The 57,671-nt window shown below is 54.1% G+C and carries 49 protein-coding genes (2 of these 49 only partly in view); 21 read left to right on the top strand and 28 right to left on the bottom strand.

Annotation, left to right across the window (positions count from 1 at the left end; all coding sequences use genetic code 11):
* From murC to mraZ, 10 genes are all read right to left on the bottom strand, one after another.
* Positions 1-1,086, bottom strand: the 5' portion of a protein-coding gene (murC, locus tag R3I13_RS16765) for a UDP-N-acetylmuramate--L-alanine ligase (RefSeq protein WP_346319105.1). The gene continues 267 nt to the left of window position 1, outside the view; the window shows 1,086 of its 1,353 coding nt (coding positions 1-1,086); the start codon lies at positions 1,084-1,086; its stop codon lies beyond the left edge, outside the window.
* A 13-nt stretch (positions 1,087-1,099) separates the two neighbouring features.
* Positions 1,100-2,194 (bottom strand): undecaprenyldiphospho-muramoylpentapeptide beta-N-acetylglucosaminyltransferase, encoded by a 1,095-nt coding sequence (gene murG / locus R3I13_RS16760; protein ID WP_346319104.1) that lies wholly within the window; start codon positions 2,192-2,194, stop codon positions 1,100-1,102.
* 19 nt (positions 2,195-2,213) lie between these two features.
* Complete coding sequence (locus R3I13_RS16755; protein WP_346319103.1) at positions 2,214-3,380, bottom strand: FtsW/RodA/SpoVE family cell cycle protein; 1,167 nt, start codon at positions 3,378-3,380, stop codon at positions 2,214-2,216.
* Between the two features lie 17 nt (positions 3,381-3,397).
* Positions 3,398-4,732, bottom strand: coding sequence for a UDP-N-acetylmuramoyl-L-alanine--D-glutamate ligase (gene murD, locus R3I13_RS16750; protein WP_346319102.1), 1,335 nt, complete (start codon positions 4,730-4,732; stop codon positions 3,398-3,400).
* Positions 4,732-5,982 carry a phospho-N-acetylmuramoyl-pentapeptide-transferase gene (gene mraY / locus R3I13_RS16745; protein WP_346319101.1) on the bottom strand — a complete coding sequence of 417 codons (1,251 nt, stop codon included), beginning with the start codon at positions 5,980-5,982 and terminating at the stop codon, positions 4,732-4,734. The genes murD and mraY overlap by 1 nt, the downstream gene beginning before the upstream one ends.
* A gap of 20 nt (positions 5,983-6,002) precedes the next feature.
* Positions 6,003-7,469: a UDP-N-acetylmuramoyl-L-alanyl-D-glutamate--2,6-diaminopimelate ligase gene (locus R3I13_RS16740; protein ID WP_346319100.1), complete on the bottom strand. Its 1,467-nt coding sequence runs from the start codon at positions 7,467-7,469 to the stop codon at positions 6,003-6,005.
* 13 nt (positions 7,470-7,482) lie between these two features.
* Positions 7,483-9,588, bottom strand: a complete 2,106-nt coding sequence (locus R3I13_RS16735; RefSeq protein ID WP_346319099.1) for a penicillin-binding protein — start codon at positions 9,586-9,588, stop codon at positions 7,483-7,485.
* Positions 9,589-9,617: 29 nt separating this feature from the next.
* Entirely contained in the window at positions 9,618-9,986 is a 369-nt protein-coding gene (locus R3I13_RS16730) for an FtsL-like putative cell division protein (RefSeq protein ID WP_346319098.1), read from the bottom strand.
* A 79-nt stretch (positions 9,987-10,065) separates the two neighbouring features.
* Positions 10,066-10,974: a 16S rRNA (cytosine(1402)-N(4))-methyltransferase RsmH gene (rsmH, locus tag R3I13_RS16725; protein ID WP_346319097.1), complete on the bottom strand. Its 909-nt coding sequence runs from the start codon at positions 10,972-10,974 to the stop codon at positions 10,066-10,068.
* Between the two features lie 10 nt (positions 10,975-10,984).
* Entirely contained in the window at positions 10,985-11,455 is a 471-nt protein-coding gene (gene mraZ, locus R3I13_RS16720) for a division/cell wall cluster transcriptional repressor MraZ (protein ID WP_346319096.1), read from the bottom strand.
* Between the two features lie 309 nt (positions 11,456-11,764).
* Here mraZ and bamD point away from each other — a divergent pair, with 309 nt between their 5' ends.
* From bamD to R3I13_RS16680, 8 genes are all read left to right on the top strand, one after another.
* Positions 11,765-12,598, top strand: a complete 834-nt coding sequence (gene bamD / locus R3I13_RS16715) for an outer membrane protein assembly factor BamD (RefSeq protein ID WP_346319095.1) — start codon at positions 11,765-11,767, stop codon at positions 12,596-12,598.
* Positions 12,567-12,908 carry a DNA-directed RNA polymerase subunit omega gene (locus R3I13_RS16710; RefSeq protein WP_120518593.1) on the top strand — a complete coding sequence of 114 codons (342 nt, stop codon included), beginning with the start codon at positions 12,567-12,569 and terminating at the stop codon, positions 12,906-12,908. The genes bamD and R3I13_RS16710 overlap by 32 nt, the downstream gene beginning before the upstream one ends.
* 75 nt (positions 12,909-12,983) lie before the next feature.
* Positions 12,984-14,189, top strand: a complete 1,206-nt coding sequence (gene coaBC, locus R3I13_RS16705; RefSeq protein ID WP_346319094.1) for a bifunctional phosphopantothenoylcysteine decarboxylase/phosphopantothenate--cysteine ligase CoaBC — start codon at positions 12,984-12,986, stop codon at positions 14,187-14,189.
* Entirely contained in the window at positions 14,182-15,105 is a 924-nt protein-coding gene (locus R3I13_RS16700) for a DUF4835 family protein (protein ID WP_346319093.1), read from the top strand. Before coaBC ends, R3I13_RS16700 begins: the two co-directional genes overlap by 8 nt.
* A 9-nt stretch (positions 15,106-15,114) precedes the next feature.
* Positions 15,115-15,573 (top strand): DUF4296 domain-containing protein, encoded by a 459-nt coding sequence (locus R3I13_RS16695; protein ID WP_346319092.1) that lies wholly within the window; start codon positions 15,115-15,117, stop codon positions 15,571-15,573.
* 20 nt (positions 15,574-15,593) lie between these two features.
* Positions 15,594-16,286, top strand: coding sequence for a CoA transferase subunit A (locus R3I13_RS16690; RefSeq protein WP_346319091.1), 693 nt, complete (start codon positions 15,594-15,596; stop codon positions 16,284-16,286).
* A 3-nt stretch (positions 16,287-16,289) separates the two neighbouring features.
* Positions 16,290-16,946: a 3-oxoacid CoA-transferase subunit B gene (locus R3I13_RS16685; RefSeq protein WP_346319090.1), complete on the top strand. Its 657-nt coding sequence runs from the start codon at positions 16,290-16,292 to the stop codon at positions 16,944-16,946.
* A 14-nt stretch (positions 16,947-16,960) separates the two neighbouring features.
* Complete coding sequence (locus R3I13_RS16680; protein ID WP_346319089.1) at positions 16,961-17,791, top strand: aminotransferase class IV; 831 nt, start codon at positions 16,961-16,963, stop codon at positions 17,789-17,791.
* Between the two features lie 37 nt (positions 17,792-17,828).
* Here the strand turns inward: R3I13_RS16680 and R3I13_RS16675 are convergent, their stop codons facing one another.
* Positions 17,829-18,623: a 1,4-dihydroxy-6-naphthoate synthase gene (locus R3I13_RS16675; protein WP_346319088.1), complete on the bottom strand. Its 795-nt coding sequence runs from the start codon at positions 18,621-18,623 to the stop codon at positions 17,829-17,831.
* 56 nt (positions 18,624-18,679) lie between these two features.
* Positions 18,680-19,330 (bottom strand): futalosine hydrolase, encoded by a 651-nt coding sequence (gene mqnB / locus R3I13_RS16670; protein ID WP_346319087.1) that lies wholly within the window; start codon positions 19,328-19,330, stop codon positions 18,680-18,682.
* Positions 19,331-19,390: 60 nt separating this feature from the next.
* Here mqnB and R3I13_RS16665 point away from each other — a divergent pair, with 60 nt between their 5' ends.
* The 4 genes from R3I13_RS16665 (at position 19,391) to R3I13_RS16650 (ending at position 21,879) form a co-directional block, all read left to right on the top strand.
* Positions 19,391-19,804, top strand: coding sequence for a 6-carboxytetrahydropterin synthase (locus R3I13_RS16665; RefSeq protein ID WP_346319086.1), 414 nt, complete (start codon positions 19,391-19,393; stop codon positions 19,802-19,804).
* A gap of 15 nt (positions 19,805-19,819) precedes the next feature.
* Positions 19,820-20,425, top strand: coding sequence for a GTP cyclohydrolase I FolE (folE, locus tag R3I13_RS16660; RefSeq protein ID WP_346319085.1), 606 nt, complete (start codon positions 19,820-19,822; stop codon positions 20,423-20,425).
* Between the two features lie 109 nt (positions 20,426-20,534).
* Entirely contained in the window at positions 20,535-21,440 is a 906-nt protein-coding gene (fabD, locus tag R3I13_RS16655; protein WP_346319084.1) for an ACP S-malonyltransferase, read from the top strand.
* Between the two features lie 55 nt (positions 21,441-21,495).
* Complete coding sequence (locus tag R3I13_RS16650) at positions 21,496-21,879, top strand: hypothetical protein (protein WP_346319083.1); 384 nt, start codon at positions 21,496-21,498, stop codon at positions 21,877-21,879.
* A gap of 47 nt (positions 21,880-21,926) precedes the next feature.
* Here R3I13_RS16650 and R3I13_RS16645 read toward each other — a convergent pair whose 3' ends face one another.
* Both R3I13_RS16645 and R3I13_RS16640 read right to left on the bottom strand, forming a co-directional pair.
* Positions 21,927-22,373, bottom strand: coding sequence for a GNAT family N-acetyltransferase (locus R3I13_RS16645; RefSeq protein ID WP_346319082.1), 447 nt, complete (start codon positions 22,371-22,373; stop codon positions 21,927-21,929).
* Positions 22,374-22,382: 9 nt separating this feature from the next.
* Entirely contained in the window at positions 22,383-23,603 is a 1,221-nt protein-coding gene (locus tag R3I13_RS16640) for an aminotransferase class I/II-fold pyridoxal phosphate-dependent enzyme (RefSeq protein ID WP_346319081.1), read from the bottom strand.
* Between the two features lie 73 nt (positions 23,604-23,676).
* Between R3I13_RS16640 and R3I13_RS16635 the strand changes: the two genes are divergently transcribed.
* Positions 23,677-24,171 (top strand): DinB family protein, encoded by a 495-nt coding sequence (locus R3I13_RS16635; RefSeq protein WP_346319080.1) that lies wholly within the window; start codon positions 23,677-23,679, stop codon positions 24,169-24,171.
* 23 nt (positions 24,172-24,194) lie between these two features.
* Positions 24,195-24,890, top strand: a complete 696-nt coding sequence (locus R3I13_RS16630; protein ID WP_346319079.1) for an NUDIX domain-containing protein — start codon at positions 24,195-24,197, stop codon at positions 24,888-24,890.
* Between the two features lie 62 nt (positions 24,891-24,952).
* Here the strand turns inward: R3I13_RS16630 and R3I13_RS16625 are convergent, their stop codons facing one another.
* Positions 24,953-25,963 carry a beta-ketoacyl-ACP synthase III gene (locus tag R3I13_RS16625; protein WP_346319078.1) on the bottom strand — a complete coding sequence of 337 codons (1,011 nt, stop codon included), beginning with the start codon at positions 25,961-25,963 and terminating at the stop codon, positions 24,953-24,955.
* A gap of 93 nt (positions 25,964-26,056) precedes the next feature.
* Between R3I13_RS16625 and ruvA the strand changes: the two genes are divergently transcribed.
* The gene (gene ruvA / locus R3I13_RS16620; protein WP_346319077.1) at positions 26,057-26,644 is read left to right on the top strand and encodes a Holliday junction branch migration protein RuvA; all 588 of its coding nucleotides are present in this window, start codon (positions 26,057-26,059) and stop codon (positions 26,642-26,644) included.
* A gap of 159 nt (positions 26,645-26,803) precedes the next feature.
* The gene (gene sprA, locus R3I13_RS16615; RefSeq protein WP_346319076.1) at positions 26,804-33,931 is read left to right on the top strand and encodes a cell surface protein SprA; all 7,128 of its coding nucleotides are present in this window, start codon (positions 26,804-26,806) and stop codon (positions 33,929-33,931) included.
* Here sprA and R3I13_RS16610 read toward each other — a convergent pair.
* Complete coding sequence (locus R3I13_RS16610; protein ID WP_346319075.1) at positions 33,915-34,082, bottom strand: hypothetical protein; 168 nt, start codon at positions 34,080-34,082, stop codon at positions 33,915-33,917. The genes sprA and R3I13_RS16610 overlap by 17 nt on opposite strands.
* A gap of 2 nt (positions 34,083-34,084) precedes the next feature.
* Here R3I13_RS16610 and R3I13_RS16605 point away from each other — a divergent pair, with 2 nt between their 5' ends.
* The 3 genes from R3I13_RS16605 to R3I13_RS16595 all read left to right on the top strand — a co-directional run bounded on the left by R3I13_RS16605 (position 34,085) and on the right by R3I13_RS16595 (position 38,118).
* A complete protein-coding gene (locus R3I13_RS16605; RefSeq protein ID WP_346319074.1) occupies positions 34,085-34,447 on the top strand; it encodes a hypothetical protein in 363 nt (120 codons plus the stop codon).
* Positions 34,448-34,633: 186 nt separating this feature from the next.
* Positions 34,634-36,919, top strand: coding sequence for a TonB-dependent receptor (locus R3I13_RS16600; protein ID WP_346319073.1), 2,286 nt, complete (start codon positions 34,634-34,636; stop codon positions 36,917-36,919).
* Positions 36,919-38,118 carry a sialidase family protein gene (locus tag R3I13_RS16595; protein WP_346319072.1) on the top strand — a complete coding sequence of 400 codons (1,200 nt, stop codon included), beginning with the start codon at positions 36,919-36,921 and terminating at the stop codon, positions 38,116-38,118. The genes R3I13_RS16600 and R3I13_RS16595 overlap by 1 nt, the downstream gene beginning before the upstream one ends.
* A 446-nt stretch (positions 38,119-38,564) precedes the next feature.
* Here R3I13_RS16595 and R3I13_RS16590 read toward each other — a convergent pair whose 3' ends face one another.
* The 7 genes from R3I13_RS16590 to dprA all read right to left on the bottom strand — a co-directional run bounded on the left by R3I13_RS16590 (position 38,565) and on the right by dprA (position 49,331).
* Positions 38,565-39,326 carry an SDR family NAD(P)-dependent oxidoreductase gene (locus tag R3I13_RS16590; protein WP_346319071.1) on the bottom strand — a complete coding sequence of 254 codons (762 nt, stop codon included), beginning with the start codon at positions 39,324-39,326 and terminating at the stop codon, positions 38,565-38,567.
* A gap of 9 nt (positions 39,327-39,335) precedes the next feature.
* Positions 39,336-41,267, bottom strand: coding sequence for a PKD domain-containing protein (locus R3I13_RS16585; protein ID WP_346319070.1), 1,932 nt, complete (start codon positions 41,265-41,267; stop codon positions 39,336-39,338).
* 240 nt (positions 41,268-41,507) lie between these two features.
* Positions 41,508-44,096, bottom strand: a complete 2,589-nt coding sequence (locus R3I13_RS16580) for a PKD domain-containing protein (protein WP_346319069.1) — start codon at positions 44,094-44,096, stop codon at positions 41,508-41,510.
* Between the two features lie 22 nt (positions 44,097-44,118).
* Positions 44,119-44,922, bottom strand: a complete 804-nt coding sequence (locus R3I13_RS16575) for an alpha/beta hydrolase (protein ID WP_346319068.1) — start codon at positions 44,920-44,922, stop codon at positions 44,119-44,121.
* Positions 44,906-46,525 carry an apolipoprotein N-acyltransferase gene (gene lnt, locus R3I13_RS16570; protein WP_346319067.1) on the bottom strand — a complete coding sequence of 540 codons (1,620 nt, stop codon included), beginning with the start codon at positions 46,523-46,525 and terminating at the stop codon, positions 44,906-44,908. Before lnt ends, R3I13_RS16575 begins: the two co-directional genes overlap by 17 nt.
* Positions 46,526-46,664: 139 nt before the next feature.
* Positions 46,665-48,143, bottom strand: coding sequence for an IMP dehydrogenase (guaB, locus tag R3I13_RS16565; protein WP_346319066.1), 1,479 nt, complete (start codon positions 48,141-48,143; stop codon positions 46,665-46,667).
* A gap of 78 nt (positions 48,144-48,221) precedes the next feature.
* Positions 48,222-49,331, bottom strand: a complete 1,110-nt coding sequence (gene dprA / locus R3I13_RS16560; RefSeq protein ID WP_346319065.1) for a DNA-processing protein DprA — start codon at positions 49,329-49,331, stop codon at positions 48,222-48,224.
* Between the two features lie 88 nt (positions 49,332-49,419).
* On the opposite strand from dprA, the gene R3I13_RS16555 reads away from it, so the two are divergent.
* Positions 49,420-50,190 carry a 5'-nucleotidase, lipoprotein e(P4) family gene (locus R3I13_RS16555; protein ID WP_346319064.1) on the top strand — a complete coding sequence of 257 codons (771 nt, stop codon included), beginning with the start codon at positions 49,420-49,422 and terminating at the stop codon, positions 50,188-50,190.
* Positions 50,191-50,225: 35 nt separating this feature from the next.
* On the opposite strand, the gene R3I13_RS16550 is transcribed toward R3I13_RS16555, so the two are convergent.
* The 5 genes from R3I13_RS16550 to pckA form a co-directional block, all read right to left on the bottom strand.
* A complete protein-coding gene (locus tag R3I13_RS16550) occupies positions 50,226-50,687 on the bottom strand; it encodes a hypothetical protein (protein WP_346319063.1) in 462 nt (153 codons plus the stop codon).
* Between the two features lie 12 nt (positions 50,688-50,699).
* On the bottom strand, positions 50,700-52,571 hold the full coding sequence (locus tag R3I13_RS16545) for an OmpA family protein (RefSeq protein ID WP_346319062.1): 1,872 nt from the start codon (positions 52,569-52,571) through the stop codon (positions 50,700-50,702).
* A gap of 340 nt (positions 52,572-52,911) precedes the next feature.
* The gene (locus R3I13_RS16540; protein ID WP_346319061.1) at positions 52,912-53,532 is read right to left on the bottom strand and encodes a 7-carboxy-7-deazaguanine synthase QueE; all 621 of its coding nucleotides are present in this window, start codon (positions 53,530-53,532) and stop codon (positions 52,912-52,914) included.
* 20 nt (positions 53,533-53,552) lie between these two features.
* Positions 53,553-54,440, bottom strand: coding sequence for a tetrahydrofolate dehydrogenase/cyclohydrolase catalytic domain-containing protein (locus tag R3I13_RS16535; protein ID WP_346319060.1), 888 nt, complete (start codon positions 54,438-54,440; stop codon positions 53,553-53,555).
* A gap of 116 nt (positions 54,441-54,556) precedes the next feature.
* On the bottom strand, positions 54,557-56,158 hold the full coding sequence (gene pckA, locus R3I13_RS16530) for a phosphoenolpyruvate carboxykinase (ATP) (RefSeq protein ID WP_346319059.1): 1,602 nt from the start codon (positions 56,156-56,158) through the stop codon (positions 54,557-54,559).
* A gap of 316 nt (positions 56,159-56,474) precedes the next feature.
* Between pckA and R3I13_RS16525 the strand changes: the two genes are divergently transcribed.
* On the top strand, positions 56,475-57,671 hold the 5' portion of the coding sequence (locus R3I13_RS16525) for an aminopeptidase P N-terminal domain-containing protein (protein WP_346319058.1). Its footprint extends 96 nt past the window's final position; 1,197 of the gene's 1,293 nt are visible here — the first part of the coding sequence; the start codon lies at positions 56,475-56,477; its stop codon lies beyond the right edge, outside the window.

Here is a 57,671-nt window from a genome sequence, read left to right as displayed (position 1 = left end):
GCGGGTGAAGAGGTGGGGCTGGAAAATGACCGTGCACTTCTTTCCCCTGAAAAGGGTTTTGGCGCCGGTGATCAATGCCCGCAGCTCTTCCGGGTGATGTGCATAATCGTCGATGTATACGATGCGGTCGTTTTTTACCAGGTAATCGAAGCGGCGGCGGATGCCTTTGAAATCGCCCACGGCTGCGCGGATCTTTTCGTTGCTGATGCCGAGCAGGTGTGCCACACCAATGGCCGCTACCGCGTTCTCCACGTTGTGCATGCCGCCCAGGTGCAGCTTTACGTTGTCTATGATCCAGTCCTGCCGCACTACGTCGAATTCATAGCCGCCGTTTTCCATCCGGATGTTGGTGGCATAGATATCCGCCGCATCGTTCTGCAGGCTGTAAGTGATCTGGTGGTCACCTTTCAGCTCAGCGCCGCGCGGCAGGCCATGCCTGGCGAGCAGGGTGCCGTTCGGCTTGATGTTGCCGCTGTATTCAATGAACGCTTCTTCCACGGCCTGTTCTGTGCCGTAGATGTCCAGGTGGTCCGGATCCATGGCGGTAAGCACGGCGATATCCGGGCTCAGCTTCAGGAAGGAGCGGTCGTATTCGTCGGCTTCTATTACCGCAACGGCCTTTTCGCTGCTCCAGAAATTTTTGCCGTAGTTGGAGCTGATGCCGCCCAGGAAAGCGTTGCAGCCGTAACCGGAATGGCGCAGCAGTTGCGCGATCATAGTGCTCACGGTGGTTTTACCGTGGGTGCCGGCCACGGTGATGGCAAACAGCTCGCGGGTGATCTCCTGGAGCACATCGCTGCGTTTTACCACTTCATAACCGTTTTCACGGTAGAACACGAGTTCTTTCTGTGAAGCCGGTATGGCAGGTGTATACACCACCAGGTCTGCCGCACGGTCTATCTGCTCCAGGTCTTCCGAATAATGAATGCGGATGCCTTCGGCTTCGAGCTGCTGCGTGAGCAGGGTGGAGGTACGGTCGTAGCCGCTCACCGCCGCGCCCTTCTCGTTGAAGAAACGCGCAATGGCGCTCATACCGATGCCGCCGATGCCTATGAAATAGATCCTATGTATCTTCTTTAGCTCCATCCGGGGATAAATATTATCTGATCAGTCCGAGCACGGCCCGGGCGATCGTCATATCTGCGTTTGCATTGCCCATGGGGGCAATGTTCGTTTCTAATTTTTCCATCAGCGCTTTGTTTTGCACCAGGCTGAGCGCTTCATTGGCCAGCCGGGAAAACGCTTCATCGTCTTTGATCATCAGCGCGGCCTGTTTGTGCACCAGGCTGAGCGCGTTCTGCGTCTGGTGGTCTTCGGCGGCGAATGGGTACGGCACGAAGATGGACGGCTTCTTCACCACGCAAAGCTCGGCAATGGCCAGGGCGCCCGCGCGGGAGATCACTGCATCGGCGGCTTTGTAAGCAAAGTCCATCACGTTGATGAAGTCGTACACTTTCACATGCGTGCTGAACGGTGCGGCGGCGGATTTGGCCTGTTCGTAGAACAGTTTGCCGGTTTGCCAGATCAACTGCACATCCTTGTTCACAAACTCCGCCAGGTGGGGGAGCAGCGCTTCGTTGATGGACTTGGCACCCAGGCTGCCGCCTACGGCCAGTATGGTGGGTTTACCCATCATCAGCCCGAAGTGGCGGAGCGCTTCGTCTTTCGTAACGGCGCTTTGCGTGATAGCGCCGCGAACGGGGTTGCCGGTGTAGAGGAGTTTTTCAGCGGGGAAGAACTTCTCCATTCCTTCATACCCTGTGCATATTTTTTCTGCCTTTCGGCCGAGTATCTTGTTGCTTTTGCCGGCCCAGGAATTTTGTTCCTGTATCAGCGTGGGAATACCCCGGCGCTGCGCCTGGCGAAGGACGGGGAAGCTGGCATATCCGCCAACGCCCACGGCCACATCAGGCTGGAAGCGGTTCAGCACGCCCTTGGCCTGGTTCAGGCTTTTCAGCAGCTTGAACGGCAGCAGCAGGTTCCTGAGCATGTTGCTGCGGTTGAAACCCGCGATCTCCAGGCCTTCTATCGGGTAACCCGCCTGCGGCACCTTTTCCATTTCCATTTTGCCCCTGGCGCCTACGAACAGGATATCGATATCCGGCTCCAGCTTGCGGAGGGCATTGGCAATGGCAATGGCCGGGAAGATGTGACCTCCTGTTCCGCCGCCTGCTATGATTACTTTATGTGCCAAGTTCAAAAATATTATTCCTTTATGCGGCAACTGCAGGATTGGTAACCTCCTGCTTCGTGCCTATTTCTTCAACATTCCTTGATACGCTCAAAATGATGCCGATGGCGAGACTCGTAAATATCACCGAAGAACCGCCCATGCTCACTAACGGAAGCGTTAAACCCGTTACCGGCAGCAGGTGAACGTTCACCGCCATGTGCATCAGCGCCTGTATCACCAGCGTCACACTCAGGCCCAGGGCCAGGAATGCGCCGAAGGCATAGGGGCAGTTCTTGAAGATCCTTATGCTTCGCAGGAGCAGGATCAGGTACGCGCCCAACACCAAAAAGGCGCCAAAGATACCATACTCTTCAAGAATAATTGCATAAATAAAGTCCGAATAAGGGTGCGGCAAAAAATTTCTTGCCGTACTGTTACCAGGGCCTTTTCCCAGCGTTCCGCCGCCTGCGATGGCGATCATGGATTGCTGCACCTGGTAGGGTACATCGCTTTCTTCGTTGCTGAAAAAACTTTCAACACGCTTCTCCCAGGTTTTGGTACGCCCTTCCATCCCCGTCACCTTCGCGATGAGGAACATCAGCAATACCAGTACGATCGCGCCGCCTACCATGCCGAGCAGGAATTTCAGCGGCACGCGGCCGATGAAACACAGCAGCATGCAGCTGGCGCCGAGCAATAGCGCGGTACTCATGTTCGCCGGCATGATCAGCGCGCAGATGATGCCCACGGGCACGATGATCGGGAGGAACCCTTTCCTGAAATCCGTGATCACCGCCTGCTTCCGGCTCAGCTGCCGGGAAACGTACATGAACAGCGCCAGCTTCGCGATGTCGGAAGTCTGGAACGTGAGGTTGATCACCGGCAGCCTGATCCAGCGGCTGGCGTCGTTCAGGTTGGAACCGAACGCCAGGGTATAGACCAGCAGCGGGATAGACACCAGGAACCCGATCTGCGCCACGCGTGAGTAAATGGTGTAATTCACCCGGTGCGCGAAGTAAATGATCAGGATGCCCAGCACGAGCACACTCAGCTGCTTGAACAGGTAATATTCCGTATGCCCGCTGTAAACGCGGTATGCCAAAGAGCCGGTTGAACTGTATACTGCCAACAAGCTTACCGCAGACAGGAAGAACACGATCGTCCAGATCACCTTGTCACCTTTCGTCCTTTGAAGTAAGTTGTTCACGTTGTTCGTTTAAATGATTAAAGTTCTCTCACTGCCTCCTTGAACTGGCGGCCTCTCTCTTCGTAATTCTTGAAGAGGTCGAAGCTGGCGCAGGCGGGGGAGAGCAATACCACATCGCCTTTGCTGGACAGTTGGAAAGCCGCCGCTACAGCGTCTTTCATGTTGTCGGTGTTTACCATCACTTCCATGTCTTTAGACAGGGCTTCGTGAATAGGGCGGTTATCTACACCCAGGCAAACGATCGCTTTTACTTTTTCCCTTACCAGGTCGCGAATGGCGCTGTAATCATTGCCTTTGTCCACACCGCCCATGATCAGTATCACGGGGCGTTCCATGCTTTCCAGCGCAAACCATACGGAATTGACGTTGGTAGCTTTGCTGTCGTTGATAAAGTCCACACCACGCACGGTTGTCACATATTCCATCCGGTGCTCCAGGCTCGAAAAAGTGCTGAGGCTTTCGCGGATCTTTTCTTTCCGTATATCCATTGTGCGGCCTGCTATGCCTGCTGCCATTGAATTGTATAAGTTATGCTTACCTTTTAAAGCCAGGTCGTACATAGACATAATTACCGGTTCATCCTTCACCTGAATGTTCAGCTGGTCGTTTGCTATAAATCCTCCTTCGTTCAATGGTTCCATAATGCTAAAAGGTATTGGTTCTGAAAAAATGGGTTTTGTCTCTAAATATTTCCTGATCTCAGGATCGTCTTTACAATAAATAAAATAATCTTCCTTCGTTTGATTCATGGCTATGCGGAATTTCGACGCCACATAGTTCTCCATTTTATAATCATAGCGGTCCAGGTGATCGGGCGTGATATTCAGCAGGATCGCCACATCCGGCTTAAATTCCACGATATCGTCCAGCTGGAAACTGCTGATCTCGATGATGTAATAGTCCGCGGGCTCCGTAGCCACCTGCCTGGCGTAGCTCACTCCAATGTTCCCCACCAGCGCGGCGTTCAGCCCGGCGGTGCGGAAAATATGGTGGGTGAGCGCCGTGGTGGTGCTTTTCCCGTTGCTTCCCGTGATGGCAATGATCTTTTGCTCTTTACTGAAACGCCAGGCCAGCTCTATCTCCGATATCACCGGCGTCCCGCGTTCCCGCACTTTTTTCATCAGCTCGCTTTTTTCCGGTATGCCCGGGCTCTTCACGATCTCATCCGCGCCAAGTATAATGTCCCAGGAATGGTGGCCTTCCTCGAAAGGAATATGGTTCACCGCCAGTTCCTGTTTATAGATATCCTTTATCTGCCCGCCGTCCGACACAAATACGTCGAACCCTTGTTTTTTCCCCAGCAGGGCCGCACCTATTCCGCTTTCTCCGGCACCAAGTATAACGAGTCGCATTATCTCATTTTTAAAGTGGCGATTGCAAATACCACGCACATCACGGTCACGATCCAGAAACGCACGGCTATCTTGCTTTCATGGTAACCGAGCTTCTGGTAATGGTGGTGCAGCGGGCTCATGAGGAACACGCGGCGGCCTTCGCCATACTTCCTTTTCGTGTATTTGAAATAGGTCACCTGTATCATCACGCTGAGGCTTTCCACGAAAAACACGCCGCATATAATGGGCAGCAACAATTCTTTTCGCACGATGATCGCCAGGGAAGCAATGATGCCGCCCAGGGCAAGACTCCCGGTGTCGCCCATGAAAACCTGCGCCGGGTAAGCGTTGTACCAGAGGAAGCCCACGCATGCGCCCACGAACGCGGCGATGAAAATGGACAGCTCGCCGAGGTTCGGGATGTACATAATGTTCAGGTACTCCGCCAGCAGGATGTTGCCGCTCACGTAAGCAAATATGCCCAGTCCTATGCCGATCACGGCCGAAACGCCCGTTGCGAGCCCATCCAGCCCGTCCGTCAGGTTGGCGCCGTTGGATACAGCTACGATGATCACGATCACGATCAGGATATACAGCACGAAAGTGTATTTCTCCGCGCCGGGTATCCAGGAGATCAGCCTTGCATAGTTGAATTCATGATTTTTTACGAAAGGGATCGTGGTGATGGGCGTTTTTACGTCCACGAACTTATGCCCGTCTTCCGTTACCCTTTCGGTGCTGCTGATCACTCTTTCGTAGGGCGCCAGCTTTTTGCCGGTCATCACCTCCCGGCTCATCACCACGTTGTCGTTGAAATACAGCGTGGTGCCGATGATCAGCCCCAGGCCAACCTGGCCAAGGATCTTGAACTTACCGGCAAGCCCTTCTTTATTTTTCTTGAATACCTTGATGTAGTCGTCGATAAACCCGATGAGGCCCAGCCAGATGGTAGAGAGCAGTATCAGGAGGATGTATACGTTCATCACCCGGGCAAACAGCAGGGTGGGGATCACGATGGCAGACAGGATGATGAGGCCGCCCATGGTGGGAGTGCCTTTTTTGGTTTGCTCGCCCGCCAGGCCCAGGTCGCGGATGGTTTCCCCGATCTGCTTGCGCTGCAGGTAACGAACGATCCTTTTACCGAGCAGTAACGAGATCACGAGAGACAGCAGTAACGCCATCGTAACGCGGAACGTGATGTACTGCCACATTCCGGTGCCGGTGTAGTTGAATTCTGTTTTGAGATAATTGAAAAGATAGTATAACATAAAAACGGATCGTGATCTGGTTATTTTTCTAAAAGGCTGAATAATTCTGTCAATACCTGTTTATCGTCGAACGGGTGTTTCACTCCTTTGATCTCCTGGTATTTTTCGTGGCCTTTCCCGGCCACGAGAATGATGTCTTCCTGCTGCGCAAAGCTCACCGCTGTTTTGATGGCTTCTTTGCGGTCGGCGATCGAAATGGTTTTGCGGCGCTGATGCACGGCTACGCCTGTTTCCATCTGCCGGATGATCTCCTGCGGGTCTTCCGAGCGGGGATTGTCCGAGGTGAATATCACCCGGTCGCTGTGTTCCGCCGCCACTTGGCCCATCACGGGACGTTTGGCGGTATCCCTGTCGCCGCCGCAGCCTACTACGGTAATGATCTGCTCATGTCCTTCGCGGAGGTTCTTGATCGTGGCGAGCACGTTCAGCAGGGCATCAGGCGTATGCGCGTAGTCCACGATGCCGATCACACGGAGGTTTTTTGAAACGATGTAATCGAAACGGCCTTCGGCGCCCTGTATGTCGCTGAGGGCGGCCAGCACTTCGTCTTTATCTTTACCCAGCAGCACGGCCGCGCCGTACACTGCCATAAGGTTGTATGCGTTGAATTCGCCGATGAGCCGGAAATGCACTTCCCTTTCGCCTACCTGCATGATGAGGCCGGTGAGGTTGTTTTCCAGGATCTTGCCTTTGAAATCGGCCATGGTGCGGAGGCTGTAAGTGGCCTTGCGGGCTTTGGTGTTCTGCAGCATCACGTTGCCGCGCTTGTCGTCCAGGTTGGTGAGGGCGAAAGCGGTGGCGGGGAGGCCGTCGAAGAAAGCCTTTTTCACCCGGATGTATTCGTCGAATGTTTTATGGTAGTCCAGGTGGTCGTGCGTGATGTTGGAGAAGATGCCGCCGGCAAACTTCAGCCCCGCGATCCTTTGCTGGTGAACGGCGTGGGAGCTTACTTCCATGAAGGCGTAATCGCAGCCCTGCGCCACCATGTCCGCCAGCAGGGCATTCAGGCTCACGGGGTCGGGCGTGGTATGGGTGGCGGGAATGATATTGTCCCCGATCTGGTTCTGCACGGTGCTCAGCAGTCCGCAGGTATGGCCGAGGCGGGTGAACAGGCGGAACAGCATCGTGGCGATGGTGGTTTTGCCGTTGGTGCCGGTTACGCCTACCAGTTTCAGCTGGTTGGAAGGATTGTCGTAGAAGTTACCTGCCATCACGCCGGCAGCCTGATGGCTGTTGCTGACCTGCACATAACAAACATCCGGCGAAATAGTATCCGGCACGGTTTCGCAGACAACGGAGGCAGCGCCCTGGCTGATGGCCTTGGAGATGAAGTCGTGCCCGTCTGCTGCAAGGCCGCGGATGGCAATGAAAGCATCGCCCGGCCTGATCTGGCGGGAATCTATATGCAGGGCGTGAATGGCAATGTCATTATTGCCGAGCACCTGCACGATGTTTACATTGTATAATATTTCCCGCAGCGTTTTCATAATTTATACTCCATCAGCTTAATTCAATAATGATCGTCTGTTCCTTCCCGATGCTGGTGCCTCCGGGCAGTGACTGGCTGGTCACCCTTCCCGCTCCTTTGATCACTACGCGCAGCCCTGCGTTTTCCAGCAGGTAAAGCGCGTCTTTCAATCCCATTCCCTTCACATCCGGCACAGTGCCAGCCGCGGCTTTAATCGGTTCGAAGCTCAGCTTGTTGCCTTCAACGGCTGCGCTTACCCAATTGGATGCCGTCAGGCTTCCCTGCCAGGGCAGGTTGAGCGCGCGTGCCACGCTGCGCCATTCGCTGCCTTTGCCGTTCTTGATAGCCATCAGCGTATCCAGGCCGCCGGCCTGCTGCACCGGCAGCGGCTTCTGCACAGCCAGCGCATATAATTTATCCGCCACTTCCCTGAACACAGGACCAGCTACAGAGCCGCCGTAGAACTTAGCGGCATGCGGCTTGTTCTTGATCACCACCACACAGGTGTATTGCGGATCGTCTGCCGGGAAGTAACCCGCGAAAGACGATTGATAGATCTTGTCTACATAACCGCGGTTGCCATTGGCTACCAGCGCAGTGCCCGTTTTGCCGGCGAAGCGGTAATAGGGTGTTTGCAGTTTGGCGGCCGTGCCGTTCAGTACTACGCCTTCCAGCATATCTTTCAGGCTCCTGAGCGTGCGGGCGGAGCAGATGCTGTCCATCAGCACCACCGGTTCAAACTGTTTCACGGGTTGACCGTATTCCATGACGCTGTTCACCAGGTAAGGCTTCATCATTTTGCCGTTGTTGGCTACGGCGTTATACAGCATGGCCGTTTGCAGCGGGCTTTGCAGCACTTCGTAACCGAATGCCATCCAGGGCAGGGTAACGGCGCTCCAGCTCTTGTTTTCCGTTGTTTTGATGCGCGGTGTGCCTTCGCCTGTGAGGTCTATGCCGGTCGGTTTGTCCAGGTGCAGCCTTTTGAGGTGGGCGGAAAAATCGTTTGGCTTTTTATAATAATACTGGTAGGCGAGCTTTGCCATGCCCACGTTGGAGCTGCGTTCGAATGCCTTTTTAACGGTCACGGTGGTAAAATGATGAGGCTCCGAATCGTACACTACCCGGCGGTTGATGGGCCAGCGGCCGTAGTTCAGGTCTACCATGGAGTTGGGCGTTACGAAGCCGTCTTCCAGTAGCGCGATCATGGTGGCCAGCTTGAAGGTGGAGCCGGGCTCGCCTACATGGAGGGCGTAGTTCTGGTCTTCCCAGTAGCTGCCGTCTTTCTGGCGGCCGAGGTTGGCAATGGCTTTCACTTTTCCGGTCTTCACTTCCATGAGGATGCAGGTGCCGTGTTCTGCTTCGTTGGAGATCATCATTTTCATGAGGGCGTTCTCCGCGATGTCCTGCATGTTCACGTCCAGGGTGGTGATGATGTCTTTGCCGTTTTCCGGTTCAATGTCGTAGCCTTCCACGGGCATATAGGTGCCGCCGGCGATGCGGCGCATGAGGCGTTTGCCGGTCACGCCGCTGAGGCTTTCGTCGTAAGTCCTTTCCAGGCCTACGTTCTGCGCGTTTTCGCGGGAGAGGCCGATGGTGCGGTTGGCGAGGAGCTTGAAGGGGTTGATGCGTTTATTTTTCGTTTCAACGATCAGGCCGCCCTTGTTGCGCCCGAGGCGGAAGATGGGGAAGGTGCGGAGCTGCTGGTATTCGTCGAAGCGGATGTTGCGTTTCAGTAAAAAATAGCGGTCCTTTTCCTTGAACCCCTCTTTCAGCAGTTTTTTGTAGGCTGCCGCAGGTTTGTCCATGAAAAGTTCCGCCAGGCGGGTGGAGAGGGAATCTACGTTCTCTTCGGTGAAGGTGGGCTTCTTGGGATCATGCAGCCCGTCTGCCCCGAAGTCTATCCTGATATCGAAATAGGGGATGGAGGTGGAGAGCATGCGGCCTTCTTCGGAATAGATGGTGCCGCGGTCTGCATCCAGGTCCATGAACTCGGTGTGCAGACTGTCGGACATGCTGCGCCAGTAATCGCCCTGGATGTGCTGGATAAAGAAAACCCTGCCCAGGATGGCCACAGCAAATACGCCCATGCCAATGAGGCAAAGATATGCTCGCCATAGTATGTCCTTCTTGATCTCCATGCCGGGTTAGGTCAGTATCGTTTTATTTGTTATTCCTCGGTTTTCGTTTTCACTTCAATGCGTTGCGGCGGGGTGCTCAGTTCTTTCAGGCCCAGCTGCTCCACGGCTTTGCTCACTTCGCTCAATTTGCTGCGGAACATCAGTTCGCTTTTCACGCTCAGGTATTCCCATTTCAGTTCCTTGATCTCGCGGCTCAGTTTGTTGATGCGGCGTACTTTCTTTTCCGCGAGATGGCTGTTGGCGATGTACACCAGTGCGATCACGGCGAGGAAAAGCAGGAAAGGCAGGTTCCTGGTGATCAGCTGGTAGTTGATCCGCAGGCGCCACTCTTTCCTGGGCTCCCGGGCAAGATCTTCCGGGATCAAATCTTCCTGTATGTGCTTTTCTTCTTCCTGCAACGCTTACAAGGTTTACGACAGTTTATCCGCAATAATTTTTCTCAGTAACCAGGGGATAGGATGGAAGTAACAGTAACGGCTATATTTTTTCAGCGACCCTTAATTTGGCGCTCCTGCTGCGCGGGTTGGCCCGCAATTCCGCTTCACCTGCCGTTACGGGCTTTTTAGTGATCAGTTTGAATAGTTTGGGCGGGGTTTCAAAGCTGTACGGGTTTTCATCCGCTGCTTCGAAGGCGCCTGCTTTCATATAGTTCTTCACCAGCCTGTCTTCCAGCGAATGGAAGGTGATGATGGCCAGCTTGCCGCCCGGCTTCAATACCTGCGACGATTGCGTGAGCAGGTCTTTGAGGGCGCCCAGTTCGTCGTTTACCGCTATCCGCAGGGCCTGGAAGACCTGTGCGAGGTATTTTGCGGGGTTGCCTTTCACGATAGGCTGTATGAGTGATTTGAATTCGCCGATGGTGCGTAAGGGGTGCGCTTTCCGCAGCTGTACGATCGTTTTGGCCAGGGTACGGGAGTTGGTCACTTCGCCATAGTCCTGGAAGACCTGGTGCAGGTGCTGCTCGGAGTAGGTCTGGAGCACGTCCGCGGCGGTCAGGCTGTTGCGCGTGTCCATCCGCATGTCCAGGTTCCCGTCGAAGCGGGTGGAAAAACCCCTGGCCCCGGTGTCGAACTGGTGGGAGGAAACCCCGAGGTCCGCCAGCAGCCCGTCTGCTTCCAATGCCTTGTGCAGCTTGAGAAAGCGGTGCAGGTGCCGGAAATTCTCCCGTACGAAAGTCACCCGCTCATCCACGATCCGGTTGCGGTAGGCGTCCTCATCCTGGTCGAACACAATAAGCCTGCCCTGCGGGCCCAGTTTTTCAAGGATGGCCCTGGAATGGCCGCCACCGCCGAATGTCGCGTCCACATAGGTTCCGTCTGCACGGATATCCATATTGGCCACCACTTCGCGGAGGAGAACGGGCAGGTGATACTGTGAAGGTTCCATATGCGCCGTTTTACAATCCAAGGTTTGGCCCATCGCCCCCCGTCATAACCTGTTGAGCCAGATCGCTGAAGGCTTCCGGTGAAAAATTATCAAAGAACTCCTGGTATTTCTGTTTATCCCAGATCTCAATTTTGTTGTTGGCCGCCGTGAGCACAATGTCCTTGTCCAGCCCGGCATGCGCCATCAGGTTCTTGGGGATGTTCAGCCTGCCTGCGCTATCCAGCTCCAGGATGGTGGCCCCGTTCAGAAAATAGCGGCGGAATTCCCTAACTTTCGGATCAAAATCGTTCAGTTTGCCGATCTTCTCCTGGATAGGTTGCCACTCGTTCATCGGGTACAACGTCAGACATTTCTCAAACCCACGGTTCAGCACGAACTGGTTACCCGCACTTTCTGCGATCTGCCGTTTAAATCCGGCAGGGAGCAGGAAACGCCCTTTCGCGTCCAGCGTTGCTTCATATTCACCTAAAAATCCCGTCATGCTGAGTTTTAGTACCTGATTTCCATTTTCTAACACAAAATAACACTTTTTCCCACTTTTAACCGAAAAAATGTATTATATATTTTTTCCACAGAAGTATAATGCCTGTAAGCCCGACTTTGAAGCCTGTTGTTTAGGGCGGGATGTGAATAGATGCGAGTTATGTGTGGATAAAATGTGAACAATGTGAGTAAAAATGTTGACAACTCTGAAAGGGCTCATTTTCACCATTTTTGCAAAATTTTAACTGCCCCTTTCTTCTTTGCTACCTTTATTTGCTTTTAATTCGTACCTTCGCGACTCTTTTTTATGAGGAAAATTCTCTTATATACCGGCCTGCTGGCCCTTATCATCAGCTCCGCCTCCTGTAACCGGGAACTGCGGAGGATCGAAAAAAGCAACGACCTGGAAAAGAAACTTGCGTACGCCGACAAGATGTACGAAAAGAAAAAATACCAGATGGCGCAGACTTTATACGAGGAGATGATCCCCATTTTCAAAGGCACCGACAAGTTCGAAGGCCTGTATTATAAATATGCCTACTGCTCTTTCTATCTGAAAGACTACACCCAGGCCGCTTTCCATTTCAAAAACTACCTGGAAGCGCTGCCCAGCAGCCCCCGGGCCATGGAGATCGACTACCAGCAGGCATATTGTTATTACAAGCTCTCGCCCAAAGTGCCGCTGGACCAGACCAACAGCATGAAAGCCATCGCCGCCATGCAAACCTTCATCAACACCTATCCCAATTCCGACAAAGCCGCGGAAGCCAACGTGGTGATAGACCTGCTGAGAAGGAAACTGGAACAGAAAGAGTACAACGCTGCCGAACTGTACTATAACCTCGGCCACTACAAAGCCGCCGGCGTGAGCTTCAAAAGCCTGATGAGGGCATACCCCGATTCAGATAAAAGCGACAGCTACAAGTACATGGCCATCAAAAGCTATTACCTGTACGCCAAAAACAGCGTGTATTACAAACAGAAAGAACGCTACGAAACCGTTTTAACAGAGTACCTGGAGTTTTCAGACCGCTACCCGACCAGCAAACTGAAGCCGGATGCCGAAAAATACTTTACCTTAGCAAAAAATAACATCAAATCCCTGGAAAATGAGCAAAATAAAGAGAAGTCTAACCAGTAGCATAAACCCCTGGGTAGAAACCAGGAACACCACCGATATCAAGAACAGGACCGGTAACCTGTACGAATCGATTGCCATTATTGCCAAAAGGGCAAACCAGATCAATATTACCGTAAAGGAAGAACTGCATTCCAAACTGGAAGAGTTCGCCAGCCATACGGACAACCTGGAAGAAGTGCATGAGAACAAGGAGCAGATCGAGATCTCCCGTTTTTACGAAAGACTGGCCAATTCCGCCATCCAGGCTACCAATGAGTTCCTGGACAACAAGATCTACTTCCGTAAGAACGACGACGATCTGTATAGCTGATCCTCATCGGTTATCGAAAAAATATTACCTTCATAGCGGCAGAATGTATCGTTCTGCCGCTTTTGTTTTGCCACCATGTTACAAGGGAAAAAAATTCTATTGGGCGTATCAGGCAGCATCGCGGCTTATAAAGCAGCCCTGCTCGTGCGCCTGCTCGTAAAGGAAGGCGCCCAGGTGAAGGTGATCATGACCCCCTCCGCCTGCGATTTCATCACCCCGCTCACCCTTTCCACCCTCTCGAAAAACGAAGTAGGCGTGCACGTCAGTGAAAACGGCAGCTGGAGCAACCACGTGATGCTCGGCCGCTGGGCGGATGTTATGCTCGTTGCCCCCGCCTCCGCCAATACCATCGCCAAAATGGCCGGCGGCATCTGCGACAACCTGCTGCTGGCGGTTTATCTCTCCGCCACCTGCCCGGTATTGTTCGCCCCCGCCATGGATGAGGATATGTGGCTGCACCCTTCCACCAAGGCCAATGTTGCCAAACTCGTCAGCTATGGCAACCGCCAGCTGCCCGTTCACCGCGGGGAACTGGCCAGCGGCCTGTTCGGCGAAGGCCGCATGGCAGAGCCGGAAGCCATCGTTTCTTTCCTGTATTCCTTTTTCCGGGAGCCGGTGGTGGAGCAGCCGCTCAAAGGCAAGACCGCCCTGGTGTCCGCCGGACCTACCCAGGAACCGATAGACCCCGTGCGTTTTATCAGTAACCATTCCAGCGGTAAAATGGGCATCGCGCTCGCCGAAGCCCTGGCCGATGCAGGCGCTGCGGTACAACTCGTGCTGGGCCCCACGCCGCTTTCCACCCTTCACACCGGCATCACGGTTTCCCGTGTGGTAACCGCCGCCGATATGTTCGACCGCTGCACGGCCTTGGCCCCGCAGGCGGACATCGTTGTGATGGCCGCTGCCGTAGCGGATTACAGGCCGCGCAATGTAGCGGATAAAAAGATCAAGAAGAAGGAGGATGATATGAGCCTGGAACTGGAAAAAACGGCGGACATCGCCCGCACCATCGGCGGCAGTAAAAAGAACGGCCAGCTGCTGGTCGGCTTTTCGCTGGAAACCAACAACGAAAAGGAGTACGCGCTGAAGAAACTGAACGACAAGAACATGGATATGGTAGTGCTCAACTCCCTCAATGATCCCGGCGCCGGGTTTAATTACGACACCAATAAAGTGACACTGCTCCGCCGCGACGGCCGGGAGCAGGCGCTGCCCCTGCAATCCAAGCAGGACGTGGCGCGTACCATCGTAAAGGCTATAATTGAATTGCAACATGCTTAGAAAGATTCTGTTTTCCTGCCTATGCCTGTTAACCTGCTTCCTATCAGCGGAAGCCCAGGAACTCCGTGCCAACGTTTCCGTTCAGCCCGGCGCGCAACTTGGCAACAGTACAGACCGCAGGGTGTTTACCACGCTGCAGACGGCCATGGCAGAGTTCATCAACAACCGCCGCTGGTCAGACGATGCGTATGCCCCCGGCGAAAGGATAGAATGCAACTTCATGCTGAACGTGACCCAGGCGCTGGGCAACAATACCTACAAAGCAACGCTCACTATACAGGCTGCGCGCCCGGTCTTCAACTCCGCTTACAATTCCAGCATCCTCAACATACAGGACCCGAACGTCGTGTTCCAGTACGTGGAGTTCCAGCCGCTGGAATTCAACGAGCAGCGCATCGTGGGCAACAACCCGCTCGCGTCCAACCTCACCGCTATCCTCGCGTTCTACAATTACATCATCATCGGCCTCGATGCGGATTCTTTTTCACCGCGCGGCGGCGATATTTTCTTTAAAAAAGCCCTTAATATTGTGAATAATGCGCCCGACGGGAAAGACATTTCCGGCTGGAAGGCATTTGAAGGCAACCGCAACCGTTACTGGATACAGGACAACCTGCTGAACGTGAAGTTCAGCCGCTTTCATGACGTGATGTACCAGTATCACCGCCTTGGCCTGGATATGATGTACGAGGACATGAACAAAGGCCGCGCGGCGATCATGAACTGCCTGAACATGCTCATGGGCATCCATGAAGAGCTGCCGAATTCCATGATCGTGCAGGCGTTTTTCCTCGCCAAAAGCGACGAGCTGCTGAAAGTGTTTTCCAAAGCGCCGCCGCAGGAAAAAGTGAGGGCAGGGCAGCTGCTTTCCACGCTCGACGTGCCGAATGCCAATAAATATCAGCAATTAAGATAAATGAAGAACATGCGAAAAACGGCCGGGATATTACTGATGGGTTTGATGCTGGCCTGCGGCGACGCAGACCGCACGCCTTCCGACGTGATGCCGAAAGAGAAAATGCGGGATGTATTGCTTGATATGAATTACGCCGAGGTATGGGGCCGCGACCAGCAGATGGATACCGCGATGGTGCCTGATTCCGTGAAAGAGCTGCGGGTGAAGACCTACTACAGCCAGGTGCTTCAGCTGCATGGCATTACCCGGGAGGAATTCTCGCGCAGCTATAAGTTCTACGAAGCGCACCCTGACCGGCTGGAAACCATCTACAAAGAAATGGGAGAGATCGTGAGGCGTAAGCGCACCGTGATGGATTCCATCGAAAACATACAGCGTGAGCGCGAAGCAAGGGCCAGCGGCGTCCGCACGCGCCGCGATTCGCTGTTCTGGCCCAGTTCAGACAGCCTGAAACTGATATTACCCTGATCCTGATATAACACCAAAACATGAAGAAATTAGTTGCTAACGCCGATGAAGCCATCGCCGGGATAACCGACGGCGCGACCCTGATGCTGGGAGGTTTCGGTCTTTGCGGCATTCCTGAAAATTGTATCGCAGCCCTCGTCCGCAGCGGCGCCAAAGATCTTACCTGTATCTCGAACAATGCGGGAGTAGACGATTTCGGCCTGGGTCTCCTGCTTAAAACAAGACAGATCAAAAAGATGATGTCGTCGTACGTTGGTGAAAACGCCGAGTTCGAACGGCAATTGCTTTCCGGCGAGCTGGAAGTGGACCTCATCCCGCAAGGCACGCTGGCCACGCGGATTGCGATGGCAGGCATGGGTATTCCCGCATTTTTTACACCGGCCGGCTTCGGCACCGAAATAGCGGAAGGCAAAGAAACACGCAATTTCAATGGCAAGGATTACCTGATGGAACTGGCGCTGCATGCGGATTTTTCCATTGTAAAAGCATGGAAAGGCGATACCATGGGCAACCTCGTATTCCGGAAAACCACCCGCAACTTCAGCACTTCCATGGCCAAAGCCGGGAACATTACGATCGCTGAAGTAGAGCACCTCGTGCAGCCCGGCGAGCTGGACCCTGACGCCATACATGTGCCCGGGATCTATGTGCACCGCATTTTCCAGGGCAGTAATTATGAGAAACGCATTGAACGTAAAACCGTAAAAATCTGACACATGGCGCTCGATAAATATGGCATTGCCAAACGTATAGCACAGGAACTGCGCGACGGGATGTATGTGAACCTCGGCATCGGCATACCCACACTGGTGTCTAACTTCGTGCCCGCGGGCATTTCCATTATGCTGCAAAGCGAGAATGGCATGCTGGGCATGGGCCCTTACCCGACGGAGGAAGAAATGGATGCAGACCTGATCAACGCCGGCAAGGAAACCGTAACCGTATTGCCCGGCGGCGCATTCTTCGATTCTGCAGAAAGCTTCGGTATGATACGCGCAGGCAAGGTGGACCTTACCGTGCTGGGCGCCATGGAAGTGTCTGACAACGGCGACATTGCCAACTGGAAGATACCCGGTAAAATGGTGAAAGGCATGGGCGGCGCGATGGACCTCGTGGCTTCGGCAAAGAACATTATCGTGGCCATGATGCATACCAATCCCAAAGGCGAAAGCAAGCTGCTGCCCCAATGCACGCTGCCGCTCACCGGCGTGCATTGCGTGAAGAAAATCGTGACCGAGCTGGCCGTGCTGGATGTAACGGACCAGGGCTTTAAATTGCTGGAACGCGCCCCTGGCGTAACTGTAGAAGAAATAAAGGCTAAAACCGCAGGCCGGCTGATAGTTGAAGGAGATGTTCCTGAAATGGTTTTATAATCGTAACTTTCAGTATGCAATTGTGTTATAACGGAAGATTCATGGCGGGAGATAAGCCGTTGCTGACCGTGGATAACCGCAGTTTCAGGTATGGCGACGGATGTTTTGAAACCATGAAAGTGTACCAGGGGCAACTGTTGTTGGCAGATCTGCATTTCGAGAGGCTGATCGCCAGTTTGCATCTCCTGCATTTTCACATACCCGCACACTTTACGAAAGAATATTTCACAGGCCTTATCAGGGAGCTATGCCGCCTCAACAGCGTCAGCGATCTTGCGCGTGTGCGCCTTACCGTTTGGAGGGCTGGCACCGGGCTGTACGACCCTGTGGACCATACCCCTCATTTCATTATTCAAAGCTGGGAGCTGCCCGAGCATATCTTTGAGCTGAACGCTACCGGCCTGCTGCTGGACGTGTTCCCCGACGCAGTGAAGACCTGCGACAAGATCTCCAATGTTAAATCCAACAATTGCCTGCCTTATGTGCTGGCTGCGCTGCATGCCAAACAACATCATGTGAACGAAACCGTGCTGCTCAATCAACACGGCCGTGTGGCGGATACCACCATCGCGAATATCTTCATTGTGCGCGATAATAAAGTGTATACCCCGCCGTTAACCGAAGGCTGCGTATGCGGCGTGATGCGGAAATACCTGCTGCAAAAGGAACTGCCCTTCAAAATAACGGAACAGCCGCTTACGCTGAAGGACCTGCAATATGCGGACGAGATCTTCCTGACCAATGCCATTTACGGCATCCGCTGGGTAGGCCGCTTCCGTGGCAGCAGCTATAGCAACGCGACATCCGCCATCCTGCATGAAATGCTGTATGAATCCATGCTGTAGCGTTTATTCGTGAGGGTTGTATTATGCAGGGAATATGTTACGGCTGTTGCGCCGCCATCTCTTTGAGTTTCTCCACCGCGGCTTTCCCTTTCGTTCCAAGGTCAAGGCTATACTCGTTTACGTAGAGGTCAATATGCTGGCGCATGACGTTCTCGTCCATTTCCTGCGCATGCGCTTTTACATAAGGAGATAGGGCAGGGTATTTCGTATAGGCGTGCTGCAGGCTTTGATGGATCAGCTGATCCACTTTAGCGCGGCGCTCCGCAGGAATGTCTTTCCGGATAAAAATGCCTCCCAGCGGGATAGGCTGGCCGGTTTGGGTTTCCCAGAATTCACCCAGGTCTATGAGCTTTACCAGCCCTTTCTGCTGGTAGGTGAAACGGTTTTCGTGGATGATCACCCCTGCATCCGCTTCCCCGGACAATACAGCCTGTTCGATATCAGAAAACAGCATGACCTGTTTATTGGCCGCCCCGGGGAAAGCAATGGAAAACAGCAGGTTGGCAGTGGTAAAAGCGCCCGGTATCGCGATCTTCATGTCCTTCACGCGTTCCAGCGGCACGGCTTCCTTCGCGATCAGCAGTGGGCCGCAGCCACGGCCCAGGGCGCTGCCGCTGTTCAGCAGTTCATATTTGTCGGCCACTTTCAGGCCGGCGGCAAAGCTGAGCTTGGTGATATCCAGTTTCCCCTGAACGGCCCACTGGTTGAGGGTTTCCACGTCTTCCAGCTTCGTGTCGAACCGGAGGCCGGCAGCATCGATGGCGCCGTTCACCAGGGCGTCAAAAATAAAAGTATCGTTCGGGCAGGGCGAAAATCCAAGACTCAGGTTCATCTGTTGTATTTTTTGACGGTACAAATGTAAGCAAACGGCATAAAACCCGCTGTTGCTCAGGCAGTCAGCTCAATGATCAGTTCCTGTAATTTTTCATTTAACTCCTTCACTGCCAGCGGGATATTCCATTTGCTCTTGTCCCTTACCTCCACGTAATTGGATATGGCACGAAGCTGCAGGAAAGGAACATTGTCCATGAGGCAGGCGTAATGGAAAGCCGCGCCTTCCATGCTCTCGAGGTCGGGCTGGTACAGCTGTTCCAGTTGCGCGATGGTGGCGGTTTCCCCGCTCACGGTATTGACCGTCACGCCGGTAAGCTGCGGCAGCTGTTGCAGGCTTTCAGGCAGGAGGGTCAACGGATTTATTAAATAATGATGCGTAAACGGGTGCATGCCATGCTGCCAGAGGCCTATTTTGAACAGGTCTGCAAACCGGCCGTGATCTTCCGCGCCCAGGTCGCCAAATACCTCGCGGGTAACCAGGGCCACTTCGCCCAGCGGCCTTTCGTGCCTGAAGCTACCTGCAATGCCCGCCTGGATGGCAATTCCTGGGCGTTTATTGGAAAAGCGCCTGCCCAGCGAATAAGCGGCGGCGGCCATGCCGATGCCCGTGATGAGCACTTCCACGCCGGGTGTCTGGGATTCGGACAGCCAGTCCAGCAACGGCTTTACCTCCGCTGCTGTAGCAGCGGCAACGAGTACTTTCATCCTGCAAAAGTACGGTTCTCATTGAATTGCTTTATTTTTGCAGAAATTTATCAGACTAAGATGATCTATCTGACGCGCGTGGAGCATTTTAATGCGGCACACAAGTTATTCAACCCGCAGTGGAGCAAGGAGCAGAACCTGGAAGTTTTCGGAAAATGCGCCAATGATAACTGGCATGGCCATAATTATGAGCTGCACGTCACTATTAAAGGAGAGCCCGATCCTGAAACCGGGTTTGTATTCAATGCCAAGACCCTTGGCGTGCTCATCAAAGACGTGATCGTGGAGAAGCTTGACCACAAGAACCTCAATATGGACGTGGATTTTATGAAAGACAAATTCACTTCCGCCGAAAATGTTGCGATTGCCATCTGGGAACAACTGGAACAGCACCTGCCGGGCACCGTTCAGCTGCACTGCATCAAGCTGCACGAAACTCCCAAGATCTACGTGGAGTATTACGGCGGCAAATAATCATAACGCAAAGACATGGCTTATAACAAGGAAGAATCGTACGACGATAAGGTAACATCCGGCTTGACTGATCATTACAAGGATGCCATCAGGCTGTTGGGGGAAGACCCGGAGCGGGAAGGATTGCTGAAGACGCCTGAAAGGGTGGCCAAAGCCATGCAATTCCTCACCCAGGGCTACCAGCAGGATGCGAAGGAAATACTCAGCAGCGCTAAATTCACCGAAGCATACAGCGAAATGGTGATCGTGAAAGATATAGAGCTGTATTCCATGTGCGAGCATCATATGCTGCCGTTCTTCGGGAAAGCGCATGTAGCGTATATCCCTAACGGTTATATCACCGGCCTCAGTAAGATCGCGCGCGTGGTAGATATTTTTTCCCGCCGCCTGCAGGTGCAGGAGCGCCTTACGCACCAGATACTGGACGCTATCCAGGAAACGCTGGAGCCGCAGGGCGTGGCCGTGGTGATAGAAGCGCAGCACCTTTGCATGATGATGCGCGGCGTGCAGAAACAAAACTCCGTGACCACCACTTCCGCCTTCAGCGGGCAGTTTGAACATGGTGCCACCCGCGCGGAATTCATGAAACTGATCAGCTCAGACCTCATGGGCCGCCGTTAATAGTTTTTTTACAGGGAAATTTTTGATGGTTTGACCCGGCCGAATTGTACAAGCCGGGTTAAACCATAATTTTTTATATATATTTGCCACCTGATAATTAATCATATCAATGAAGCACGCTTACGTTTTTCCCGGTCAGGGAGCACAGTTTACCGGAATGGGTAAAAGTTTTTACGACAACGATCCCCGCGCAAAAGAGCTTTTCGAAAAAGCCAACGATATACTGGGATTCCGTATTTCCGATGTGATGTTTACCGGGTCGGACGAAGACCTGAAACAGACCAAGGTAACGCAGCCCGCTGTGTTCCTGCATTCCGTGATCGGCTTCCTGTGCCTGAACAATCCGAAGCCCGATATGACCGCCGGCCACTCGCTGGGTGAATTCTCCGCCCTGGTGGCCAACGGCGCCATGGCGTTCGAAGACGCCCTGCGCCTCGTGAGCATCCGTGCAAACGCCATGCAAAAAGCCTGCGAGCTGGTGCCCTCCACCATGGCCGTAGTGCTCGGGCTGGACGATGCCAAAGTAGAAGAAGCCTGCGCTTCCATTACCGACGACGTAGTGGTACCTGCCAATTATAACTGTCCCGGCCAGCTGGTGATCTCCGGTACCAAAACCGGCATTGCCCGCGCTATGGAACTGCTGAAGGCAGCCGGTGCGAAAAGGGTGATGGAACTGGCTGTGGGCGGCGCTTTCCACTCACCGCTGATGGCTCCCGCACAGGAAGAGCTGAAAGCCGCCATCGAAGCAACCGCTTTCAACACGCCCAACTGCCCCGTTTACCAGAATGTAGTCGCCAAAGCAGTGACCGACCCGGCAACGATCAAGCAGAACCTGATCACGCAGCTCACCGGCGCCGTTCGCTGGACGCAGTGCGTACAGGCCATGATCGCAGACGGCGCTTCCCGCTTCACCGAAGTAGGCCCCGGTAAAGTATTGCAGGGCCTCATTGCCAAGATCGACAAAGCAGCGGTTACAGACGGCATCAGCACCGGCATGGAAGAGGCAGTTAAATAATTTATCATGTAACTATTCCGGCGGGAAACCGTTTCACTAGTATAAATGAACCGCGATGCGCTGTATATCCTTATCCCTGGTATTTGCAGGGCTGCTGGCCTTGGCGGCTTGTAGCAAGTCCGAAAGTGAAACGGAAGAACGATGGCTGGAAACGACCCAGCGGCAGGAAGTGATCGTATTCAACGACCAGCTGCCTGAGAAAAATGCCCTGATCGAAAGAAGCTTTTACCTTCAGACCCGCAAGCTGCCTGTAAGCTCAGGCCAGGTAAACGAATCAGGCATTTATTTTTACCGGCTGGAGGGAGACAGCCTCATCCTGCGCTCCCGCGACCAGAAATATTATTTCAAAATGGGAAACGATGGCAAATCGTTCATCATAGGCCGGTTTTTCCACGACCCCGGCGGGTTACCGGAAAAGCTGGAGTTTGAAAGACAATAAAAAACGGGGCTCACATTTGATGAGCCCCGTTTTTTATTCCGGCTATGTTATAATTCTATGCTCGCATTCCACCACTCCGGGTCGAATTTTGCATTGTATTTTTTGTAGAAGTTGATAGCAGGCTCATTCCATTCCAACACCTGCCAAACCATGCCGGAGAAGCCTTTTTCCTTCGCTTCTTCCACCAGCCTGTCGAACAGCAGCTTGCCGATGCCCTTGCCGCGGAAGCTTTCCGTTACCACGATATCTTCCAGGAACATGCGGCTGCCTTTCCAGGTGGAATAACGGATGTAATAGAGCGCGATACCTACGATCACCCCGCCTGATTCGGCTACATATGCCCACCATACCGGGTTCGGGCCGAAGCCGCTTTCTTCGAAATGCTCCAGGGTAACTGTTACCTGCTCCGGCGCTTTTTCATACAATGCCAGCTCGCGCACCAGTTCCATCATACGCGGGCAATCTTTCTTTTCTGCTTTCCTGATCGTGATCATGTGTTGTGTTTATTGCAATGCCTGGTCCAGGTCGTTGAGAATATCTGTTACCGACTCGATGCCCACGCTCACGCGGATCAGCCCGTCGGTAATGTCATATTTTTCCCGCAGCTCTTTAGGAACGCTGTAATGCGTCATGGAAGCGGGGTGGCAGATGAGTGTGTCGCAGGTGCCGAGCGATACGGCCCGCAGGCACATCTGCAGGCGGTCTATGAAACGTTTGCCTGCTTCCAGCCCGCCTTTCAGCTCAAAGCTCATCATGGCGCCCGCATGTTTCATCTGCCGGCTGGCAATGGAGAAGTCAGGATGGTCCGCAAGGCCGAGGTAGTTTACTTTCGCTACGGCGGGGTGCCCGTCGAGGAAACCGGCTACTTCCATGGCGTTGTGGCAATGCCTTTCCATTCTTACTTCCAGCGTTTTGATGCCTTGCGTGAGCAGGAAAGCATCGAAGGGGTTGCTGTTGGCGCCGAGCAGGCGGTGCACTTTTTCCACCGGGCCTTTCATCAGCTCTATGTCCCTGCCCACCAATACGCCGCCGATCGCGGTGCCGTGGCCGTTCAGGAATTTGGTGGTGCTGTGAAACACGTAATCTGCCCCGTAAGCAAAAGGCTGCTGCAGGTAAGGCGTGGCGAAAGTATTGTCCACAGCGGATACCAGCCCGTTCTCCTGCGCCATGCCAAGCAGCGCTTCCAGGTCTACACAGCGGAGCGTAGGATTGGCGGGCGTTTCAAGGTACATCATGCGGATGGAAGGATCGGCTTTGATGGCGGCGGCGGTTTGCTCCAGGTCGCGCATGTCCATGATCACGGCTTCGATACCCAGCGGCGGGAGTATTTTCCTGAACAGCTCTTCCGTGCCGCCGTAAAGCGAATAGTGAGAGATCACCTTGTCGCCCGCCTTCAGATGCGCCAGGAACAGGGTAGACAGCGCGCCCATGCCGGATGCATGCAGCTTGGCCTTCACCTGCAGCGGATTGCCGTCGGGCCCGGTGAGGCCGAATGCTTCCAGTGCGGCGATCTTTTCTTCCGCTTCGCGGAAATTAGGACTGTCCCAGCGGGTGTAGATATAGCCGTCCTCTTCGCCCGCAAAGCGGCGCATGCCTTGTTCGGCGGAGTCGTATACGTAAGTGGAAGAAGCGTATATGGGCGTGAGGTGGGCGTATCTCGGATCCTGCTCGTGGCCTGCGTGTATGCAAACGGAACTGAACCCGGAGAGCGGTGATTGTTTCATTATCGGGCTATTTGATTGTTTTCCTCTTATGAGTATCTTGTTAGTGAATTTACCTTGTAAAAATAAGAATTAGATGAGGGAACTCCTACTGCGGTACGCGATGTATAACAGCTGGGCCAACCAGCGGATATTGTCTGCGCTCAACGGGCTCACGGAAGAGCAGCTGGACAGGGAGCTTGCGAGCAGCTTCCCGACCGTCCGCCTCACAGCTTACCATATCTGGAACTCGGCAGGCATCTGGTTGCAGCGTTTACAGCTGGCCAGCCCCGTTATCCCGCCGGCAAAGGATTTCACGGGTTCCTGGGCGGAGTTCGCCCAACATTTTACCAGGCAGGGCGAACAGCTGAAAGACTTTATCGCAACGGCTTCCGACGCCAAGCTGGCCCATACCATCGAGTATAATCACCCCGCAAAGGGCATCTGCAAATCATCCGTGGAAAATACCATTATGATGATCTTTAACCATTCCACGTACCACCGCGGGCAACTGGTGACCATGCTGCGCCAGCTGGGAGTTACAAAGATCCCTTCAACCGATTTTATCGAATACACCGGCGTAAAAAAATAAAATACCTGTATTTTACGGTTATTATGAGCCCAGATCCATTTTATGCGAGCGTCCCCCGGCACCTGGTGGCAGTAGACTGTATCATTTTCGGCTTCGAAGATGGCAAGCTGAAGCTGCTCATTATCAAGCGCAAGGTAGACCCTATGGAAGGCGCCTGGAGCCTGGTGGGCGGGTTTGTGCAGGAAGGGGAAAGTACAGACCATGCGGCCATCAGGGTACTGCGGCAAACCACGGGCATTCATGATATTTACATGGACCAGCTGCAGAGCTACGGCGATACCGGCCGTGATACCGGCGCGCGGGTAATATCCATCGCGTATTACGCGCTCATCCGCATCAGCGAGCACGACCGGCTGCTGGCCAATGCCCACGGCGCCCACTGGCTGAGCCTGCACCAGATACCCGAGCTGATCTTCGACCATAACAAAATGCTCAGTGACGCGCTCACCCGGCTGAGGGATAAGGCGCATTTCCATCCCATCGGTTTCGAGCTGCTGCCGGAGAAATTCACCCTGCCACAGCTGAGGAACCTGTACGAAGAGATCTACCAGCGCCCGCTGGACAAACGTAATTTCAGGAAGAAGATACTGGCGATGGACATCCTGGAAAAGCTGGAAGAAAAAGACAAAAGCACCTCCAAAAAAGGCGCGCACCTTTACCGGTTCGACCGGTTGAAGTACGATGCGCTGGCCCGGCATGGCCTGGTGTTCGAGATCTGACGCAAAAAAAAGTGCAAGCCGCGGGGCCTGCACTTCTGTTATAATTTGAGGTAAGGTCAAAGTTATTTGACGGAGCCGTTACCGTTGTAGGCCCACTTCACATAACAGGCGCCCCAGGTGAACCCCCCGCCGAAGGCCGCCAGTACCAGGTTATCGCCTTTTTTCAGCTTGCTTTCCCAATCCCAGAGGCACAAAGGAATTGTACCGGCCGTGGTATTGCCATAGCGCTGAATGTTGACCATCACTTTTTCGGAAGGCACGCCCATATGGTCTGCCGTGGCGCTGATGATGCGCAGGTTGGCCTGGTGGGGCACCAGCCAGGCGATATCGTCTGCCGTGAGGTGGTTGCGGTCCATGATGCTGCGGGCAGCGTCTGCCATGTTGGCTACGGCGTATTTGAATACCGTTTTGCCTTCCTGGAACACGTAATGTTCGCGGGCGGCAACGGTTTCGGCGGTGGCTGGTTTTGCGGAGCCGCCGGCTTTCATGTTAAGGAATTCCCTGCCGTGGCCATCGCTTTTCAGCACGCTGTCCAGCAGGCCGAGGCCTTCCGTGTTAGGTTCCAGCAGCACGCCGCCGGCGCCGTCGCCGAAGATGATGCAGGTGGCACGGTCTGTATAATCGATGATGGAGCTCATTTTATCGGCCCCGATGATCATTACTTTTTTATAGCGGCCGCTTTCGATGAATTTGGCGCCGGTATCCAGCGCGTAGAGGAAGCCTGAGCAGGCGGCGCCGATGTCGAACCCGAAGGCATTCTTGGCCCCGATCTTATCCGTAACAACATTGGCGGTGGCGGGAAACACCATATCCGGCGTAACGGTGGCCACGATCAGCAGGTCTATCTCTTCGGGGGTAATGCCTCTTTTGCGGCAGATCTCCAGCGCAACGGGTACGCAAAGCTCGGAAGTACCCTTACCTTCTCCTTTCAGTATCCTTCTCTCCTTGATGCCGGTCCTGGTGGTGATCCATTCATCTGTTGTTTCTACGAGTTTCTCTAATTCCTGGTTAGTCAGTACATAGTCGGGAACATACCCACCCACCGCCGTTATGGCGGCTGTAATTTTGCTCATATTGTTCGGATAAGTTATTAAAATGGGCGTAAAAATACGACTTAAACGAATAATTCTATTTATAAGTTAATTTCGCCGGCAGATAATTCCCATATGATCGCATACCTGAATGGCAAATTAGCCCACAAAACGCCTACCCTGGTGCACCTGGACGTGAACGGGGTAGGGTACGAGGTGCATATCAGCCTCCATACCTGGAGCCAGATCCAGCAACTGGAAACCTGCAAGCTCCTTACCTACGTACATATCAAGGAAGACGCCCACACCATGTTCGGCTTCTTTTCCGACGCGGAAAGGGCCATGTTCCTGCAACTGATCAGCGTTTCAGGGGTAGGCGCCACCACCGCCCGGATGATGCTCAGCTCCCTGCAGCCGGACGATGTGCAGCGGGCCATCCTCATGGAAAACGAAAAAATGCTGGAGGGCGTAAAGGGGATCGGGGCGAAAACCGCCAAGCGCATCATTTTGGAGTTGAAAGACAAAATGAAAAAACACCGGGAAGATATATTACATTTATCGGTAAATACCCACAATACTATACAGGATGATGCGTTAAATGCTTTGGTAACCCTGGGTATAGCCCGCAACATGGCTGAACAGGCAATACAAAGGGTGCTGAAAGCCGAGCCACAATTAAATGAATTGGAGGCACTTATCAAAAAATCCCTTAAAAATCTATAATTTTAAGTCCTTGACCTCTATAAAACCTAAGAACGCTTGGCAAGAAAGAAATACTATGGTGCACTTGCAGTAATAGGTGTTGTATCTTTTATCATTGTTGAATCGGCCGCCAGAAACAGGAACAGTTCGGGATATACCTATAGAAATATAAGCGGAGTTGTGGAGAAGGGGGAAACTGATATCACTAATGTTCCAGATACTACTGCTAAACCGGATACCCTGAAGTATCCTATCCGCGACCGGAGGGGCACTTCGGCAACGGATCCCGTGCGTAATGCCATCGACCTCAAAGACCCCGCCAGTATTAAGAAAGAAGTCGAATACGACCCCGTCACCAAACAATACATCGTTACCGAAAAAATAGGCAACCAGTTCTACCGCCAGCCCACCGTGATGAGCTTCGGCGAGTTTTACCGCATGCAGGCCGCCCAGAGCGAAAAGGACTACTGGCAAAAAAGGGCCGGCACCATCGGCAACCTCAACCAGCGCGCCGGCGCCCCGCAGCTCTATTACGGCGATAAACTCTTCGACCGCGTGTTTGGCGGCACCAAGGTAGACATCAAGCCACAGGGAAGCCTGGGGCTTACTTTCGGTTACCAGGGCCAGAACGTGAAGAACCCCGTGCTCGTTGAAAGAGCCCGCAAGAACGGCGGCTTCGACTTCGATATAGACATCAACATGAACGTGACCGGTAAGATCGGCGACAAACTCAAGCTGATCACCAATTACAACACCCAGTCCACGTTCGACTTCGAAAACCAGGTGAAACTGGAATATACCGGCTACCAGGACGAGATCATTAAAAAGATCGAAGCGGGCAACGTGAGCTTCCCGCTCAGCAGCTCCCTCATTCCCGGGGTACAATCCCTGTTCGGTATCAAGACCCAGCTGCAATTCGGCCGCCTTACCATGACCAGCGTGCTCAGCAACCAGAAATCGCAGAAGCAGAACATGGTATTGCGCGGCGGCAACAGCGTGACGGACTTCGTACGTCGGGCCGATGAATACGAGGACAACCGGCACTTCCTGCTCAGCCAGTACTTCCGCGATACTTTCAACTACGCCATGGCCACCCTGCCCGTGATCCGCACCCAGGCTTACATCAACCGCATCGAGGTGTGGGTGACCAATAAATCCGGCGCCACCACCCAAACGCGCGACATCGTGGCCCTGGCAGACCTCGGGGAGAACAGGCCTTCCAACCCGAATGTTACCAGCCGGACCAGCCAACGCCTGCCCAACAACGGATCGAACGACCTGTACGAGAACCTTGTGAGCGATCCCGGCGCCCGCTTCACCGGCACCGTAGTGAGCCGCCTGCTGGCCCTGCAGCTGGAGTCTGTGCAGGACTTTGAAAAGACCTTCGCGCGGAAGCTGGATTCAACAGATTTCATCCTCAACCGGCAGATCGGTTTTATCTCCCTCGTGCAGCAGCTGCAGCCGGATGAAGTGCTGGCCGTGGCTTTTGAGTATACCTACAATGGTAAAGTATACAAAGTGGGTGAGTTCTCGCAGGACATACCGCCCGACCAGAATAATTCCGCCAACCAGCGCATCCTGTTCCTGAAAATGCTGAAAGCCACCTCCGCAAGGCCGGCCCTGCCTATCTGGGACCTGATGATGAAAAATATTTATTCCACCGATGCGTTCCAGATCAACCGGGCGGATTTCAAGCTGGACGTGCTGTATAAAGACCCGGGCACCGAAACCCGCGCCCCCAGTGAAAAGCGCTACCTGCCTGATGCGCAGGGCCAGTATGCCGGCGCGCCTATCATTACCCTGCTGAACCTGGACCGTCTCAATAACCAGAACGATCCGCAGCCGGACGGTGTGTTCGACTACGTGGAAGGCTATACTATTTTCCCGCAGAACGGCAAGATCATGTTCCCCGTACTGGAGCCTTTTGGCGCGGCGTTGAAGCCTGTATTCGGCGGCAACCCGGTGCTGGAGAAGCAGTACATGTACACCACGCTCTACGATTCCATTAAAGTGATCGCCCAGCAGTTCCCCAACCTGAACCGGTACGTGCTGCGCGGCTCCTATAAATCGGCCAACTCTTCCGAAATTTCCCTGAACGCCCTGAACATCCCCCGCGGCTCCGTGACCGTTACGGCGGGCGGGCAGCAGCTTCGCGAAGATGTGGACTTCATCATCGATTACAACCTCGGCCGCATCAAGATCATCAACGGCGGCGTGCTCAGTTCCGGTGTGCCTATCAACGTCCAGTTCGAGAACAATGCGTTGTTTGGCCAGCAAGTGCGCAACTACATGGGCACCCGCTTCGATTATTATGTGAACGACAAGCTGAACCTGGGCGGTACCATCGTGAGAATGAGCGAAAGGCCTTATTACCAGAAAGTGAATTACGGGGACGACCCGATCAAAAATACCGTGGTAGGCCTCGACGCGAACTACATTTCCGAATGGCGCGGCCTTACCCGCCTGCTGGACAAGCTGCCCAATTACCAGGCCCAGCAGCCTGCAACCATCAACTTCACCGGCGAGGTGGCCCGGCTGTTCCCGGGGCACAGCAAACTGGTGAACGAGCCGGGCAGCAAGCAGGGACAGGTAATGATAGACGATTTCGAAGGCGCCCGCAACGGTTACGACCTGAAATTCCCGGCCACAGCCTGGAGCCTGGCTTCCACACCCCGCGACGCTACCGACGCGGGCGGCAGCATCCTCTTCCCCGAAGCGGCCCTCAACGATACGCTGGCCTATGGCAAGAACAGGGCGCTGCTGGCATGGTACATCATCGAGCCCACGCTGCAGATACCGAAATCGCCCAACCTGCCGCCCGGCGTAACCGACGCTTCACAAAGCGACCCGCGCACCAGGCTGATCTATCAGAGGGATGTATTCCCCAACCGCTCTACCGACTTCGGCCAGAGCCAGCTCAGCACGCTCGACCTTGCTTATTATCCTGAAGAAAAAGGCCCCTATAACTTTGAAGCCGACGCTGCTTCGGTTACTCCACAAGGCAGGCTGCGGAACCCGGCTTCCCGCTGGGGCGGCATCATGCGCGCGATAGACAACAGTGACTTTGAGACCGCGAATATCGAATTCATCGAATTCTGGATACCCGATCCTTTCTTCAACAATCCCGGCAGCGCCGGCGGTTCGCTTTATTTCAACCTGGGCAACGTTTCTGAAGACGTGCTGAAAGATTCCCGTAAAGCTTTTGAGAACGGCCTGCCCGATCCCAACACCGGCCTGAACAAATTGGATTCCTCCAAATGGGGCCGTGTGCCGAAGTTCCAGCAGCAGATCACCCAGGCGTTCGACAACGATCCCGCCATCCGCCGCTACCAGGACGTTGGTTTCGACGGGCTTGAGAACAGCGACGAGCATCATTTCCGCGCCAAATACCTGTCAGACCTTGCAGCCGTGTTCGGTGGTTCTTCGCCTGCATACACCAACGCGAAAGCCGACCCGTCCAACGACGATTACAAATGGTACCGCGACCCGTCATACGATGCCGCCAGGACAGACATCCTCGGCCGTTACAAAAAGATCAACGGGCCCGACGGCAACTCGCCCGTTTCCAACGATAACTCGCAGTTCTCCAATGCGGCCACCAACTACCCTGAGTCTGAAGACCTGAACCGCGACAATACCATGAACGAAACGGAAGAATACTTCCAGTACCGCGTGGAACTGAAGCCCGACATGCAGGTGGGCAGCAACTACGTGGTAGACCGCTTCGTGACCCGCGTAACGCTTCCCAACGGGCAGCAGGCGGACCAGACCTGGTACCAGTTCAAAGTGCCCGTAACACAATACGACCGGAAAGTGGGCAACATCCCCGATTTCAAGAGCATCCGTTTCATGCGTATGTTCCTCACCGGCTTCGAAGACTCCGTGGTGCTGCGTTTTGCCAAGCTCGACCTCGTGCGCAACCAATGGCGCCGTTATCTGTACGAGCTGAAGCCCGGCGATCCCATCCCCGTGGACCAGAGCACCGTTTTCAATGCTTCCGCGGTGAACATTGAAGAGAATTCCAAGCGCCAGCCTATCCCGTATGTGCTGCCTCCCGGCATCCTGCGGCAGAATACGCTCAGCACCAACAGCACCAACATATTGCTGAACGAACAGGCGCTTTCCGCGCAGATCTGCAACCTGAAAGACGGCGAAGTAAGGGCCATGTACAAAAACGTGCCGCTGGACCTCCGCCAGTATAAACGTCTGCAGATGTTCCTGCACGCAGAAGCCGTAAGCGACCCGCTTTCCCTGAAAGACGGCCAGCTGGAAGCCATCATCCGCGTGGGCAGCGACTTCACCGAAAACTACTACGAGTACCGCATCCCGCTGAAAGTAACGCCCTGGAACTCCAACCGCGATACCGAAATATGGCCCGAGGAAAATGATGTGGACCTGGACCTGGATAAATTCGCCCGCCTCAAGCAGGCCCGTAACATGAGCGGCGCCAGCCCGCTGGTGCCTTACGAACAGCGCGAGGGCGCCAATGTATTGTCTGTAGTAGGTAACCCGAGCCTGGGAGACGTGCGCAACGTCATGATCGGCGTACTGAACCCGAAAGACGACGGCCTGCCCAAGTGCACCGAAGTATGGTTCAATGAGCTGCGCCTCACCGGCCTCGATGAAAAAGGCGGCTACGCGGCGCTGGCAAGGGCAGACATCGGCCTGTCTGACCTCGGTACCATTACCGTGAGCGGTAACATGCACACCGCGGGCTTCGGCAATATAGACCAGCGTGTGAACGAACGCTTCAGGGACAACTTCCTGCAATACGACATCGCCACCAACCTCGACCTCGGCAAACTGCTGCCGAAAAGTGCAGGCGTTACCGTGCCCGTATACGCCGGTTATTCACAGACCACCAGCAATCCCGAATACGATCCATACGACCTGGACATCAAGCTGAAAGATAAGCTGGCCATGGCCCGCGACCGCGAAGCGCGCGACTCCATCAAGAAAAATGCGCAGGACTTTACATCCATCACCAGCCTCAACCTTACCAACGTGCGTAAGATGGCGCTGAATAAAAAGAAGAGCAACCTGTGGGATATCGAGAACTTCGACGTAAGTTATTCCTATTCACAGATCTCCCGCCACAACCCGCAGATACAAAGCGACGTGCTCACCCGCCACCGCGGCGGCCTGGGATATAATTTCGCCGGCACGCAGAAATTCATTGAGCCGCTCAAAGGCCTGATAAAGAGCAAGAGCCCGTGGCTGGCGCTGCTGCGCGATTTCAACTTCAACTATGTGCCCACGCTCATCAGCTTCAGGGCAGACATCACGCGGCAGTTCGGCGCCACGCGCATGCGCAACATCGGCGGCGGAGAGTTCCTGCTGCAGGAAACCTATGATAAGTATTTCCGCTTCGACCGGTATTATTCCCTGAAGTGGGACCTTTCCCGCAACCTGTCTTTCGACTTCAACGCCGTGAACAACGCGCGCATAGACGAACCGGCAGGACGGATCAATACCAGCGCGAAGAAAGACAGCGTAAGCTCCAACTTCTGGAAAGGCGGCCGCACCACCAATTATTTCCAGAATGCGAACGTGACCTATACATTGCCTACCTCCAAAGTGCCGGCGCTGAGCTGGACGAACGTTGCGCTGAGCTATGCCACGGAATACCGCTGGATAGGAGCTTCCAGGCTGGCCACTTACCTCGGCAACGCCATTGAGAACTCCAACCAGAAAACACTGACCGCTGAATTCAAGCTCAACGAGCTGTACAACCGCAACAAATGGCTGCGGAAGATCAATGCCAGCGCTGCATCAGGCGGCGAATATGTACCGCCGATGATGAACAACACGCCGGCAGCGCAAAAACAACAGCAGGATAAAAAAGAAGAAGACGACGGCATTTCGCCCGTGGTGAAAGGCCTCATGCGCGTCGTGATGGCGTTGAAACGCGTGAACGTAAACTATTCCGAAAACGCCGGCACCCGCATGCCGGGCTACCTGGACAGCACCAAGCTGGTAGGTATGAACTGGCAATCCATGGCGCCGGGCCTTGCTTTCACCTTCGGCAAGCAGCCTGATAAAGCGTTTATGGACGACTTCGCCAAACGCGGCCTGCTGAGCCCTGATACGCTGTTCAACATACAGTTCCAGCAGCAGTTCACCCAGAAGCTGGATATACAGGCCCAGCTGGAGCCCGTGCGCGATCTTCGTATCGACCTCAACCTGACGAAATCCTTCTCCAAAACGCATACGGAACTGTTCAAGGATACCCTCGGCAACGGCGTGTTCAATCACCTGAACCCCTACGATGCGGGCGGTTTCGAGATCACCTTCATTGCGATCAAAACCATGTGGGGTAAGATCAATACGGAAGATGGCGTGTCGGAGACGTTCAAGAATTTCGAGAGCTTCCGCCAGCGCGTTTCCGAACGCCTCGGCGATGCAAACCCGTACAGCAAGGATCCGAGCCTGCCGAAATATGATCCGAAAGACCCGACATACCGTTATGGTTACGGCCGTTATTCGCAGGATGTGCTGATCCCCGCGTTCCTGGCGGCTTACACCGGTACTACGCCCGAAGATGCGCCGTTGTTGAAGAACTATGCGAAAAACGTACGTTCCAATCCTTTCAAAGACATTCTGCCACGGCCCAACTGGCGCATCAGCTATAACGGCCTTAGCCGTATCAGGCCCTTTACGGACTTCCTGACGAACTTCACGCTCACGCATCAATACACCGGCCTGCTGAGCATGAACTCCTACAACACGGCCCTCGTGTTCTACGACCCGCTGATCCTGGGTTATCCCGCTTTCAGGGACACGGTGAGCGGCAACTACGTTCCTTACTTCCTCGTGCCGAACCTTACAATCACCGAATCGTTCGTGCCCCTGCTGGAAGCGGATATGACCTTCACCAATTCCCTGAACCTGCGCGTAGGCTTCCGCAGGAGCCGCACGCTCAGCCTTAGCCTGATCGATTACCAGCTGAGCGAAATGCGTTCCAGCGAGATCACCGTCGGCGGCGGTTACCGCGTGCGCGGCCTGCCCATGCCGATCAAGATTGGGAAAGACGGCGGCAAAAGATTGGAAAACGACCTGAACTTCAGGCTGGACCTTAGCTTCCGTGACGATAAGACCGTAAACAACAGGCTGGATGCAGACCTGGTGATACCCACCAGTGGCCAGAAAGTAGTGAGCATCGCACCTTCCATCGATTACGTGGTGAACAACCGCCTCAATATTAAATTCTTCTACGACCGCCGCCAGACCATCCCGGTGATCTCCACCGCGTACCCGGTTACCAATACGCGCGGCGGCATCACGCTCCGGTTCATGCTGGCGCAATAACCTTTACAGCAGCAGATGCGGCAGCGGGGAATCCGGGAACATGGATTCCCCGCTTGTTTTTAAGGACGATGACAATGATCACCGGGAAGCCTGCCGGCAAAATGACAGAAATCATTTTGACAAACCGCGTTAAACTGTACTTTTGAGCCATCTATGAGGTATTTATTCGTCATAACCGTTCTTGCAGGGCTGATGTTGCAAACATTCGGCAAGGGCCTGGTATTGGCTGAATTCATGCTCAACCAGGACTACATTGCAAGAGTGCTTTGTATCAACAAGGCCAAACCGAAACTCGCCTGTAACGGCCAATGCCAGCTCATGAAAAAGATGGAGCAGGAAACGAAGAAGGAGCAGAGCGGCAATGCGATCAAGGACAAATACGAGGTTATTTTCTCCGAAGTCGCGGCCAGCTTTACTTTCAAGCCCGCCGTTACAGCCGTAAAATTGTATTCAGCCGGTACCGGCTATATCCCCGCCCGCCCGCTTTATGCGGTATTTCACCCACCCCGGGCCTGATTCCTTTCAATTCATACATGACTTGCTTATCCGCCTGAAGGGTAAGCGCAACTTTGCACAACGTTGCACGGCGATTGCGTTCCCATACTATGCGGATGCATGCCTTCACGGCACCCCGTGACCGTTCGGCATGAACGCCCGGCAACGGAATTGTGCCCCCATACGTAAACGTTTTAAAGCAAATCCATGCATCGCATATCCATCCTTATATGCCTGACACTTTGCAGCTTTTCAACATTTGCGCAGGAAGCTTTGCAGGGCAGGGTGATAGACGCCCAGACCCGCGAAGCCATTTCCGGCGCGAGTATCCTGGCAGCCAGCGGCGGCTGCCTGTCTGACCGGCAGGGCGAATTTTCCCTGCCGGCTGTAAAAGCGAAAGATTCCATCCGCATATCCATCATTGGTTACACGCCCGTTCGCCTGGCGGTGAACCAGGAACGGAACATGACCATTTACCTCGAGCCGCTCACCACCCGCCTGAACGAAGTGATCGTATCTGCCGGGCGCGACAAACAGTACCGTACAGACGCTCCCGTGGCCATCAGCAGCATTTCCACGCAGATGATCCGCGAAACGAAAGCCACTTCCCTGGAACAGGTGCTGAATAAAGTGAGCGGGGTGTATATGGTAGACCTCGGGAACGAGCAGCATACCATGGCCATCCGCCAGCCCATCGGCTACCGCAGCCTCTTCCTTTACCTGGAAGACGGCATCCCCATCCGCACCACCGGCGACTTCAACCACAACGCGCTCATCGAGATCAACCTGGCTGCACTGAAAACCATAGAAGTGATCCGTGGCCCCGCATCCTCCCTTTACGGCAGCGAAGCGGTGGGCGGCGCCGTGAACTTCATCACCGCTTCACCTGCCTTGCTACCTACCGCGCGCATCCAGGCGGAAATGAGCAACTGGGGCTACAAGCGGACGGACTTCACACTCTCCGCCACCAGCGGCAAGCTGGGCCTGCTCGTCGGCGGTTATTATGCAGACCAGCGCAACGGCTACATCGACCACAGCGACTTCCGCAAGCTGGCGCTCACGCTGAAAGGCGTGTACAGGATCAACGACCGCAACACCTGGACGAATGCTGTTTCGTACGTGGATTATAAAACTGATCAGACCGGCGGGGTAGACAGCGCTAATTTTTATTCCCGCAACTACAAAAGCTTCCACACTTTTTCTTACCGGCTGGTGAAAGCATTCCGTGTAAGAAGCACCCTGGAGCATACCTGGAACAGCCGGAACAGCATGAATTTCACCGCATTTTACCGTAACAATGAGATCGGCCAGAACCCTTTCTACGCCATCAAAACCACGGCGGACCCGCTGAAAGCGCGGGGGGAGATCAACAGCGACCAGTTCAATAGCTATGGCGTACTTGTTCAGCACAAAAAAGAATTCGGCTGGAAGCAAGCCTCCGTCATTGCAGGTGTGAGCGTGGATTACAGTCCAGCTACTTATTTTGCTGAATACATAGACGTAGACCGCAATGCCGAAGGTTACTTCACTGGCTATACTTCCACCGATTCGGTGCTGACCGATTACCGCGCCGGCCTGCTGAACACGGCCGCTTACATACAGGCGCAAATGAACCCGCTGGAGCGTTTGAAACTCGTTGCCGCCCTGCGTTACGACCGCATGGATTACAACTTCGACAATCATCTTCCTCCTTCCGCCTTTACAGGATCGCCGGACGAACGCAATCATTTCAAAGCATGGTCACCCAAGCTGGGGCTTACTTATGACTTCGGCCGCGACCGTGGGCTGTATGCCAATTACAGCGTGGGTTTTGCGCCGCCTAATATTTCCGAGCTGTACCGCGGCGTGAAAGTGCCCGTGCTCAAACCCGCTACGTACAACAACTACGAAGCCGGCGGCTGGTTTGCTTTTGCAGGCAGCAAAGGATATGTGGATGTAAGCATCTACCGCATGGACGGCGCCAACGAGATCGTAAGCGTAAGGCTGGCGGACAATTCGTCAGAAAACCGCAATGCCGGTAAAACCCGCCACAGCGGCGTGGAATGGAACCTGCGTTACGCGCCTGTTCCGTCTTTGTTATTCCGCACCGGCGGTACTTTTGCGAAACATGAGTTCATCGAGTATGAAGACAAAGGGAAACATTACGGTGGCAACCGTATGAACGGTGCGCCGGAAGTGATCACCAATACGGAGGTCACTTACAAACCCCCGTTCTTCAAAGGCTTCCGCGTGGGCATGGAGTGGCAGCACGTGGGCCAATACTTCATGGACCCGGCCAATACCGAAAAGTACGGCGGCTACGAACTGCTCAATGCCCGCGCCGGTTATACGCTGGGCGGGTTTGAGTGCTGGGTGAACTGCCGGAACATAACCGATGTGATGTACGCTACCACCGCGGAAAAGACGGCCTTCGGCAAAAGCTACCGCCCCGGCCCGAACAGGACCTTCAACTTCGGCGTAGCATATACTTTCACCTGCAAGCAAAAGACCTGATGAAAAACCTGCTTATCGTATTCGTTATATTCCTGGCGGCCTGCCGGGGCGGGCAAATGACCGGCAACGCGGAACGCCTCGTGTCTGATACCACGCGCAATGCATCCTGCACCTATCTCACCCGCGACGCTTCCGGGAAACTGGTGCTGAGCTGGGTGGAACAGCAGGCGGGTGAAGAAACCGGCATGTTGTATTACGCAGTTTCGCCTGACGGCGGAAAGACCTTCCCTGCAGGGAAGCCTATCCCCACTGCCCAGGGTATCCAGCCACATGGCGAGAATATGCCGAAGATGATCTTCAGGCCCAACGGGGAAGTGATTGCCATGTATGGCGTGCAAAGCAACGATCCGCGCAACAAATACGCCGGCAAGGTATTTTATACGCTTTCCGAAGACGGCGGCAACACCTGGCAACCCGCCGTTCCGCTCGTGACGGACACTGCCGGCTACGACCAGCGTTACTTTGATATGGCCGTGCTGCCTTCCGGCGAAGCGGTTGCCATCTGGCTGGACAACCGGAAGTTCCATCAAAAGGAAGGCTCCACCCTCTACATTGCCATCACCGGCGCTACGCCTGGCTTCCACCGCGAAAGGCCCATCGTACAGACCGTTTGCCAGTGCTGCCGCACAGCGCTTTATGTAGACGCACAAGGCGGCCTGCATGCGGCTTTCCGCGATATTATCCAGGACACCATCCGTGATATGGTTCATATTTTTTCGAAAGACGGTGGTGAAACCTTTACCCAGCCGGTGCGCATCAGTGCAGACAACTGGGCGATCAACGGCTGCCCTCATACGGGGCCCGCCATGGTCCGTAATGGCAACGGGCTGCACTTTGCATGGTTCACCATGGGAAGCGGCGAAGGTGTGTTCTATTGCCAGAGCCCTGATAACGGTATTAGCTATACAAAAAAAGAAAGCATCAGTGCGCTACCCACTGCCAAACATCCGCAGCTGGCGGTGATGGAAAGGGGAGACCTTGCGCTGGTGTGGGACGAAGCGGCGGATACCAGCGGCAACCGCATCGGCATCCTGCATAAGTCGGCAGACGGGCGCACGCTGGAACGTGATTTTCTTACCGCCAAAAACGAATTTGCCGGCTTCCCTGTCGTGGAACAAACCGGGGAAGGCATGCTGGTGGCCTATAAGAAAAGAAAGAACGGGAAGGAGGGGATCTATGTGAAGAGCGTGAAGTTATAAACAAATAAAAAAGGCCTTCGTACAACGGAGGCCTTTTTTATGAAAAGCTTGACTTTCAATTATAACCGAAAGAGTACTGTTCTTTACCCTTCCAGGTTTGACGCATGGCCCAGCGGCCATAATTGTTCCGACGTGAACTGTCGAAGTAGAAACTTAAGAATTCTTTAATTCTAGGATAGTACAGCCTGAGGACGTACATAGTAACAAATGTTAGCATAGGGATATGGTTATAGGATTATCAATAAGGTCGTCATTTCGTCTTACGCCCTTTTGGCGCAACTGTATCTCATATCACTTTTTTCTGCTTCTGGTGGTATTTATAAGGCACCCGGCTCCCCGTGTCCGTAACCCGCTCATGCTCCACTACTGATCCGCGCTTATTTTTACATAGGATTTCAAATATAGAGAATTATTATAACTTGTATTGTAACACTTATGTGTAATTTTTACCGGTGGATATAATAAGCGTTCGCCTGCGCCGTTGGCGTGAGTACCAGGTCGTTGATGCACACATGCGGGGGCAGCGAGCAGCAATAATAGACCACATCCGCCACGTCTGCCGCGCTCAGCGGGGTAAAGCCTTTATACACGTCCTTCGCCTTGTTTTCATCGCCTTTAAAACGCACCAGGGAGAATTCGGTTTCTGCCGCGCCGGGATGCACCGCCGTTACCTTGATGTTGTAAGGCAGGAGGTCGATGCGCATGCCCTGGGAAAGCGCGTCTACCGCCGCCTTGCTGGCACAGTACACATTGCCTTTGGCATACACCGTTTTGGCCGCGGTAGAGCCGATGTTCACGATCTGACCCTGCTTCCGTTCCTTCATCCAGGGTATCACCGCGCGGGAAACGTATAGCAGCCCCTTCACGTTCGTGTCGATCATGGTATCCCAGTCATCGGTATTCCCCTCGTCTATCGTGGACAGGTCCAGCGCGAGGCCGGCATTGTTTACCAGCACGTCTATTGCCTTCCAGCTGTCTTCCAGTGAGTTGAGGGATGCTTTTACGGCATCGTTGCTCCGTACGTCGAAGGCCAGCGCCTTCACCTGTATACTGAATTCCTTTTCCAGCTGCGATTTGAATGCTTCCAGCCTTTCCGCCCTGCGGCCGGTGATCACGAGGTCATAACCTTCCGATGCGAACCTTCTTGCGCAGGCTTCTCCGAAACCGGCTGTGGCGCCGGTGATAAGGGCTGTTTTTCCAGTCTTCATATCTGCTGTTTATCGCAGTAAAGTTACCGTTCCTTTTTTGGAAATCCGCCGGCCGTTGAGGTCAATTCCTTCGAGGATCCACAGGTACGTGTCGATAGCGGCCGGCCGGCCCCCATGGTACCCGTCCCAGCCATGGCGGAAGTCCAGCGAGTTGTATACCAGTTCGCCCCAGCGGTTGAATATCCTGAAGTAAAAGTACTCCTTGATGCCCACGGGGATGAACCGGAAGAAATCATTCATGCCGTCCCCATTTGGGGAGAATGCGTTGGGGATGTAGAACTCAGGACCGGTGTAATATTTCACATTGATGGAATCGAAACCGAAGCAGCCTTGCTGGTTGCTGACGCGCAGCTGCAACGTGATCTCGTCGTTCCAGGTGAGCAGCGGGTCGCGGATGTTGGGATCGCTCAGCCCGGTGCCCGGGCTCCAGGCATAGGTATCCCCGCCCGTGCCCTGCAGGCGCAGTGTTTGCCCGCGCGCCAATATCGTGTCGTTCCCCGCGAAGGGGTTCACTTCATACAACCGTATATTCTGCGTGACGGTGGCTTCGCAGCCGCGGTTAGTGCGCAGGGTAAGGTTGATGGAATATACGCCGCCAGCGGGGAAGCGGTAAGTAGGGCTGACGGCATTACTGGTGTCCTGCGAAATATCTTCCACCCCAAAGTCCCACTTCCTGTACACGATGCTGCCGTTGCGGTAACTGGAGGTATCGGTGAAGAACACGGGGTTCTCCCTGCAAAGCCCGCTCAGGGTAAAGCCGGACCGCAGGCCGGGATAGTTATTGATGCGCCCGGTCATGCTGTCTGTACAGGGCAGCCCGGGGTTCACCACCAGTTTAACGGTATATACGCCGGTGTCGGGAAACTGGTGAAAGAATACGTTGCGGGTAAAGGTGGTGGTATCGGTGCCGTCGCTGAAGGTCCAGCGGTAAGTGGAGGTGAAGCCGGCCACGCTGTTGTTGGTAATGGGCACATTCAGCCCCAGGCTGTCGTTGCAATGGTTCAGCAGCGCGGGCGTAGCGGCGGTGATGCGTGTCTCGCAGTTGTATACGGTAATGAGTATATCCTTATGATGCACGCCCAGCAAACGCCTGGTGCGCCTGTCGTATTCTGATACGCAAACGGATACCACGAATTTCCCCGAACGGTCCGGTACGCCGGTGATCAGGCCGCTGTTATCTATGCTCATGGCCGGTGCGCCGCCCATGGGCGAGCCGCCGTGGTAAGGCGGTATGTAACTGACGGTAGTGGTGTATGGCGGCGGGCTTACCGCTTCGTTCGTCCGGCTGTTGCCGCCCGCCAGGGCGCTGCAAAGGGAGTAGGTGAGACTGTCGCCGTCAGGGTCTGTGGCGCGGTAATTATACCGCAAGGGGAGGCCGGAGCAGATCACGGGCGCTTCGTCTATCCCGAAATAAACGCTGTTATTGCCCGGACGGCTTTCGGAGCCGGGTATCCAGGTGTAAAAAGTGGAGCCTTCCCTTTCGGAGTTGTAGATGTTGGTAAGCGCTTCACCGCGGCAGCAGCGCTGGTAAGAAATATAATAGCCGCCCTGTATCGGCGGCAACTCTATCGTATCGCTTCCGTAAAAGGCTACTTCAAGATATATGGTTTGTGGTGCAAGGCATGGATTCTTCAACGTATCGCGGATAGGCCTGGTGTATTGTATTTCCATCAGCCGGGATGGCCCTATGCGGTTGCCGGCTGAGTTGAAGATGTTGATGGGAACGGGGTTTTCGAAATAATCAAGGCAGCCCTGGCGGCTGCCGCAAACAAAATCGCCGTCGCGGTATAGTTTGAGGATGAAGAGATACCTGTAATTCCCCGTGGCTGAATTATACCCCACAGTCCGGTAATAGATCTCCCCGCCGATAATGTGGTATGCGTTCACTGTCCCGTAGAGCGAGCAGGCCAGAATGAGAAAGAGGATAACAGATTTGCCCATGGGGTAAGGCGTTCTTGTTACTCTGAATTTACGGAAAATAAAGGGCTTGCTGAAATATAAAAAGACAGGAAATGAATATGAAAAAGATAATAAAGTGTAATGCTTTAGTTGTTAGAATACTCATTTTTTGGGGCTGAAAATATTTGTTTTACCGGCGCTGGAACCGGCCCTTTTATACCTGTCCAGCCGCGGAAAAACGGGGATTTCGTACAGGCTTTTCCGTTCAGGAGGAACAGGATCTTACCGGATAAGCGTCACCGTTCCGCGCTTTTCTACCAGCTGCCCGGCAATATTGGTGCCGCCCACGATCCACACATAAGTATCGGCGGCTGCGGGGCTGCCGTTCTTTTTGCCGTCCCAGCCTTTGAGGTATTGAACGGAATTGTATACTTCCTGGCCCCAGCGGTTGTATATCCTGAAGTACTCCATTTTGGTAAAGCCCACCGGCATCGGCCGGAATACGTCGTTCACCCCGTCGCCGTTGGGCGTGAAGGCATTGGGAATGTAGATCTCGGGGCCGGTCATGAAGCGGATGCTGATATCGTCTTCTCCCACGCAGCCTTCAGCGGTATAAACTTTTACGCGGTAGGTAATGTCGCGGTTGTAGTTGGTAACGGGGTCGGGCACGGTGATGCTGCTGAGCCCGTCTGCCGGCGACCAGCGGTACTGCACGCCGCCGCTGGCATTCAGGCGGAAAGGCTGGCCTTTCAGCACGATGGTGTCGTTGCCGGCGAAAGCAGGCACAGGTGGAATTACGGTGATGGTCCTTTCAGCGGTTACAGCTTTGGGGCATCCCAGTGTATCCGTTACCGTTACAACATACGTGGTGGTCTCTTTCGGCCATGCGATGGTGTTCGCTTTCCGCGGACTGGTCAGTGTTTCAGGAGGAGCCCAGCTGTAGAATGCGCCGCCGCTGGCCTGGAGCAGCACTTTATCGCCGTAACAGATCGTGCTGTCTGTACCGGCAAACGCTGCCGGCGGGTCCACCGTCCTGAAGAAAACGGAATCGCGGGAGTTGCAGCTGCCAAGGTCTACCTGTACGTAGTAAGCGCCTGTTCTTACAGGTGTTACAGTAACGGTGTTGGTCCGGCTGATGATCTGCCGGGTGTCTATGTTCGTCCAGGTGAAGCTGTAATTGCCATCGGCTTCCGCTACAAGGTCTACCGGGTCGCCGGTGCAGATCACGCTGTCCGCGGAAGTTTTCACGTAAATGGTATCTCTAACGTCAATGGCTACACGTTTGGTGTTCACGCAGCCGGTGAGGTCGGTGAAGGTGACGTTGTAAGCCGTATCTTTTTTGGGTGAAACAACGGGGTTGGCGGTGTTGGCCCCGGTGATGTTGTACAGCGGCGACCAGCTGTAACTGCCTGCCATGGCGCTTTCCGAATGCAACTGCAACGGGTCTTTTATGCAAAGCAAGGTATCGCCGGTGGCGGTGAACGGCGGTTTGTCGTAGATGTTGATGGTTTTTGTGACCTCTTTTTCGCAGCCCTTGCTGGTGCTCATATAAAATTTGACCGTGTAATTCCCGGGCGTCGTGTATTGCCAGGTGGGCGATTGCAGGTTGGAAGTATCATTCGTGAGCGCGGCGTCGCCGAAGTCCCATTTAAAATAATCGAAAACGCCGACGTCGGTGGTGGAAGTATTGTTGAATTGCGTGGGTTTGGTGGTGCAAAGCCCGCTGAAATCGAAGGAGGGCGCCAGCACGGGGTATACTTTCACGGTGGAAAACGCGCTGTCGCCACAATTGCTGGTGGGGTCCACGGTGAGCTTCACGATGTAAGTGCCGGTGTCTGCATAAGTGTGCGGGAAGGTAGCAAGACTGTTGGTGGAGTAGGTGGTGCCGTCCCCGAAATCCCACACGTACGGTTTGTTAGGGGTGCTGTTGTTCACGAAGTTGATCACATAACCATCGCAATCCGCGAATTTATCCGGCAGCGCCGCTACCACCTGCCTTACGCAGTTTTCCACGGTGAACTGGAATTCTTTTTTATGCTCGCCGATGAACACGCCTTTACGGTATTCATGAACAGATACGGTAACGATGTACAACCCGCTCCTGGGTGCGGTACCGGAAATGACGCCGGTCTTCGGGTCGATGGTCGCTTTATCGCCCAGCGGTTGTGCTGCGGTAAAAGGATCTTTATAGGAAACCGGGTCGTAAGGAGGTGCGCCGGATACTTCGGGCTTGGGAAAATTGCGGTCGCCGCCGGTATAGGCAGTGGAAAAAGAGTATACGAGCGAGTCGCCGTTGGGGTCTGTTGCGGCGTAGTCGTATTTGAATTTGCTGTTGGCGCAAACGATGGTGCCCTTTTCGGCGCTGAACCGCGGGCCGCTGTTGCTGTCGAAATTATTTTGCGCGCCGGGTATTTTAGTGAAATAGCTGCCCCCTACATTATTGTCGTCCGAAAAGATATTGGTGAGCCGGGTGCGGCGGCAGCAGCGCTGGAAAGTGGCGTAGTAGCCCGAAGTATTGAAGGGAAGGGTAACCTGCGTGGTGTAAAAAGCGATCTGGTAGCAGACGTATGGTGGGTTCACGATGCATGGATCCACGTCCGTGGCGGTGTATTTTTGAAGATCGTTGCGGGGAATGCGCTCCAGTACATCGAAATAATTGCCGTTCCCGTCATATAGCGTAATGTTCACATCAGCGTCGATCTGCGCGGTGGTGGCGTCGCAGCGTACAAAAAGCTTAAGCGTGATCTGGTAAGTATTGCCGCTGCCGGTGGCGCTAAGCCAGTTGTAATACATCTCTCCGCCGATGATATGATCAGCCCTAGCAGCCAGGGATACCAGGCCCAGGAAGGTTATCAGCAAAGCTTTCCGCAAATGGCTTGAATCTACTTGTTTTTTAAACAGTCCGTTGGCAGAACTCGACAAACTGGTAAAGTATCAGGTTACTTTCCTCGTATACCTCCAGGTGCCCTGTGTGTCCAACCTGGTCTATGATATGAATGCTGGCAACGGCCGGCATGGTTACCTGTGGCATGATATTGTCCAGGGGCACGGCCTGGTCCTCTTTCCCGATAAAGAACAGCACCGGCACTTTGATCTCTTTCAGTACAGCCGTACGGTCCGGCCTTTCCATCATGGCCTCGTAATAGGCAATGAGCGTTTCCTGGGGTATCTTAATGGCTTGCTGGATGAAATTGTCCACCCTCGCGCCCTGGTTGATCCTGAAGCTGGCGGCGAACATATTGGGCAGCAGCTGCCGCAGGAATTGTTCTACCCCGTACTGGTTGAGCATACGGATAGATTTCCGGCGCGCCTCTTTTTTCTCTTCACTGTCTGGCCTGGCGGTGGAACTGAACAGGCCCAGCCCTTCCAGCAGGTGCGGATATTTTTCGGCAAAGGCCAGCGCCACGTATCCTCCCATGCTATGCCCGATCACCGTAGCCTGGCTGATGCCTTCGGCGGTCATCATGCCATAAATGAATTCTCCAATGCTGTCCATGGAAAGGGGGTGGGTGATGGCTGATTTGCCTGTGCCCGGAAGGTCTGGCACCAGCACGCGGTAATGCACCCTGAGGAAAGCGGTCTGGTGTTCCCAAACCGATTGATCTTCTCCATAACCATGGATCAGGATGACGGCTTTGCCTTCACCCTCTGCCCAGTAAGTGCCTTCCTGGCCTCCGTTGTTAAATGTTTTCCACATATCGCCTGCGAATTACCCGTAATACAATGGTGTATGCTACCAGCAATATACAAAAGATAACGGGAGCCCTGGCGATGTAACCGCTATATTTTACGTAGAACGTTTGATGGTAGTAAGGTGTTACAGCATGTTCGATAACAGCCGGTTCCCAATAGGGTTGAGCATCAATCACTGCGCCCCTGGGCGTTATGAAGGCGGATATGCCTGTATTGGCGCTGCGGGCCACCCATCGGCGGGTTTCTATGGCGCGGAGGCGGGCGTACTGCAGGTGCTGGCGATGGCCCTCTGTATTGCCCCACCAGCCGTCGTTGGTGCACACTACCAGCAGGTTAGCGCCCTGCCGCACCTTTTCGGCCACAAAATCGCCGTAAACGGATTCGTAGCAGATAGCGGTGAAAATATTGCATTGCTCATCCGGGTTGAAGAACAGCGGTACGCCGGGCGTAAGGCCATAACTGCCTGAAATACCGCCCATATCAAGGGCCAATTTTTTCATGAAAGGCAGGTAACGCATGTAGGGCGTCAATTCCACACCGGGCACCAGCTTGGCTTTATGATAGATCTGTATGTTCTGCGAAGTGTCTACCTGGATGGAAGAATTAAATGCGTCGTAATAGGTATCCCCGTTCGTCACGCGTGCGGTGGACGGCACGTCTTCCGTGCCCGCATAGCGCCTGAAGGTGGAAGCGCCGGTCACGATCTTCGCGCGGGGATATTGGGTGAGGAACTGGCGGATGGCCATGATCTCCGGCTGGTCGTTCAGCAGGTGCTCCCACGCGCCGGAAGGGAATAAGGCTGTCTCCGGCCATATCACGAAGCGGGTGCTGCTGTCTGTTTTTTCTTTGGTAAGCGCCAGTAATTTGTGCAACTGGTCCATAGCGGCGCCTTCGGTGAATTTTTCGTCGTAGGGGTCTATGTTCGGCTGCACGATCACCACGTTCCTGGTATTTTCGGATACACCGGGTTTGTACACACCCGTGGCAAAGGAGGCCGCAAGTGGCAGAATTAGCAACAACAAAGGTTTCCAGCCTTCTTTCCAGAGAAAGAACCATCCCGGCTCATGCTGGCCGCGGCGCCAGGCCTGGTAAACGAGGATGTTCATCAGCAATACCCACAACGAACCGCCTGTGGTGCCGGTGTATTCGTACCACTGCACCCAATCGGGCCGCATGGCGAAAGCATTGCCCAGCGTAAGCCAGGGCCAGCTCAACTCCCATTGCTGGTGGATATATTCGAACGTCAGCCAGTAAACGATGAGCGCGAAATACCCAGTAAGGCGGCCCGTTCTGGCCAGGGCGCTCCTGTAACCCAGCCAGGGAATGCTCATCAGCAGGGCGTTGAATGCATTGGCGAAAATGCCGCTGGCCGGTACGGTGGTGTTGCCCACCCACCAGGTACTGCCGGTGTTCCATATCCAGAATGCGAGGAATACCAGCCCGAAATGCGCACGCCCGTCTTTCACACGGTCTGTGATAGCCAGCAGGGGCACGAGACCGATAAAAACAAGGAAGGTCAGCGGGGAAGTAGGCCAGCCGGCCCACATGAGTAACCCCGCTAAGATACTGAGCAGCAGGGGAAAGCGTTTTCGCAGGAATGCATTCATCCTTCAAATGTAAAAAGGAAAAATGTAAATACCGGCAGCCGGGGCAAACCTAACGGAAATGTAAACACGGGATGGAAGTATGAAAAAGGGCGCACCGTTTTGGTACGCCCTTGTATGCCTGTTATTTTCTTTCGTTGGATTACCTGCTGTAGTTCGGCGCTTCTTTGGTGATCACTACGTCGTGAGGGTGGTTTTCTTTCACCGTTGCGGAAGTGATCTTCACAAACTGCGCGTCCTGCAGGGCCTTGATGTCTTTGGCGCCCACATAGCCCATGCCTGCGCGGAGGCCGCCTACAAACTGCTGCACCACTTCAGCCAGCATGCCTTTGTAAGGAACGCGGCCTACGATGCCTTCAGGAACCAGTTTCTTGATATCGGCCTCAACGTCCTGGAAGTAACGGTCTTTGCTGCCTTCGGCCATGGCTTCGATGGAACCCATGCCGCGGTATGATTTGAATTTGCGGCCTTCGTAAATGATGGTCTCCCCGGGGCTTTCTTCCACGCCGGCGAAGATCGAACCAGCCATGATGGTGGATGCGCCTGCTGCCAGGGCTTTCACCATATCGCCGGTATAGCGGATGCCACCGTCTGCGATCACAGGGATACCTGACTTTTTCAGGGCCTGGGCTGCGTCGAGGATAGCGGATAATTGCGGGAAGCCTGCGCCGGTCACAACGCGGGTGGTACAGATGGAACCGGGACCTACGCCTATTTTTACAGCGTCTGCACCTGCGGCTGCGAGCGCCAGCGCGCCGTCTGCCGTAGCTACGTTACCGCCTATCACCTGGAGTTTCGGGAAGGCTTTTTTCAGTTTTTTGAGTGCTTCGAGTACGTAGATGGAATGGCCATGCGCACTGTCGAGCGTTACAACGTCCACGCCCACGTGCAGCAGCGCAGCAGCGCGGTCTTGCAGGTCCGGCGTAATGCCGAGGGCAGCGCCTACCAGCAGCCTGCCGTAGTTGTCTTTGGCGGCATTGGGGAAGCTGGTAAGCTGGATGATATCGCGGTAGGTGATAAGCCCTACGAGCTTGCCTTGTTTATTCACTACCGGCAGCTTCTCGATGCGGTGCTGCTGGAGGATCTTCTCAGCTTTTTTCAGGTCGGTGTTCTCAGGGGCGGTCACCAGGTTGTCTTTGGTCATCACTTCGCTGATCAGCCTTTTGGTATTGGCCTTTTCGAAGCGGAGGTCGCGGTTGGTGAGGATGCCGATGAGTTTTTTATCGCCGTCTACGATGGGAATGCCGCCGATGCCGTTCTCCTTCATCAGGCGGAGGGCCTGGCCTACGGTGGAGTCTGCGCTGAGGGTAAGCGGGTCGAGGATCATGCCGCTTTCGCTGCGTTTCACTTTCCTCACCAGCTCGGCCTGTTTTTCCACGCTCATGTTCTTATGCAGGATGCCGATACCGCCTTCCCGCGCCAGGGCAATGGCCAGCGTGGCTTCGGTAACAGTGTCCATAGCAGCAGATACCATGGGAATGTTGATCCGTATGTTCTTGGTAAGTTGGGTGGAAATGTTTACTTCTCTGGGCAGTACTTCTGAATAAGCTGGCACAAGTAAAACATCGTCGAAGGTGAGACCGTCAGCTACAAATTTCTGTTTGGATTTTCCCGCAGGCATATTGCAATTATTTTGATAGTTTCTTAAATAATTGCACGCAAATGTACGACTTTTCCCCGTATTCCAATCAGTGGCTATTCATGTGCTGATTAATTGATATGTATGCCCCGGCAATGCCCGCACCAGCCCCAGCATTTCGAGCTGCATCAGTTCCGCCGCAATGGCGCTTCGTGCAATACCGCTGTGGTACTGCAATTCGTCTATATCCAGCTGGCTATGCCCGGATAATATATGTAAGATGTTCTGCTGGGAAGGCTCCAGGGAATGGAACAGGCTGCTTTGTGCTACTGGCTTTACTGTGGGAGCCGCTGGCCGCCAGTCCAGCATGCGCAGCACATCTTCAGGACTGGTTACGAGCGCGGCTTTGTTTTGTTTTACCAGGTCCAGGCAGCCGGCTGAACAACTGTCGCCAATGCGGCCGGGAATGGCCAGTACGTCGCGGTTGTAGCTGCCCGCAATATCTGCCGTGATGAGAGAACCGCCCGTGCTGCCGCTTTCCACGACCAGCAATGCATCGCAAAGTCCCGCCACTATGCGGTTGCGCCGGGGGAAATTCTGCCGGTTCAATTCTGCCCCGCTGCTGAAGTCGGACAACAATCCGCCTGTTTCCAGCATCTGCGCCGCGATCCGGGCATGGGCCGCGGGGTACAGCCGGTTCAGTCCGTGCGCAAGTACGCCGATAGTAGGCAGCCCGTTTTCAATCGCGGCCTGGTGCGCGGCAATGTCTATACCATAGGCCATACCGCTCACAATGGTAATGCCATGCGGCGCAAATGCTTTCACGAACTCCCGGCAAATATTGCTGCCGTAAGCCGTTGGCCGCCGCGTGCCCACAATGCCGAGCACTTTTTCAGGATGAAGATTTCCTTTGCCTTTATAATACAACAACACCGGGCTGTCATAACAATGTTTCAACCTGCCCGGGTAATCTTCATCTGTATAAAATACTGTCCTGATCTGGTGCCGTTGCAAAAAACGCGCTTCCGCTTCCACCCGGTAAAAATCACGGAAGTTCTTGATCGCCGCCGCTTTGACAGCGCCAATACCGGCAACGCTTTCCAGCTCGCGCCTTCGCGCCTGGAAGATCGCTGTAGCCGAACCAAATATTTCCAGGAGATTTTTCGCCGCCACATCCCCCACCAGGGGCAAAAATGTAAGCGCAATACGGTAGTGAAGCTCTTCGCGCATGGGTTAACAATTTTCTCTAATTTACGCCAAATTACCCGGGCTTTTTTCAAATCCACCCATTCTTTTATCCACACTCAAATTATCGTATATGCGTTATAGTTACCTGCTTATTGTATCGGCCTTTTTTGCCTGCAAAACCCCGCAGCCACTGGCTACTGCCCAGCCTTCCATCGGAGGACCCGCCTGGGCAGCCCTCTGGCAGCAGCGCGCTGCGGAATACAAAGCGTTATGCCTGCAAGCCTACCGGATTGCCGGCGAAAGGGTGGAAGTAATGAGCCACCAGCAAACGCTGCGGCCACGAGCCATCGTGACGGACATCGATGAAACGGTGCTGGACAACAGTCCCTATACCGCCAAAACAACCCTGGCGGGAAAAACATGGAGCCAAAGCACCTGGGAAGAATGGACCGCCAAAGCTGCCTGTGATACAGTACCCGGCGCGCCCTCATTCTTTAAGTACGCCGCGGAAAAAGGTTTCACCGTCTACTATGTTACCAACCGCCTGGAAAGCGAACGCGCAGCCACGCTGAAAAATCTCCAGCGCTACAATTTCCCCTTCGCAGACAACGAGCACCTGATCCTGTCGTCCGGCAATTCAAATAAGGAAGAACGCCGCAACGCCATCGCCCAAAAATATGAGATCGCGATGCTGGTAGGCGACAACCTGGGCGACTTCGCGGAAGACTTCTACAAAAAAACGCCCGCCGGGCGGAACGCCGCTGTAGAACGCCTGCAGGAGCAGTTCGGCGCACGTTTCATCATGCTGCCCAACGCAATGTATGGCGACTGGCTCAGCGCGCTGATACCCAAAGGCGCTGATGCAGACAGTGCTTTGCGAAGCGCAATAAGAACGGAATAAAAAAAGCGCCGGAACGCCGGCGCTTTTTTTACAGGTTATTCCTCCAGCAACCCAAACTGCGTGAGGTGATGCCTGAAATGTTTTTGGTGGAACCGCATCCAGCCTTCGTAATCCAGCGGCCCGAACACCGGGTGGATGGAAGTATGCTCCGGGGAGGCAATATATACGTGATGGAAATGCGCCAGCCCTTCATGCAGCGATAGTATCGCGGTGCCGAGGCCGGGATGCAGGAGCGTGGTATTCCTGAATGTTGGATTTTCGATCATTCTCTGCAACGGTTTATCTGTTTCCAGCCAGCGGCGCAGCTTTGGCAGCATTTCTGCGGAAGATACCACCGCCATTTCTTTATTGCCTGCGGAATGGCGTACGATCACATCCAGGTGCTCGATCATCTGCTGTGCCTGCATGCTGCCCCATTTCGGAGAAGTGCCTGGCCGCAGCTCTTCGAGGATAGCGGCCAGTGTAGCGGGTTGTGACAAAGGGAATAACGCGATCATACCGGCAAGTTATTACAAACTGATCACTTTCAGCTCGGTGCGCCTGTTTTGCGCGCGGCCTGTTTCAGTATCGTTACTGTCTATCGCTTTAGTTTCACCGTAGCCTTTCGCTTTCAGGCGCCCAGCCTGGACACCATGTTGAACAAGGTACTCCACCACAGATTTGGCGCGGTTTTCAGACAGTTGCTGGTTGGCCGCGTCGCTGCCCACATTGTCTGTATGGCCGCTGATCTCTGCCACCATCGTGGGGTTTTCTTTCAGCAGGGCTACAAGTTTATCCAGCTCGGTGGCTGAAGCAGGATCCAGCGTATATTGATTGGAAGGGAAGAAGATGTTCCGCAACACGGCCACCGCATTGGGTTCCAGCGGCGTCAACGGGATGTTCTTCTCGAAGGGCTGATCTGTTTTTGCTTCTTTCAGTGAAAAATTATCGGAATAAAAAAGGTAGCCTTTGCGGTTCACCGAAAATGCATAGTCTTTACCGGTAGGCAGCGGCACCAGGTAATCGCCGTTGTCGTTGCTGCGCACGGTGGCAATAGTGAGCTTGGTGGCAAGATCGATCAGGTCGAGGCTGGCTTTGAGGCGGGTATTGGTTTTGGCGTCGTATACATAACCTTTAAGGTAAAGCGTGGGCATGGGCCGCGCGCTTTCATACAGTTCAAAACTGTAAATGTCCAGCGAGCCTTTGGAATCCGAACGGTCGGATGCGTAGTAGGCTGTTTTGCCATCGGCTGCAACGGTAAGGCTGCCTTCCTCTTCGATCGTATTGATGGGATAACCCAGGTTTACGGCGGGCCCCCAGCTGCCGTCCGACTGTTTGCGGGAATAGAATATATCCAGCCCGCCAAAGCCAGGATGCCCGTCTGACGCGAAGAACAGCGTTTGCCCGTCCGCATGCAGGAAGGGCGTTGTTTCGCGCCCGCGTGTATTGATCTGCGGGCCGAGCCTTTCAGCGGGGCTCCATTGTCCCGCTGCATTGCGCACGCTTACAAAAATATCTGCGCCGGCATCCTGCGTTTCGCGGGTGAAATACAGCGTTTGTTTATCAGGCGAAAGGCAGGGCTGCGATTCCCAGAACTCTGTATTGATAGCGGGACCGATGTTCCTGGGCGGCTGCCAGCCTTCGGGCGTTTTGATGGAATAATAGATATCGCAGCTGCCGCGGCCGTTCGGGAAATCACAACCGGTGAATACGAGCATTTCGCCATCCTGCGAAATATTCTGCGCACCTTCGTTGAAAGCGGTATTCACGGGTTCTCCCATATCGCGGCTGGCCTGCCATTGCAGGCTGTCGCGGTCAGCGATGAAAAAATCCTCGTTGCGGCCGCGCACGCGGCGGGTATACACGAGGGTTTTACCGTCTATGGTGGGAGAGGGGAAATATTCAGGATCGGGGGAATTGATATGATCGCCGAGATTCTGCGGCTGGAAGGGCACGGGCTGGGTGGCGATGGCGAATTCCATGTTCTTCTTCAGCTGTAAGGCTTTAGGAGAAGGGTTTTTAGCGGTCTGCACATATTCAGAGAGCACGGCCAGCGCTTCTTTGAACTGGCCGGTGCCGGCCAGTGCGCGGGCATAGGAAGGGCGGATGGAACGAAACCCGTTAGGATCCAGCTTTTCCAGCTGCGAAAAAGCCTCCAGCGCGGCGGGGTATTGTTTCATGGCGATATAGGTGAGGCCCAGCTGACCGTATGCGTCAGGAAAGGTAGGTTTCACCTGGATGGCTTCTTTGAGTAGCTTAACAGCGTCGTTGTATTGTTCGATCCGCATGGCGTCCATGCTTTGTTCGAACAGGGCCATCGCTTTTTTATCGGCCTTGTCCGTCTTTTGCGCCATTAGCGGCAGGCTGGCAATGCAGCAGAAGAATAACAGGAGTTTTTTCATAGTTGTTGCTAAATAACGAAAAAAGAGGGGGATTTATGATAGGGGGTGTTAATACTGATACAGAAAGGGGCATTGCGGGGAGCAGCGGAGCCAAGCCGTCATTGCGTAAAAGCACGTCATTGCGAGGAGCCGCGGAGAATTCTTTGCGGCAGGAAGCGCGACGAAGCAATCTCTTCTGTATTGCATCGGAGTATCAGCATTCAACGCAGGAGATTGCTTCGTCGTCCCGCCCGCCTCGGCTCCGCGGCTCCTCGCAATGACGAACTCATCTCTTCTGCCTTGGCTCCGCTTCCGCAATAACCTTTTGCAGGTACCCAATTTGTTTAACAGTGGAAGAATATTAAGGAACGTTGATATACTTATGTATCTGCAGCGAGATCTGCCACTGCGGGTTGTCTTTCACGTAATCCACGATCAGCGGGGTCATATCTGCGGCGCGGCTCCATTCGGGCTGAAGATACAGCCGGCATTGTTTGTTCACGAGCGCGGCGTATTTCTCTGCCCAGGCAAAGTCGGACTTATTGTAGATGATGATCTTCAGTTCATGCGCCTGCCTGCAAACCTCGTCCAGCGGGGCTTTGAACTTCTTTGGGGAAAGCGTGATCCAGTCCCAGCTGCCGCTGAGCGGCGAAGAGCCGGATGTTTCGATATGATTGCGGAAACCGGCTTTGTGCAGGGCTTTCGTAAGCCCGCCGAGGTTATGCATGAGTGGCTCGCCGCCTGTGATAACGGCTATGCGGCCGGGATTGGCGGATGCTTCGCTCACCAGCGTGGAAATTTCCACCTGCGGGTGTTTGTCCGCATCCCAGCTTTCTTTCACGTCGCACCATACGCAGCCCACGTCGCATCCGCCGAGGCGGATGAAATATGCGGCTTTCCCCTGGTGAAATCCTTCACCCTGAAGGGTGTAGAAAGATTCCATCACAGGCAGCGCTGCTGTTTGTATGATGGTGGACTGCATAGTGCAAAGTTAGCTTAAAATCAGTTCTGGTTGCCTTTCTGGCCGATGGCGGCGTGATAGGTGTTCTTCAGCAATGCCGCGATGGTCATGGGACCTACGCCGCCGGGAACCGGGGTGATGAAGCTGCATTTGGGCGCAACTTCGGCGTAATTCACATCTCCCACCAGGCGGAATCCGCTTTTTTTGCCGGCGTCCGGCACGCGGTTGATACCCACGTCTATCACCACTGCGCCTTCTTTCACCATGTCGCCGGTCACGAAATCGGGGCGGCCGATGGCTGCTACAACGATATCCGCCTGGAGGCAGAGTTCTTTCAGGTTGTGCGTATGGCTGTGGCAGAGGGTTACGGTGCAGTTGCCGGGATTGGTGTTGCGGCTCAGCAAAATGCTTACGGGCGTGCCTACAATGTGGCTGCGGCCGATCACTACGGCATGTTTGCCTTTGGTGTCGATGTTATAATGTTCCAGCATCAGCATGATGCCGAAAGGTGTGGCGGGTATGAATGCGGGTAGGCCGGCCACCATTTTGCCCACGTTCATGGGATGGAAGCCGTCTACATCCTTACTTGGATCTATGGTATTGATCACGAGCTCTTCATTGATATGCTTCGGCAGGGGAAGCTGCACCAGGATACCGTCTATATCCACATTTTCGTTGAGCATGTTGATATGGTCCAGCAGGTGTTTTTCTGAAATGGTATCCTCGAAACGGAGAAGGGTAGAATTGTAGCCGATCTCTGCGCAGGATTTCACCTTAGACGCAACATAGGTTTCGCTTGCGCCGTTGTTGCCTACCAGGATGGCGGCCAGATGGGGTACTTTCTTGCCCTGGGCTTTCAATTCAGCCGTTTTAACGGCCAATTGATCTTTAATTGCCTGTGAAGTGAGTTTACCGTCTAAAATTTGCATGCGCAAAGGTATGAAAAATGACGGACAAATGGAAAGGGACTGCCCTAGCCCGAGCAGTCCCCTTAACCAGATTGATAAATGAACGTAGGAATCTAAAAAGGAATTAATAAAGGCAATTAAACTTTCGGCGCGGCCTCCAGTATCTCCGGATCGGCTTTGCCTGCATATTTTTCGAAATTCTTTACAAATTGTGCCGCGAGGTCTGCAGCCTGCTTATCGTACGCGTTGCCGTCTGCCCAGGTGTTGCGCGGGTCCAGCATTTCCGCGGGTACGCCGGGCACTGCTTCGGGAATGGCTACGCCAAACACTTCGTGGTTCTTGTAAGCTGCTTTTTCCAGCTCGCCTTTCAGCGCGGCGCTGATCATGGCGCGGGTAAAGCTGAGCTTGATGCGGTTGCCGGTGCCGTAGGGCCCGCCCGTCCAGCCGGTGTTGATCAGCCATACGTTCACGTTATAGCGGCGCATTTTTTCGCCGAGCATCTGCGCGTAACGGGCAGGGTGCAGGGGAAGGAATGGTGCGCCAAAACATGCACTGAACGTGGATTTTGGTTCTGTAACACCTGCCTCCGTGCCGGCCACTTTGGCGGTGTACCCTGAAATGAACTGATACATGGCCTGCCCGGGCGTAAGCCTGGAAATAGGCGGCAATACGCCATAGGCGTCGCAGGTGAGGAAGAAGATGTTTTTGGGCGTAACGCCTACAGACGGCTCTTTGGCGTTGCTGATGTAATGCAGGGGATAAGATACGCGGGTGTTTTCCGTGATCGTTTTGTCTGCATAATTTACAGTATTGGTGCCGGGGAAGAAGCCGGTATTTTCCAGCAGTGCGCCTTCGCGGATGGCGTGGAAGATGGCCGGTTCTTTTTCCTCGCTGAGGTCGATGGTTTTTGCATAGCAGCCGCCTTCGAAGTTGAAGATGGCGGAGGGCGTCCAGCCGTGCTCGTCGTCGCCGATGAGCTTGCGCTCTGGATCTGCGCTGAGCGTGGTCTTGCCGGTGCCGCTGAGGCCGAAGAACACAGCGGTGTCGCCGTTTTTGCCTTCATTGGCGGAGCAGTGCATGCTCAATACGCCTTTGGTATGCGGCAGCAGGTAGTTCAGGATGGTAAACACGCCTTTTTTGATCTCTCCGGTATAAGCGGAGCCGCCGATGATGATCATTCTTTGGGTGAAGTTCACCACGGCGAAGTTGTGCTGGCGGGTACCGTCCGTTGCCGGGTCCGCATGCAGGCCGGGGGCCTGTATCACGGTCCAGTCGGGCTCGTAGGTTTCCAGTTCTTCTTCCGCGGGGCGGATGAACATGTTGTAGGCGAATAAGCTTGCCCAGGGCGTTTCCGTGATCACACGGATGTTTACGCGGTACTCAGGATCTGCACAGGCCTGGCAATCCCTTACCCAAACGGATTTGCCGCTGAAGTAACGGGTGATCTTGCTGTAAAGCCTGTCAAAATTTTCGGGGGTGAACGGCAGGTTGAAGTCGTTCCAGTTCACGGTATCAGCGGTGATACTGTCCTTTACGATGAATTTGTCTTTGGGAGAACGGCCGGTGAACTCTCCGGTGTTGACCACCAGGGCGCCGCTATCGCTCAGGCAGCCCTGCTTCAGTGCAAGGGTCTGCGCTGCCAGATCGTCCGGGGAGAGTTGGTAATGTAGGTTGGCTATGTTCTCTATGCCCAATTCCCGCAATTCCCTGAGTGTATCTCTAACACTGCTGATTTGCATAAAGAAAGATTGTTTTGGTGTATTGGCAAAACTATGAATTTTTTGATACTATCAAATTTTATGGGTGTTGTAACCTTTAAATTTATAGAATTTTCTAGTTTTGCAGCATTGTTTTTAGAAATTATTTAATTGCATCGATTTCAATTTGCCGGAAAGTCAAAAGAACTCGTGAATAATTATTTGTTAATACAGCACCGGTTTGGGTTAATGCAGTATAACTTTTGTGTTACTGTTCCCTGCTGTGCTGCAAAGCGCTTGTTTTTGCGGGTTCCTGATTTTCCGGTAAGTTTGATCCTCCAAGACAAAAAAATCATCAATGAAGTACCTGCCACTCGATCAGAAGATCTTTATCAAAAACCGGGCACGGTTTACCGCGAAAATGCAGCCGGATTCCATTGCCATTTTTAATTCGAACGACGAACTGCCCACCAATGGCGACGCACTTCATCCTTTCCGCCAGAATGCAGACCTGTACTGGCTTACCGGGGTAGACCAGGAAGACACCATGCTGGTGCTGTACCCGGACAACCCGGATCCCAAATACCGCGAAGTGCTTGTGCTGGTGCGGCCTAACGAGCTAAAGGAAAAATGGGACGGCCACCGCCTCCGCCGCGAAGAAGCACAGGCCGTTTCGGGTATAGAGACCATCGTGTGGCTGGACAGCCTGGATGCGCTCCTGCAGCCATGGATACACGAAGCGGCCAATATTTACCTGAACAGCAATGAAAATAACCGCAAAGCCAACCTGGTGCCCGTCCGCGATTACCGTTACGCCCAGGAGCTGCGCAGCCGTTACCCGCTTCACAATTTCCTCCGCTCCGCCCGCATCCTCAAAGAGCTGCGCGCCGTGAAAACCGAAGAGGAAATAGCCGTGATGCAAACGGCTATAGACATCACCGAAAAAACTTTCCGCCGCTTATTGCAGTTCATCAAACCCGGCGTATTCGAACATGAGATACACGCCGAAATACTGCACGAATTCCTGCGCAACCGCGCTACCGGCGAAGCTTACGGCTCCATCATCGCTTCTGGCGACAGGGCGCGTACGCTGCATTATGTGAGCAACAACCAGGAATGTAAAGACGGAGAGCTGATCCTGATGGACTTCGGCGCTGCCTATGGCGGCTATAACGCCGACCTGACGCGCACTGTGCCGGTGAACGGTAAGTTCACCCCGCGCCAGCGCGATGTGTACAACGCCTGCCTGCACCTGCACAACTACGCCAAATCCATCCTCAAACCCGGCATCACCATCAGCAAATACCATGAAATGGTGGGCGTGGAAGCGGGGAAAGAATTCGTCAAACTGGGGCTGCTGACGGACGCGGACATTAAAAACCAGGACCCAGAAACACCCGCTTACCGCAAATACCTCTACCACGGCATTTCCCATCACCTGGGGGTGGACGTGCATGACCTCGGCCCTTCGTTCTTCCAGCCCCTCCCTGACGGGGCGGTGATGACCGTAGAACCGGGCATTTATATCGAAGAAGAGAAAATGGGTATCCGCATC

The sequence above is a fragment of the Chitinophaga sp. YIM B06452 genome (assembly GCF_039655965.1).
Lineage (GTDB): Bacteria > Bacteroidota > Bacteroidia > Chitinophagales > Chitinophagaceae > Chitinophaga.
The sequence above is the reverse complement of the archived record's forward strand: the minus strand, read 5'-3'. Positions and strand labels throughout refer to the sequence as shown.

Excerpts from the sequence above, each read along its gene's own strand:
- R3I13_RS16695 (WP_346319092.1), top strand. The coding sequence starts at position 15,115 with ATGCGAAAAACGGCCGGGATATTACTGATGGGTTTGATGCTGGCCTGC.
- folE (WP_346319085.1), top strand. The coding sequence starts at position 19,820 with ATGGCTTATAACAAGGAAGAATCGTACGACGATAAGGTAACATCCGGC.
- R3I13_RS16555 (WP_346319064.1), top strand. The coding sequence starts at position 49,420 with ATGCGTTATAGTTACCTGCTTATTGTATCGGCCTTTTTTGCCTGCAAA.
- R3I13_RS16680 (WP_346319089.1), top strand. The coding sequence starts at position 16,961 with ATGCAATTGTGTTATAACGGAAGATTCATGGCGGGAGATAAGCCGTTG.
- bamD (WP_346319095.1), top strand. The coding sequence starts at position 11,765 with ATGAGGAAAATTCTCTTATATACCGGCCTGCTGGCCCTTATCATCAGC.
- R3I13_RS16700 (WP_346319093.1), top strand. The coding sequence starts at position 14,182 with ATGCTTAGAAAGATTCTGTTTTCCTGCCTATGCCTGTTAACCTGCTTC.
- mqnB (WP_346319087.1), bottom strand. The coding sequence starts at position 19,330 with ATGAAAGTACTCGTTGCCGCTGCTACAGCAGCGGAGGTAAAGCCGTTG.
- ruvA (WP_346319077.1), top strand. The coding sequence starts at position 26,057 with ATGATCGCATACCTGAATGGCAAATTAGCCCACAAAACGCCTACCCTG.
- R3I13_RS16685 (WP_346319090.1), top strand. The coding sequence starts at position 16,290 with ATGGCGCTCGATAAATATGGCATTGCCAAACGTATAGCACAGGAACTG.
- R3I13_RS16545 (WP_346319062.1), bottom strand. The coding sequence starts at position 52,571 with ATGAAAAAACTCCTGTTATTCTTCTGCTGCATTGCCAGCCTGCCGCTA.
- mraZ (WP_346319096.1), bottom strand. The coding sequence starts at position 11,455 with ATGACGGGATTTTTAGGTGAATATGAAGCAACGCTGGACGCGAAAGGG.
- R3I13_RS16535 (WP_346319060.1), bottom strand. The coding sequence starts at position 54,440 with ATGCAAATTTTAGACGGTAAACTCACTTCACAGGCAATTAAAGATCAA.
- dprA (WP_346319065.1), bottom strand. The coding sequence starts at position 49,331 with ATGCGCGAAGAGCTTCACTACCGTATTGCGCTTACATTTTTGCCCCTG.
- R3I13_RS16640 (WP_346319081.1), bottom strand. The coding sequence starts at position 23,603 with ATGAAACAATCACCGCTCTCCGGGTTCAGTTCCGTTTGCATACACGCA.
- R3I13_RS16665 (WP_346319086.1), top strand. The coding sequence starts at position 19,391 with ATGATCTATCTGACGCGCGTGGAGCATTTTAATGCGGCACACAAGTTA.
- R3I13_RS16735 (WP_346319099.1), bottom strand. The coding sequence starts at position 9,588 with ATGGAGATCAAGAAGGACATACTATGGCGAGCATATCTTTGCCTCATT.
- R3I13_RS16740 (WP_346319100.1), bottom strand. The coding sequence starts at position 7,469 with ATGAAAACGCTGCGGGAAATATTATACAATGTAAACATCGTGCAGGTG.
- coaBC (WP_346319094.1), top strand. The coding sequence starts at position 12,984 with ATGTTACAAGGGAAAAAAATTCTATTGGGCGTATCAGGCAGCATCGCG.
- R3I13_RS16710 (WP_120518593.1), top strand. The coding sequence starts at position 12,567 with ATGAGCAAAATAAAGAGAAGTCTAACCAGTAGCATAAACCCCTGGGTA.
- murD (WP_346319102.1), bottom strand. The coding sequence starts at position 4,732 with ATGCGACTCGTTATACTTGGTGCCGGAGAAAGCGGAATAGGTGCGGCC.
- R3I13_RS16610 (WP_346319075.1), bottom strand. The coding sequence starts at position 34,082 with ATGGCTCAAAAGTACAGTTTAACGCGGTTTGTCAAAATGATTTCTGTC.
- R3I13_RS16645 (WP_346319082.1), bottom strand. The coding sequence starts at position 22,373 with ATGATCACGATCAGGAAAGCAGAAAAGAAAGATTGCCCGCGTATGATG.
- guaB (WP_346319066.1), bottom strand. The coding sequence starts at position 48,143 with ATGCCTGCGGGAAAATCCAAACAGAAATTTGTAGCTGACGGTCTCACC.
- R3I13_RS16585 (WP_346319070.1), bottom strand. The coding sequence starts at position 41,267 with ATGGGCAAATCTGTTATCCTCTTTCTCATTCTGGCCTGCTCGCTCTAC.
- rsmH (WP_346319097.1), bottom strand. The coding sequence starts at position 10,974 with ATGGAACCTTCACAGTATCACCTGCCCGTTCTCCTCCGCGAAGTGGTG.
- R3I13_RS16575 (WP_346319068.1), bottom strand. The coding sequence starts at position 44,922 with ATGTGGAAAACATTTAACAACGGAGGCCAGGAAGGCACTTACTGGGCA.
- R3I13_RS16605 (WP_346319074.1), top strand. The coding sequence starts at position 34,085 with ATGAGGTATTTATTCGTCATAACCGTTCTTGCAGGGCTGATGTTGCAA.
- R3I13_RS16600 (WP_346319073.1), top strand. The coding sequence starts at position 34,634 with ATGCATCGCATATCCATCCTTATATGCCTGACACTTTGCAGCTTTTCA.
- R3I13_RS16540 (WP_346319061.1), bottom strand. The coding sequence starts at position 53,532 with ATGCAGTCCACCATCATACAAACAGCAGCGCTGCCTGTGATGGAATCT.
- R3I13_RS16630 (WP_346319079.1), top strand. The coding sequence starts at position 24,195 with ATGAGCCCAGATCCATTTTATGCGAGCGTCCCCCGGCACCTGGTGGCA.
- mraY (WP_346319101.1), bottom strand. The coding sequence starts at position 5,982 with ATGTTATACTATCTTTTCAATTATCTCAAAACAGAATTCAACTACACC.
- R3I13_RS16595 (WP_346319072.1), top strand. The coding sequence starts at position 36,919 with ATGAAAAACCTGCTTATCGTATTCGTTATATTCCTGGCGGCCTGCCGG.
- R3I13_RS16550 (WP_346319063.1), bottom strand. The coding sequence starts at position 50,687 with ATGATCGCGTTATTCCCTTTGTCACAACCCGCTACACTGGCCGCTATC.
- R3I13_RS16690 (WP_346319091.1), top strand. The coding sequence starts at position 15,594 with ATGAAGAAATTAGTTGCTAACGCCGATGAAGCCATCGCCGGGATAACC.
- R3I13_RS16635 (WP_346319080.1), top strand. The coding sequence starts at position 23,677 with ATGAGGGAACTCCTACTGCGGTACGCGATGTATAACAGCTGGGCCAAC.
- fabD (WP_346319084.1), top strand. The coding sequence starts at position 20,535 with ATGAAGCACGCTTACGTTTTTCCCGGTCAGGGAGCACAGTTTACCGGA.
- R3I13_RS16675 (WP_346319088.1), bottom strand. The coding sequence starts at position 18,623 with ATGAACCTGAGTCTTGGATTTTCGCCCTGCCCGAACGATACTTTTATT.
- R3I13_RS16625 (WP_346319078.1), bottom strand. The coding sequence starts at position 25,963 with ATGAGCAAAATTACAGCCGCCATAACGGCGGTGGGTGGGTATGTTCCC.
- lnt (WP_346319067.1), bottom strand. The coding sequence starts at position 46,525 with ATGAATGCATTCCTGCGAAAACGCTTTCCCCTGCTGCTCAGTATCTTA.
- R3I13_RS16650 (WP_346319083.1), top strand. The coding sequence starts at position 21,496 with ATGCGCTGTATATCCTTATCCCTGGTATTTGCAGGGCTGCTGGCCTTG.
- R3I13_RS16590 (WP_346319071.1), bottom strand. The coding sequence starts at position 39,326 with ATGAAGACTGGAAAAACAGCCCTTATCACCGGCGCCACAGCCGGTTTC.
- pckA (WP_346319059.1), bottom strand. The coding sequence starts at position 56,158 with ATGCAAATCAGCAGTGTTAGAGATACACTCAGGGAATTGCGGGAATTG.